The sequence below is a fragment of the Undibacterium hunanense genome, assembly GCF_014284335.1.
GTDB lineage: Bacteria > Pseudomonadota > Gammaproteobacteria > Burkholderiales > Burkholderiaceae_D > Undibacterium > Undibacterium hunanense.
Genome location: NZ_JACOGF010000015.1, coordinates 57,672 through 115,342 on the forward strand (window position 1 = coordinate 57,672; position 57,671 = coordinate 115,342).

Sequence of the window (57,671 nt, forward strand, 5' to 3'; positions counted from 1 at the left end):
CAGCCAAGAAAGCCGAAGCGGCATGGGACGCTAGCAGTAAATCAATCGGTGATTTCTTGTATGGTGCCATCGACAATGGCGGCGGTAGCGCAGTCAAGAAATTGGTTGCTGATTTGAAGAAGCAGTTTGCTCAGATGTTGCTCAGACCCATCATTGCGCCAATTGCTGCATTTGGTGCTTCGTTATTGAACCCATCTGCTGCAAGTGCACAGACGTTCATGGATGGAAGTTCAGGTGGCAATGTGTTGAACCTGGCGTCATCAGCGCAATCCGCATTTTCCATGTTGTCCAATGGTTTTGCTGGTATGGCGCAGACGGCAGGTACGGCCATTGAAGGATTGGGAACGACTTTAGGTTCGTCAGTCATTGAAAATTTCGGCATTGGTATGCAAATTGGTCAGGGAGGTCTTTCTTCTTCGGCAGTTGCGGCTGGCTTGCCAGGAGCTGGACTGGGGTCAGCGGTTGCAACTGCGATACCTTATGTTGCTGCAGCTGTTGCTGCTTATTACATCGCAACCAAAGGCTTTGGTCATGGTGACCGTGAAATTACCGGGCAAGACGTTACTGCACAAGTTGGTTCGTTTGGCGTCACTGGCACAAAGAATGTGGAGCATGTCAAAGAAGGCGGATGGTTCACGGGCGATATTCGCGGCGCCTGGAATTATGATCTGAATACGGGTAATACTGTAGCTGACGGGGTTACCTATAACGATACAACCGGTAGCACACAGGCGGCTGGTAAGGCTATCAAGGCAGGCTATGAGGCCATCATGTCCAGCACGACATTGTTTGCCAAACAGCTTGGTATAGATTCTGAATTCATCAAGCAGAAGAGTTACAGTCTGCAATTCGATTTTGGTAAGACAGATGCTGAATTTGCAACCAACCTGACGAAGGCATTGGCGGGCGTATCGGATAAAGTCGCTCTAGATTTACTTCCTAATCTGACTAGCTTGTCAAAAGAAGGTGAGACTGCAAGTGCAACGTTGCAGAGAGTAGCGCAAAATTTTGATGCTACCAATACGGTCATGTCGAATTTGGGATTGGCGAAATTTGCAGCCGATGACGCAGGCTTAAAAGCCACATCAACCATCACAGAGTTGATTGGCGGTGTGGATGCATTGAAGCAGGTCGCCGGAAGTTACTATGACAACTTCTTCTCCACCAGCGAGAAAGAAGCGAATGTCATGAAGGCACTGACAGCAGAATTTGAAAAAGCTGGCCTTGGTGTTTTGCCTAAAACCAGAGATGGTTTCCGCGATATGGTGACGGAGATCAGTAAAACGGGTACGCCAGAACAAATTGCTACTTTACTGAAACTGTCTGGTGCATTCGCTTCCATCGTACCGGCTGTGGTACCTGTTACTGACGCAGTAGCGGCAATAACTGATGGCGTCCAAAAATTGAACATTGCTACCGTGTTCGCAACGACCAGTAATTACATGTCGTTAGAAGACCGTCTGATTGAAATAAAAAAACGACGTGCTCAAGAGGAAGAACTTGCTGCTGCAGCAAGAGCCAGCGCACAAGCCATGACTGAGCTGGTAACTGCTGCGCAAGCCAGTATCCCGGCCTTGCTGCGTTCTGGCAATGTAGTAGCAGCGCTGGCTGCCAATATGGTGGGCGTGTTTAATGACAAGACCTTCTCCAACGACGCTGCGGCCAGGTTCAATGCCAAAGCCAGTGTGAAAATGGCTGGCCAGGTCAGTGCTGATGCACTCAATACGCAGGATGCGGGTAAGGTGATCGGCATACTGTTGTCGCAAACGCTCAGTGATGATTTCAATGAAAGCCTGGCAACGGAAGTGAAGAACGGCCTGGGTATCAGCATGGGTAATGCCTTGTCGGATGCCTTGCATGGCGTGTTCGTGACTGCCGGAAAAATGATCGCTCTGCGTGACTTTTCTCCACAGGGCGCAGGCATTGCGGGTGTTATTGCTGCACGCAATCAGTTTGCTTTTGACAGTGATGCGAAATCCTATCGGGTAGCAAATAATGCGGATGAATCCGTTACCTATTACGGCAAGGATATACAAGCCTATAAGGATGGTATCGAATCACTCAACTATGCCTTGAAAACCGGACGGATCACCCAGGATGAATATGCCAGCGGTATGGCGATCATCGATACGGTGATGAAAGATGCCAAGGAACTTGCAGGTGATCTGAGTGCGCAGTTGAGGCGCGTGGGTGAAGATGCGCAGCGACTGGTGTTTAGCGGCATGAGTTCTATTGGTTATTACTTTGGTGAAATCAGCAAGGCAGCAGACGCGCTGGCTGCATCTGCCGCGGCTGCCAATACCCCGCTGTACCAAACCGAAACGGCGATAGGTCGATTGACTTCACTGGCAACGGTGATGGGGCAATCTGTGTCTGCCGTGGTGGATGGTCTGGATGCGCAGATCGGTTCCATCAGCAAGCAATTGTTGTTGACGCAAGATGAAGGACAGCAACGTACGCTGGCCGGGCAATTGAAATCGTTGCAGTTTGATCAGGCACATATTGCTGACCCTGGTTCGATGGTGGGTAACGCCGCTGTTATTGCCCAGGCTGCCAGTGCTGCCGCTGCTGCCATGACAACGCAGGATGCCAAAAATGCGGCAGCAGCCTTGTCGGGTAATGCGGCATTCAGCGGTGTGGGTGGTAACCAACTGCGTGATATGTCTCTGCTGCTGGATGGGATCAAACAGCTTGATCCGGCTTCGTTTGAAGCCGCCTTTACACGTTTGAATGATGCACTGATCAAAGGACGTGTAAATACGGCACAGTATCAGGCCTTGTTTGAGCATGGTCTGGATGTGTTCAATAACGGTGCCAAGGAAATGGTATCCGCTGCACAAAAAATGGCGGACGTCATCAGTGGCCTGAAGCAAAAAGCCGACGAAGCCATGACAGCCCTTGCTGCCAGCGTCAATGCAGAAAAAAATGCAGCCAAGACGGTGTATGACGACAAGATCAAGCAGATCAACGCAGAGAAGACAGCGGCAGTTGCTATTTATGATGCCTCTACCAAGGCGATTAATGGTCAGATTGCTTCCGTCAACAAAACCGTTGAGACAACACGCACTATCGTCAATACCCTGACCAGCGCGCTGGAAGGCATGCGCATGGGCAGTAACCTGGCGGCAGATCGCAAGACTGCGCAAAACTTCTTGTCGAATGCAGTCAGTACCGCGCAAAACGGTGGTGGTCTGCCAGAAGATGACAAGCTGAAAAGCGCTCTCGGCGTGATATCGCAACCAAGTACGGATCTGTTCTCTTCCTTTGAAGATTACACCCGTGACTTTTACGTGACAGCAGGCGACATTGCTGCCCTGAATGCAGTGGCAACACCGCAACTGGATGCGGCACAGCAATCGTTAATCACGCTCAACGCACAATTGGATCAAGCCAAAGTCGCGCAAGAACAGTTGCTGGCTGAACTGGAGAAAAATGCAACCGATGCACAATTGGCCTACACCATACAGACCGATTATCTGGATGGTTTGCTGACCAATGCCAAAGCACAGCTCGATACCGCATTGGGTACCAATGTCGCGGTATTGACTTTGTCGGCTGCATTGTTGCAGGTGACGACTTCGATAGCGGCACTGGCATCAGCTCAGGCAGCCCAGGCTGCGGCGCAGATGGCAGCAACTCAGGCAGCGGCCGTTGCTGCGGCACAGGCAAAACCGGCAGTATTGACCGGAAATGTGGCAGCCTTTGCCACCGGCGGTGATACAGACGGCGGCTTGCATCTGGTTGGTGAGAACGGACCTGAATTGCAGTTGACTGGTCCTTCACGCATCTTTACAGCGGCACAAACTGCTTCCATGATCAGTGGTTCGTCAAACGATGAATTGCTTTCCGAAATTCGTAAACTGCGCAGTGCAGTAGAAAATCAGGATACCGCAATGAATAAAATTGTCAGCAATACCGGGGCAACTGCCAGCAGCAGCGCGAAAACCGCTGATGCATTTGGTGCGGGCCCCGTTCTGGTGGAGATCGCCTGATGAGCGCCTATTTAAGTGTACTGGCACCCATCAACATAGACGATGCCATACTGGTCAGCAGTACCGCTGCAGAAAATGATTACCCGCTCTACAGCAACGCAACCACGTATGCGGTAGGCACGCGGTGTATCAGCACGACCACGCATCGTATTTACGAAAGTGTCAGGGCCAGCAATCTCAACAATGATCCGACGAATATCACCAATCGTACCGGTACCACGCCCTGGTGGATAGACATAGGTCCGACCAATAAATGGGCCATGTTTGATGGCATCGTCAGCACCCAGACCAGCATCGCTTCGCCACTCACGGTGGTGTTGCGTCCCGGCGCATTCAACAGCTTTTTTTTGGGAGGAATTGAAGCCGAAACCATTGCCATCACAGTCAGAAGTACGCCGGGTGGCACTATCGTCTATAGCTATTCGGGCGTGCTGGAAGGCACGGCACCGGATGACTATTACGAGTATTTTTTTGATCGCTTCAAGCCGCAGACCGATTTTGTTGGCCGTGATATTGGTGAATACAACAGTGCCGAAATCAGCATCACCCTGACCAGAGTATCGGGCAGTGTCAAGCTGGGCCTGCTGGCTATTGGCGATTTGCGTCCGCTGGGGATGACCCAGTACGGCGCCAGAGCCAAACCAAAAACCTACAGCTATATCAAGGTGGATGAGTTTGGCAACAACGTCATCAAGCGACGTAAGGCCGCCACCGACATGAGTGCGACGGCAGTTCTGGAATTATCCGAAGCCAATACGGTACTCGACATTTTGCAGTCGGTACTGGATGTGCCTTGCGTGTGGATCTGTACTGATATCGTCGCTTACCAGGGTTTGCGGGTATTCGGTCTGGGTAGTGGTGAAATTTCTTACGACCATCCTACCAATTGTCAATTAACCCTTAACGTACAAGGACTCATTTAATGCCTACTACGCCACCAAGCTATACACCACCACCGGCGAATCTGCCACAGCGTGGTGACCGGACCACGTTTTCCAACCGGGTCGATGCGTTCATCTCCTGGTTGGGAACTGGCATGACCGACATGGGTGCATTGACCGCCAATGCGTATGCGAATGCGCTGGCCGCATTCAATTCGGCAACGGCGGCCAGCACGTCGGAAGGCAACGCCGCTAACTCGGCCACAACTGCCAATACATTCAAAACGGCAGCAGCTGACAGCGCAACAGCGGCTGCTGCTTCTGCCGCTATGGCCAACAGCGCAGTCAACAGCCCGACGTATACCGATCTCAGCACCAGCAACCTGACGATTGCCGTTGGCACACAGACCTTGACTGTCGCATCGGGAAAGAACTGGGCACCAGGCATGAGCCTGTTGCTGTTTAACAGTGCTGGCAAACAGATGATAGGGCGCGTTACCAGTTATACGGGTAATACGCTGGTCGTCAATGTCAGCAGTATTACGGGATCGGGCAGTTACGCATCCTGGTACATCAGTACTTATATCAAAACTTTAAGCCGGGGTCGCTCGGCATTTATCGGGAGTAATTCATAATGGCAAAAACAGGTATCCTGGGGTCACTCGACTCTGACACAACAGTACAGACGCTGTACACCGTCGCGGTTGGCAACACGGCAGAATTTCTGGTGAATTTCTGTAACCGCCTGCCCACTGCCACCACCATACGCCTGGCCATTTCTGCCGCAGCGACACCTGCCAGCAGTGAATGGTTGATCTATGACGAAATACTGGATGCCAATGCCAGCGCCAGTTTTACCGGCCTGTGCGCGAATGCCGGTCAGTTTGTCATCATCCAGTGTGGCGCTGCATCAGTCAGCGTGAATGCCAACGGTTACGAGGAATAATCATGCCATTTAATCCAAGACAAAAAAATGAAAAATACATTGTGGGCGACATCGTCGACATGGCGGGCCAACCCAACTATGTGGAAAACAGTACCGGCAAATGGATGATCGCCAATGGCAGCTTTGTAGCAGGCAGCCTGTTATCGACAACACTGAAAAATGCTCTGGCGGCAGATGTCAGTTCGCCTAAGGTCAGCATGAGCAGTTATGGCAACCTGATGGCGGCGACACAGGTGTTGACGACTTCTCAGTTTGCTTGCGGTCCTGTTGCTGGTGTGCAGGCGGTGCAGTGTCAGACCGCAGGCGGAATTGCTGAAGCATTGATATTTGATGCAAGCGGTGTGACCAAGGTGCAGCCTGTGGTTTCTGGAGCAAATAGTGCAGGCGGACAAAATATCCATAGTCTGACTAGTAACGGCAGTGCTTTTTTTGATTTTTACCATAATGCCAGCGGCATCTTAAAGTGCCGCACTTCAACTGACGGCAAGACCTGGAGTGACTTGTCGCTGACAGGTTTGCCTTCTACCTATACGTCACCTACCGATGGCTGGAATGTTGGCAATAGTGTAGTGAATGCGCCGTATAATTCTGGCGGCCTTTCCTATGGCGCTGCTGGTTCAAGTCTGGCATTTTGGTGTGGTGCCCGCTTTTTGTACGTTACGGGTAACGCCACCAATGCCAACGTTGTAGCGTCGACATCGACGGACGGTATTAGCTGGGGTGGGGATCAATCCGTTGCTGTGCTTGGTAGCGCATCTATTTCTATGAGCACAAATGCTCTCAGCTTTGTGTATAAAAATGGAAATACTGTGTTCCTCTTATATCAGAGTGGTGTGCAGCGCGTGACGACGGATGGTGGCGTCACCTGGAGTACGCCCACAGGCCTGAATGCAACGCAGGGTTCCACTTCACGTATGCAGATCAATGCAACGGTGCCTGCAAAATTGACAATCTATAATAGTGCAAATGGCTTGATATATTATTCTGCGAATGGGGGCGCAACCTGGGTAAGCAGGGCATTACCAGCTGGATTCGGTTACTCAAACACTTGCAGCTTTGCTTATGCGGGAAGCACTGTATTGTTAACGCAGTCCAGTACATCTGGCACCGGAAATATTTTGTATCGCAGTACGGATGACGGCGCAAGTTGGAGCAATGTGACGATGCCAGCAGGTGCAAGCGGCAATGCACAATTTGCCTGGCATGATGGCTACCGCTTCCTGGTACCCTTGTACGGTGTCTATCAGATGCTGACATCGACAGATGGCTTGAACTTCAATGTCAGAACATTGCCAAGACAGTATGTTTCTGAGACATTTGATGGATCCAATTTATCCCGTCCGTTTGCTGTCGATGCCAACAAAACCATCATTGGCACATGGGGTAATACTTCCAATAGCCTATACACCATAGACGGTGGCGTCACCTGGAAGTACGGGCAGGTCAGCACGATCACGGCCTATGCAACGGGTTATCCGGTCACGATCAATACAGCTGGTTTTACCGGCGTCGTGCTGGGTGGGGCGCATGCTTCAAATACCAGCACAACAACACAGTACATCGTGTCGGTGGCTGATCTGGCTGGTGGTGGTGCTTACTTCAAAACAGCGACGATCAACCCTTTGCGCACTGGTGCTATACCGTATGTGAAGGTCGCCTGATGGATTGCTGTTAGCACACGAAAAAACCCGCGCAATCATTTGGCGGGTTTTTTCATTTTCCATGAAGGTCAACCAAGGTCAACCAAGGTCAACTCAATGCAAGAACATCAAATTACGCATTTCATTGATGCCTTGTCCATAGGCACGGTGCTGGCGACGTTGGCGGGGTGGTTTCCTGCCATGGCGGCGCTGGCTTCGCTGGTGTGGACTTGCATCCGCATATTTGAAACACGGACGGTACAAAAATGGTTAAGTACGCGACAGCGTCACCGTCACCGATAAGTCCATCCTGAATATCAGCAGGCCTGGATGGATGCAGCACGGCGGTGAGCCACCTGCTGCAGCCCCCTTACCTGTTCACCATTTATCATCACTTATCGTCACTTATCTGGCCACAGCAACAACGCGCGGTATGCATTTGATTTCGCGTTGTTCAATATCAAGCAGGGTTTGCTGGAAGAATTTTTTCCAACCAGCGTCATACACCATGCTGCGGCACACCAGTTCGTCTGAGGCTGGCTTGACTGTCTGAGGCATGCGGTTGCGTGCCTGTTGGACGGCATTGCGCAGTCTTTCTGACGTTTTGCCGGCTTCTTCTATTTCACCCAGTGCGCGCTGGCTATGTACCAGCATCAGGTCTGCCTGGAAATTACTGACAGGTTGCCCGCGCTTGATGAACAGATCAATCAACCAGTTACCGGATGACATCTGGTAGCTGTTGTTGGCAGCCTGTGCTTCCTGTCTGGCAGTTTTATAATCTTTTTGCAGGGTTGCGATCATCCAGTTGATCTGGTGGCTTTCGTGTCTTGCAAAATCATTCATGCCTTTATCGTTGGTGGCTTCCTTTAAAAACGGAGCCACCAATTGTTTTGCTTCATCCAGCCGGTTGGTGCTGACCATCAGCCATGCACGGTCTGTTTTTAATAAATTACAGTGGTAATTGTCTGCTGCCCTGTCAGTTAGTTTGTCACTGAGTTTGTCGTTCACTTCAGGTGAACAGTCAAAGTCCGTTTCGGCGGCTTGTAATTGTGTTTCTGCATCTGCGCGGCGCCCTGCCGCATACAGGCTGTGTGCCAGCATCTGGCGTGCCTGTAACAACTGCACATCTTCCTTCTGTTTGTCACTGGAAAGCAAAGTGACCACTTCTTCCTGCAGCACGATCTTGCCCGGCGTATTGGCGGACAAATCGCGTGCCTGCAATACCTGAGCCAGTAAACGGCTATCCTTCTTATCTTCCTGCGCATGCAAGCGCGCCCGTAAAATGGCTTCGGCTTCCAGCAGGTACTGGGCTATTTCTGCGTCATTCTTTTTTGGATCTGCCGCATCATCCGGGCCTGACCAGTTCATCAATGCCGTCGCTACAGAAAACGCAGCATCAGCATGGGCGTGAGTAGGCTGTATCGAATTATTGTTTTCGGCGTAATACAGTCTGGCGATGCGCAATGCATCTTCTGGATCGATTCCCTGTGTTTCTTCCAGTGCTTCCTTGATCATGCCTACACGCGCTGCGCCTTGGGCTGCATCTATTTTCTCTGCACGTTGTTTTCTTTGTAGCTGTATGTCGGCTTCCCCATTGCGCATGGTTGCCTTGAGATCAGTTTTTGCTGTTTTCGCTGACCTGTCATTTTTGTCGGTATCGATGAAAGAGCTGGCACCCTGGCCTGCAACGCTCAGCATGGCACCCGGTGCGGCGAACATCAGGCCACCCATGGCAAGCAGGGGCAGGATGATGCAGCTCAGGTATAGTGCCAGACCGGCTGCACTTTCTTTCCAGTCTGGCAGGCGTCCCAGATAGCGCGGCAGTATGGTCAGGCCGACGTTGAGCTTGGTGGAATAATTCCATTTGCTGAAGCTGGCTTGTCCCATGAAATCATACAGGCGTCTTGCAGCCTTGCTGAAGCGTTCACCCGGCGCTGGTCTGGCCTGTTCCTGTTTCAATAACAGTGAAGACGCTTTGGCAACGCGGAAATGCAGGGGTGAGCCTATCAGCATCAATATGCCCAGACCGCGCAGGATATTGTCGCCGGTATTCATGCCTGCCAGGACCAAAAGACCACCGCTGGCGACCGAAAAAATAAAGCGCAGCCATGGCAGGCGGCCGACGATCAGCAACTCAATCACACGGCCACCGTCCAGCGGCAAGACCGGCAAGAGATTAAAACCATTGATGAAGAACGATGCCATGACAGCCGTCATCAGATATGGTGCCCATTCCATCGTCAGCAGTGAAGGGATGAAGGTAATGGTCGCCAGTGCCCCTACCGACAGCAGCAGACCTGGCATGGGGCCAGCCAGATACACCAGCAGATGGGTCAGTGGCCGGGCTTCATGTTTTTCGCCACTGGTGATGCCGCCCATGCCTGGTACAAAAAATACCTGTACATCGCGGAAACCGGCCAGCTTCATGGCCAGCCAGTGGCCGCCTTCATGCAGGGCGATGACTGCCGCCACGACCAGTGCACCATCCAAACCCCACCACCAGGCACCCACGCCCAGGAAGGCCAGCGCCGACAGGGTGAAGCTGACGTATTGATACCAGCGCGGTGCCCGCAGGGAACGCAGCGTGCACAGCGTACGTACAAAGGCAAAGCGGTCACGCGCCAGGCTGGCCGCATCCAGTGCCGGGTCGAGTGTGGTGACGGCGGTAGTTTTTTTCTTGATGCGCCAACTGTTCAGACGCATGCGCCAGGCCAGGGCCAGCGCCGATAAAAAACGAAAGCCATAGACCGGTTCGCCTTTGACCACACCGCGCTGATAGGTTTTGTTTTCTCTTTCCAGTCTTACCATCCAGCGTCCGGCCAAGTTTTGTGCAATCGCCGGTGCATCCATATCGTCTGTGCGTTGCTGCGGAACGGCTTCACGTGTGTGCAGGTGGGCGGCCAGTTGCCCGGCAAAATCGTCTGCATTGGCATCCTGCACCCAGACCCGGTTCGGATAAGGGATCATGCTGTGCAGCAGCTTGTTGACGGTCAAAAGTGCATTGCCGTCGATATAGGTATTCCACAAATAGACATTATAGAGCCTGCCACCGCTGCTTGACTCAGCAGGGTAGACTTCGGCATGCACGTCTTGCGCAAGGTGGTGGTAGACATCGGCATAGCTGTGGGGCATGTCGTCGGCGCAGATCAGGGAGCGTTCACGCCAGCTGTGCATATAGCGGAAGCCTGCCTGTTCCATTTCGGCGCGTGCAGCATCCAGCACCGGTGTCAGTTCACCGATGGCGCTGCGCACACATGGGGTCTTTAGCGGTGACCACAGTTGCAACTTCAATAAGCGATTGGTAGAGATCACCAGTGTGACTACTTGCACTAATAGCACAATGGCGATGAACGTCGCCCCCAAACCCAGAACCAAATCCATTTATTTCCTCACTGCATTTTGCCTATCACGCATTTTCTGCGAAATGCCGCGAAAAGGCGAGTAAATAGCGGGCGATCATTCACATAATCAGGCAAAAGCTTTTATCCGGCCTTGGCAGGTCGCTGGATTTCCAACAAAACCATGCCACGCAGGTATTTCAATGTCACTAAATTAGTAAATTGCCAATTTGCGAATGCCGGTATATATTTGCAAATCAAATTTATCTTTACAGGAACACATGATGAAATTGCTTTGCACCTTGTTTCTCTTATTTTTTGGCATGACAGCGCAGGCGGCCGATTTACCCTATGCTGGTACTTGGAAGGGCAGTATAGGCAACGACAAAGTGATGGTGTGTTTTGCTTCCTCTACGTCTGCGGAATTTTATTATTTGCGAAATCTGCGGGGGATATGGCTCGAGCCGTTGGGCCTGACACCTGATAAAGACACTACTGATTGGAAAGAAACCAATGGACTCTATGGCGATGATCAAAAGATCACAGGCTTCTGGGCTGTTTCAGGTATCAGTCCAGGCGGTGCCGTTACGACGCTGGACCTGACCTGGATCAGCCCGGACGGTAAGAAAAAAATACCAGTCAAGTTGTCGAAAGTGCCTGTAATGACTAGCCCCAGAATTCCCGAGTCCGATATTTGCGGAGCTAACTATTACCAGCCCCTGGAAGATGACCTGCCACATACCAGCAAAGATCTGAAATTTGAAGGCAGGGAATACCGCAGCATTTCCACCCCGGCCGCCACAGTATTTGAATTGCCAGCCAGTGTGCCCGGTAGCAAGAATTTCAACGACTATACCCGCAACTGGTTAAAGGACTCTGCAGATTGGTTTTATACTTGCCTGCGTAATGGCGCCAAAGAATCAGACTGGGGCCGGGGTTTTGAACCACTGGTCTGGACAGACAGCAAACTGGTGGTCAAAAACTGGATGTCTGACATTGCTTGTGACGGCTCGCATGGACTGGCTTATGAGATGTATGAAACCTTCGATCTTCGTACCGGCAAAATGATCGATACCTGGACATGGGTCAAACAAGGCGATAAGAATAAGGGCGGCAAAAATAAACAAAAAACGCCTCTGACAACGCTATTGAAAAAACTCAAGAACCAGAAACCGGAACAGTGCATGATGGGCGGCGATGCTTTCGATATAGATGACCCCTATGTAGGCAAGAGTGGCATGGTGTTTCGCTTGTCTCATTTAAATCCCATGGGCTTGTGTGAAGACACGATCACTATTTCCTATAAACAAATGATGCCCTTCCTGACACCTGCGGGCAAGGCAGCAGTTGCAGAGTTTTTGCAGCCTTAAGTTTTTCTTTATTTCTATACTCCCTCCGCTTTCTTGATGACCTGTCTGGTGACAGGTCATCACAGTAAAACACTGTTACAAAACAAGTGTGAATAAAACCCTACATTAAAAAAGTTGCTGTCACGGCAAGGTCATATAAGGCCACTACACTTCGGCGGTTTTCCAAATTACGTCAGCGTTTTAATCCAAATTTTTTAATGTGGTTCAGTTTTTTCTGGCGACATCAACGTTGCCTGGAAAGGGGCTCGTGCGCGCATTTTTTTGCGGCAGGCCTTGTGCTGTTACCGATTTTTTTCTGAGAATTTCATGACATCCGCCAAGCAAAAAACACACGCCCAGCCATCCTCATTCCGTATGCTCGCCATGTCGGCAGCCTGCCTGATGGCCTTCACCCAACTGGCCAGCGCACAGACTGCACCAGCCAAAGACGAGAATAAAACCGAGAAGGCTGATGCCGGTATCGCCACGGTAGAAATTTCATCGCAGACTACCCGTTCTGCGGTGTCCATGCGTGGTGCCGAGTTGCAAAAAATCCTGCCGGGTACCAATCCTGTCAAGGGTTTGCAAACATTGCCAGGTGTGACCTTTGCTACGGCTGACCCATGGGGTAATAATGAACAGAACCTGAGTCTGTTTGTGCATGGCTTTAATGGCCAGCAACTGGGTTATACGCTGGACGGTGTACCGCTGGGTGACCAGCAATACGGCAATTACAATGGCCTGTCGCCACAGCGCGCGGTGATCAGCGAAAACGTCAGAAATGTGATTTTGTCTTCAGGCGCAGGTAACCTGGCGACAGCATCCACCAGCAATCTGGGCGGCACCATAGAAGTGTTTTCCAGTGACCCGTTGGCGACACAAAGAACCAACATCGAACAGACCTTCGGCAGCTACCGCACCTCACGCACCTTTGCCCGTTTTGATACTGGCAATTTTGGTGACGGCAATGCGGCATACATCGCCGTCATGCGGCAAGATGCGCGTGCCTGGGATTTTGATGGCAAGCAGGGTGGCAAGCAACTCAATGCCAAATACACCAATACCCAGAACGCCGGCAAGCTGACCCTGTATTTCAATTACAACGACAAGATAGAACCAAACGAAGACAGTACCGTGCATGTCACTGGTGAAACCAGTGCGCCGTACACACGTCCGTTTTTATACCCTGACTTTGCTGCCGCAGTAAGCTACCTGTCGCCAACCGGCGCCACACCGGCAGCCGATGGTTCGAACTATCGCAATTATTACAGCGATGCACAGCGCAAAGACGTGCTGACTTACGCCAAATATGACTGGAACCTGAACAATGATACGGTCTGGTCCAACCAGGTGTATTTCCATCGTGATGATGGTGTCGGTGTGGTTGCCGGGCCTATCGGTGCGGCTGGTTTGCCAGCCTTGTTCAGCGTGTATTTCCCTAACCAGAACCTGAAGCAGGTATTTGGTAATTCTGGCTATGCGACCCGTACGACGGAATATGATATCCATCGTTCCGGCCTGATATCCAACCTGCGCACCACCTGGGGTGACCACCAGATCGAATTCGGCGGCTGGTGGGAACATAATGAATCATCCGCTTATCGCCGTTGGTATGCGCTGGATGTGAATCGTCCAAGTTCTCCGTATGACCGCCCATCGAATCCGCTGATTACCCAATACGGCAGTGAGATACGCAATAACGTCATTCAGTTGCATTTGCAGGATGAATGGCGTGTGCGTCCGGACATCGTGGTACAGGCCGGTTTCAAATCCAGTCTGCAATATGCAAAAGGCGATTTCCCGGTACAGCCTTTGCCGGGCGCGATATCCGGTGGCTCGCTGGCCTTGCCCGTGGGTGAGATCGATACCAAAAAATGGTTCTTGCCACAACTGGGTTTGCTGTGGGAAATCAGCTCGCGTGATCAGTTCTTTATCAACGCGCAAAAGAATCTGCGCCAGTTTGTGACGTACGGCGGTGGTGGTGCATCACCATGGAGTCTGGCCAGCCAGTCGGCATTTGACCTGTTCAAGAACACGGCCCAGCCAGAAACATCGGTCACCTATGAAATGGGCTGGCGCGGCAAGCGCAACCTTGATCTGGGTGTGCTGGACAAGGTTGATGGCCAGGTCAATATCTATCACGTCGATTTCAGCAACCGCCTGTTGCAGATCAGCCCGACGCCTGTGATTTCATCCATCGTTGGTGGTAACCCTGTGCTGGCCAACGTTGGTAGCGTCAGTACTGATGGTATTGACATTGCCGGTACTTTGTTCTTTGGGAAAAACTTCAGCTTCTACAATGCCTTGTCTTACAATCGTTCTGTGTATGCTGATGACTACAGCAACGGCAAGGCACTGGTGGCAACCGCAGGCAAGCGTGTACCAGGCAGCCCGGAATGGATGAACAAGTTTGTGGCCACTGCCACCTTTGGCGACATTGAAGCACAACTGAGCGGTGACTATGTCGGCAAGCGCTATGCAACTTATACCAATGACCTCTCAGTCGATAGTTACTTCATGCTGAACCTGGGCGTGACAGCAAAAATACCGCTGGAAGCCAATGGCTTTTTGAAAAACGCCAGGCTGCGTTTGAATGTCACCAACCTGAACCAGGTCACAGGCACATCGGTGGTGGTAGTCGGCGCCGCCAATGGCACTTACAATACCTTCCCGATTGCACCACGTCAGGTGTTTGTTACTTTTGGCGGAAGCTTTTAAAGGAAACATCAATATGCAACGCAGACATTTTATGAAAACAGCCGCTGCATCTGCAGCGCTGTTAGGTGGTGCGCAATTTGGCCTGACATCCACTGCGCTGGCAGCAGGCAAGGGCAAGGTAGAGTTGTTTGCCCACCGTGGCGCATCCGCCCTGCGGCCAGAACACACGCTGGCCGCGTATGCCAAAGCCATTGCCGATGGGGCTGACTATATTGAACCTGATCTGGTCATCACCAAAGACGGTGTGCTGGTGGCGCGCCATGAAGCATTTTTGAGCGAAACCACCGACGTCGCCAGCCGGCCAGAATTTGCCGGCAAGCGTGCCAGCAAAAGCATCGATGGCAGGCCGCAAGAAGGCTGGTTTGTCGAAGACTTTACCCTGGCAGAACTCAAGACCCTGCGCGCGGTAGAACGCCTGCCCAAGGTACGCCCGCAAAACACCGCGTATGACGGCATGTTCCAGATACTGACATGGGAAGAAATCATCGACTTCGCTGCTGCCCATGCCGCGACGACAGGGCAGGTTATAGGCTTGATACCCGAACTCAAGCATTCGACCTATTTCAAAAGCGTAGGCCTGCCGCTGGAAGATCGTTTCCTGAACATCATCGCCGCCCACGAATACACGCGCCGCTGCCCGCTGGAGATACAGTCATTTGAAGTCGCCAACCTCAAGTATGTACGTAGTGTACTGGGCAAGCGCCACAATGTACGCATCATGCAACTGGTAGAACGTGGTGATGTCCGCCCGGCGGATGTGGTTGCGGCTGGTGGTGATCTGACGTTTGGAAAAATGTGCAGCAAACAGGGTTTGCGTGACATTGCCAGTTATGCTGACGTGGTGGCACCACCGACCCGCGCCCTGATCCCACTGCTGGCGGATGGCAAGCTGGGTCAGCCGACCAGCCTGATCGCGGATGCACATGATGCGGGCCTGCTGGTCCACACCTGGACCTTCCGCCCTGAAAATCGTTTCCTGGCCGCAGATTTCCGCGACGACAAAGGGGAAGATGCCAGAAACGAAAAAGGCTCGGTGGCAGAAATGCAGCGTTATATTGCTGCCGGTATTGATGGTCTGTTCTCTGATGACAGTGCACTGGGACGACGTGCCATCAATAACAGTTAGCAAATTTTGCTAACCCTGGCTGATAAATAACAACGTCTTACAGCCATGATTTGTAAATACTTGTAAGTTGTATCATGCACACGAAAAGGCAGCAATCGCTGCCTTTTTTACATTCATCTATTTTGCCTGTCCGGGGTGATCGCCCCGGCCTGTCTCTGTTTTGTCTCTGTGTTGTCTCTGTTCTGTCTCTATTCCACAACCACTTTCTGCTCAGCTTAACAAGCAAGCGCTTGATTATTTCAGGTCTGCATGCCGTCTCGTCAGTTGCCAAAAAGCATTAATGCATACAGAATGGACTTTGGAATTGCTCCCTGCTCAAAGGAGGGTGATCCATTTATAAAAATAACGGAGACAAAATGCTTTTAAAAAAATGGCAGGCAGGCCTGTTGGCACTCGCTTGCGGGACGGGCCTTGCCCACGCTGAAGAAATCAAAATCGGATATGTCACCGGTCTGACCGGCCCCATCGCGATCACCGCCAATGAAGGTTTGACCATGGCGCGCGGTTACATCGAACAGGTGAATGCCCAGGGCGGTATCAACGGCAATAAAATTACCCTGGTCGCCAAAGATGATCATTATGACGCCACCAAAACGGCCGGGCTGATTGATGAAGCGATCACCAAAGATGGGGTGGTGGCGTTTGTGAATACGGCTGGCACAGCCAATACGCTGTCCATCATCAAGTCTGGCACATTAAATAAATACAAAGTACCTTTGCTGGGTGTGTTCAGCGGTTCGGAAGCGATACGTGGCACAGGTTCAGAACAGATTTTTCATACCCGTCCCAGCTATAACGATGAAGTATTCAAAATCGCCCGCATTGTGTCTACGCTGGGTTTGAAAAAAGTCGCCGTCTTTTATCAGGATGATGGCTTTGGTGCCAGCATCAATGACAGCATTGCCAGAGCATCGCAAGAGCACAAGTTTGACGTTATCCTGAAAACGTCTTACAAGTCTGGCGAAACCAATTTTACGAAACAAGCCAAAGAGATTATTGCGGCCCAGCCGCAGGCGATTTTCTTGATGGGTGTGCCAGAAGCGGTCATGCACTTCATGAAAGCCTATGATGCACCAACCGGCGCATCGCAGATTTATACCTTGTCGTTTGTGCCGCCCAAGCTCTTGATTGATTTTGCCGGCGAAAGCCGCGTGCGTGGCCTGGCCATTACCCAGGTCGTTCCTAATCCCATAGGTGGTTCATTGCAACTGACGAAAGATTATCAGGCACTGCTGGCCTCACCTTATGGCAAGGGCACAGTTGCCAGCCCTCTCAATTTTGAAAACTATATGAATATGCGCCTGATGATGGAGGCGCTGAAAACCGCAGGTGCCAAACCAACACCAGAAAAAATCACGCAGGCGCTGAAGGGAATGCGCAATTACCGTATAGGCGGGTTTGCGATTGATTTTGGTGATACCAACCGTCGTGGTTCTTCGTTTTTGGATATTGCGGTTATCAGTATGAATGGGCGGCTTGCGTATTGATTTGATTGATACCGTCTGCCTGAAAAGAAACGCTGTCCGGTGTAAGCGCACTGTTGTCCGGAATAATTATCTTGACTCGTACTCGCTCTGGATATCAGGTGTGAACAGTGTTCTGGCGATTTTTCTAAGTCGAAGACTTAATTCTACAAATTAACATTCTTTGCCAGCGGTCGTGTTTGAAGCTCCTTCCCCTTCAAGGGGAGATTTGTGGGAATTCGCAAAGCGCAGCTTTGTGCCACAAATTTCTAAGCAGCCTGCAAGCTGCGTGGTGGAATGGTTGGGATGGGGATGGGTTTCCGACGTAAATTCATCTATTGTCAATCGACCGAAACCCATCCCCACCCTAACCCTCCCCTTGAAAGGGAGGGAATTTACTCGTTATTGTTTGCCAAGAATATTATTCCGGACAGCAGTGCATTTAACCTGGGCAGCGTTTCTTTTTGAATGCTAGGTCAGATTATGCAGCCAGACGCAATTGCAAGCCAGTGTCAGTATAGGTAGGTGTGGCGGTGAAGCCGTCTACCGTGATAGTGGTGAACTTGCCTTTCAGGCTGCCTGCGGTGATGACGGTCAATGTATCACCGACTGCTGGCTTGTAGCCATTCTGGAACTTGATACGCAGGGTGCCACCAGCGATGGTGACGGCGCTGCCTACCACCAGTTGGCTTTGTGCGCTGCGCAGGTTCAGTTCCAGTGTACCGGTGGTCAACTGGGTGTATTTGCTGGTGATATTCACATTGGTGCTGCTATTGCAGACCAGGGTACCGGCGCTGTTATACACATCACCTGTGCCGAAGGCGGTTGCCGAATTGGCTTCCAGTGCGCCGGCATCGAGTTGTGTGCCGCCTGTCCAGCTATTGCTGCCAGCCAGTTTCAGGCTGCCAGTACCCAGCTTGGTCAGCTTGCCAGTGCCAGAAATATTATTGCGCCAGGTGTCCTGTGCATTAAAGCTGCCTTTGCTGGCATCCATGGTGACCACGACATTTCCAAAGAAATTGCCATAGCCGTCAGCTGCAGCGAACAGGTTCAGGCGACCCCAGCCTTCAGCATCATCAAGTACCGGATAGCCGGACGCGATGGCCGTGGTTTTCAGCACCACACGACGCTGTGCATCGCTCAGGTAGGGCAGGCGGGTTTCCAGCAAGACTTCAGCACCCTTAGGCACCACTGCCACTGCCGTCGTACTGGCGATAGGGGTAAAGTTGAACGTCAGGCGGCGCAGGTAGCCAGCCTTGTTGGTGGCATAGTCGGCAAAGCGGTCCGTCGTAGCCGTGCCAGAATGGGCATAGGCATTGAAATTGTCCGCTGTGGTATTGGTCAGGGCCATCAACGCGGTGTGCGCCTGAGTGACAGCAGCGGTTTTTTTGCTGGCATTGGCCGGATCCACCAGATTGGCGGCGACCACGGCTTGCCCCAGCACACGGCCACTGATCACATCGAGTGGTGAATGCATGCCGGCGACGATGCGGTTTTCGCCCAGTTCCAGGCCACGCGCCAGAATTTCCTGGTAGCGCTCTGGCACCGCATAGGCCATGGCCAGTGCGTCACGTACGGCTTCGGCTGAATGGCCGCTGGTAAAACCGCCGTCGGTGGCTGGTGTCGTGCTTTGCGCCGGTACCAGTGATGGGGCGACGATGACCTTGCTGCTCCAGCGGTAAGGGCGTGCGTATTTGTAAAAGCGTTTGGCCGGTTCGGTAGAACCGTTGTTGCCGACCAGATTAATCAGGTCAACCACATTGCCAAAGCTGGTATTGGTGGTGCCGCCGACGCCGGTATTGTTGCCAGTATCGTTGTACAAAACCGTGCCGGAATCAGCCGCAATGGCAGTAATGGTGGTGGTTTGCTGCGCTGCCTGACGCCAGGCGTTTGTCAACGGGCCCATGCCATCGGTCACGCTATAACCCTTGCCACGGCGATCATCCAGATAGGCTGCCAGTTCCTGGTCAGCCGTGCGTTTGCTGGTGGTGTCGATGACAAACTGGATATTGGCGTCATGGACAGCCTGGTTGGCGATAGTGCCACCGGGGGTACCGTCATTTGGCAAGCCTGTCCATTTGGATGCCACGACCGCCGGAAAGTTATCAACCGCAGGTGCGGTCTGGCCAGCATCGACGATCTCTGTCAAAGGCTTCCAGATATCCCTGAAGCCCCCCAGAACACGTACACCGGCATTGGTGTCCAGCGTCGCATAACGTGCGTCACCACGCTGGTTACTGGCGACATTGTCAACAAAGGCAGGCACATTGGCAGCGACCGGTGCCGTGTCGACCGTACCAGGATCAGCCGGTGGAGAAGGAATGACCAGTGGTGCATCCACCACAGCCGGGGTGCTGGAACCACCACAGGCTACCAGCAACAAGGCGGTGCTGACCATCATCGCCAGTGGCAGGCGGCGGAATACGGGTAAATTTTGCATGATAAAAGAATCCGTTGGAATAACGTTGAAGTGACGTTGAAGTGATGTTGAAATATGCGTAAGAAAGCGTGCTGGAATAAAGAACGACCGCCGCGAATGATAGGGGATGGGTGTTACAGTTGTATGACAACCCGGGTATTTTTTAAACAACATGTCGTACAAGTCAGGCTAGCTAAGCTGTTCAGCTTGCTCATCTTATTAAGCCTGCTCATCTTGTTCATCTTGCAGCGGCTACCGGATGGACTATCTTGGTGTAATGCCTGGCTGCAGGCATGCAGCCACTATGCCGGGCGATCCAAGCTCTATTGGCGATGCCAAAGCCATTCATAAGCGCATCTGGACGCACAGGCAAGCGTGAAATCTTGTGTCATGGCAGTGCTTTAGATTGCTTTGGCGAAATTGTGCTTTACCATATGTTAATCGCTTGCTGTTTGATTAATTGGTGCGGGATGCATGCAGGTGTATCCCAATGCTGCCCAGAGGACATTTCATGAAAAACTTTTCTATCTCCTCCCGCCTAGTCGGTACTTTCAGTCTGATCATTGCCATGCTGGCGTTTGTCGCTGGTGCCGCTTTTCTCAAGATGGTAGTGATGAAAGATGCCACCAGCGATATCACCAGCAACTGGTTACCCAGTGTGGAAGTGGTGAATCGTATCAATACCCTGACATCCGATCTGCGTGTGGCTGAATTTCAGCATGTACTGAACACGGACGACGCTGCCATGGCAGGTCTGGAAAAAAACATGAGCAAGATACTGGCAGCGCTGGAGAAAGATAACCAGACCTATGCCAAACTGATCAACAGCGAAGAAGAAAAAAAGCGCTATGCCAGTTTCATGACAGACTGGAACCAATACCTGAAAATTCACGAACAGGTGTTGGTCCATTCCAGAAAAAACGAAAATGACCAGGCCAAGGCCTTGCTGGAAGGCGAAGCCAAGAAAGTGTTTGACGTGTCCAGTGATCTACTGGACAAGCTGGTCGAGATGAATCATAACGGCGCGATCGCATCGGCGGACCTGGCCGATGCATCTTTTGCCAGCGCCAAACTGACCATGACCGTGGTCACGGCAGCGGCCATATTGCTGACGGTGATCAGTGCCTATCTGATTATCCGTGCCATTACCGTCCCCCTGCTGGTTGCCCGGCATGCGGCAGAACGTTTGGCCAGCGGTGACCTGAGCCAGAAAATTGAAGTGGATGCGGACAATGAAATCGGCCGGGTCTTGCAAGCCATGCAAAGCATGCAGGAAAGCCTTGCCAATATCGTCGGTCAGGTGCGTGCCGGGGCCGACACCATTGCTGGTGCCTCGTCGCAAATTGCCACCGGCAATCTTGATCTGTCATCGCGCACGGAAGAGCAGGCCAGTTCACTGGAAGAAACCGCATCGTCCATGGAAGAACTGACTTCCACCGTCAAGCACAATGGCGACAATGCCCGGCAGGCCAATCAACTGGCCGTTTCTGCCGCCGATGTCGCCACCAAAGGCGGCCGGGTGGTAGCACAAGTGGTGGATACCATGGGCATGATCAATGAATCATCGAAGAAAATAGTCGACATCATCAGCGTCATTGACGGTATCGCTTTTCAAACCAATATCCTGGCACTGAATGCTGCTGTTGAAGCCGCCCGCGCCGGCGAACAGGGCAGGGGGTTTGCCGTGGTTGCGTCCGAAGTCCGTAATCTTGCCCAGCGGTCCGCCAGCGCCGCCAAGGAAATCAAGGACCTCATCAGCGATTCAGTCGAAAAAGTCGAAACCGGCAGCCGCCTGGTGGATCAGGCCGGCATTACCATGAATGAGGTCGTATCCAGCATCAGCCACGTCACCGATATCATGGGCGAACTGACCGCTGCTGGCCGTGAGCAGGAAGCCGGCATAGAACAAATCAACCGCGCCGTGACCGAGATGGACACAGTCACGCAGCAAAATGCTGCCCTGGTGGAAGAAGCCGCAGCCGCAGCTGAATCCCTGAAAGACCAGGCCGGTAATCTGGTGCACCTGGTCAGCACATTCAAGCTCAATGAAAGCCATGTCATCGCTGTCGCCGCTGCACCCGTGCGTAAGAGTTCTGCGCTTGCCACATCAGCCGCAGCAAGTAAAAATCTTCGCGCTTTGCCGTCTGCAAAAAAACCGACTGCGGTGAAGAGGGCGACTTCTGCACCGGCTAAGGAAGATCCGGCAGTGTCGGGTAAGGATGACTGGGAAGAGTTTTGAGTGATGGCATTTTCTCCCCGATGGTGAAGTTTTGGATGGTGGCGGGCTTCTGCCGATAAGCGGCAATCATATTATCGTTGCTCCAGCGTAGGCTGGTGGGTTTGGGCCACACCGGGCTGGCACCACACTGGGCTGGCGCTCCACCGGGCTGGCGCTCCAGAGGAGTTCGCTGCATATCGCCTCAATTGAAATTCCCTCCCCTTTAAGGGGAGGGTTAGGGTGGGGATGGGTTTCTTTCAATCAGCGGCAATCATCATATCGTCGCTCCAGCGCAAGTTGGAGCTTGGTGGCGTTTCTTGCGTGCTGTGTCGTTGATTAAACTGATTGCCCTTCGTTGACGCAAGCCGGTTTTGGTCAATTAACGACAATCATAATATCGTCATTCCTGCGAAGGCAGGAATCTACCGGGCTGGCGCTCTAGTGGCGTTCGTTGTATACCTTCGTCGTTAATTAAGACGATTGCTCTCCGTGGAACCAGGCCGGGTCTCGGCCCGGCGGCCGAGATACTTTCTTTTGCTTCGCCAAAATAAAGTATCCAAAGAAAAGGCGACCGCAGACTCGCCCTTCGGGTGCTTACGCTACGCTTCAGCATAATTTGTGCATCCCAAAAAATGGGAAGATCCGCAACTCGCCTGCGGCTCAAACATCGGATCTTCTTTTTCCATTTTCTGTGACGCACAAATTACATCGTCCCAAGCGGATTAGCGTCAAAAGCAACCCCGAACGTCAAAGGCAACAGCAACAGCAACAGCAACAGCAACAGCAACAGCAACAGCAACAGCAATAGCAACAGCATCCCCCACACTAACGTTAATTGACGGCATTCAAATAAATATGAATGAGGATGTGTTGACGTTGGTTTTGACTTTGTTGTTGTTCTTGCTTTTGGGGTTGTTGTTGAAGTTGTTGCTGTTTTTGACGTCAATCCGCTTGGGACGATGTAATTTGTGCGTCACAGAAAATGGATCAGAAAGCTTCGTGTTTGAGCGCAGCGAGTTTCGAAGCTTTCCCATTTTTTGTGATGCACAAATTATGCTGAAGCGTAGCGCAAGCACCCGAAGGGCGAGTCTGCGGTCGCCTTTCTTTGATTCCGTTCTTTGGCGAAGCAAAGAAAGGAATTCGGCCGCCGGGCCGAGACCCGGCTTGTGTCCACGAAGGGCAATCGTTTTACACACAACACAAGTATGCAACACACGCCACTAGGCTCCAGCCTACGCTGGAGCGACGATATGATGATTGCCGCTGATTGGCTGAGACATGGCTTGCGTCCACGGAGGGCAACCGTTTTAATTAATAACATGCTATGTCACGACAGATACTAGGCTCAAGCCTGCGCTGGAGCGACGATATGATGAGTGCCGCTAGTTGAAAGAAACCCATCCCCACCCTAACCCTCCCCTTGAAGGGGAGGGGATTTCAATTGAGGCGATATGCAACGAACACATCTGGAGCGCCAGCCCGGTGTAGCGCCAGCCCGGTGTAGCGCCAGCCTGGTGTGATGTCAACCTGGTGAGGCGTCAACCTGGTGAGGCGTCAACCTGGTGAGGCTCCAACCCGATAGTCCCCAGTCTTCGCTGGAGCGACTGGAGTGACGATAATATGATCGCGATCGATCAATGTAATCGCCTGCTCTCACATCAAACATGCATGGTGCGCAATCGACACCATGAATGTTCAGAAAACGTTTATTTAAAACTGATCCCCTTGTTCAATTTCGCTATCACTTCATCCGGCACATTCTTGCTGCAAATGAGATATCGCTCTCCACCATCCGGCATATCACTCGCCTTGAACTGACTGAATTTGTCCTTGGCTACATTGGACTGTTCAATCAGATAATTGGCTTCTTCAGGTGCGGCGAACATCAGGTCGGCGGATTTGGCGGCGATCAGTTGCAGCATTTGCGTGTTGGTGCCGTTGGAGACGACAGTCTGGGGTTTGAGTTTGGCCAGCGCTGCGTCGATGTGATGGCCGTAAGAAAATTTTTCCTTGATCAGCACCTTGATGCCGGGCATGGTCAATACGTCTTCCAGTTTGGCATGGTCCTTGATCTTGAAGCCGCTGCTGATGATCATGACGGTAGGTTTGTCGCGGTACAGGGCTTTGCTGAACTTGGCAAAACCTTCGCGTTCTTCTGTTTTATACCAGCCTATGGCACAGGTTTTTTGTGTGTTTTCCTGCACCATGGCCAGTTGGCGGTTGGGAGCGGCCTTGGCCCAGGTGAAGGCAACGCCAGCGCTTTTGAAGGCGTTGGCTGCGGGGCTTGCTGTCAAACCGGATGCAGAACCGTCGGATTCTTCTACGATATACGGTGGACGTACATTGTAGTTAAGGACAATCTTGTCATCGGCCAGGGCCTGACCGCTGGCAGCGGCAGCCAGCATGGTCAGGGTGCAGAATTGAAACAGGGTTTTCTTATTCATAGTGATCTTTCAAAATAGGCTCACGATAAAAACTGCTTTGACTGCAGCTTCATAGTAGAAGATGAAGCTGAAAAATTCCATGTGCTGCCTTGCATTTTTATTGAAGCAAATCTACCAGACTGCGCGCCACCACCTTGGTCGCCTTGCGCAAATCTTCCAGGTTCAATCTTTCATCGGCGCGCTTGGCATGCGACTCCAGCACCGTGCGTGGCCCCGCACCATAGATCACGCCAGGAATACCCGCTTCTGAAAACAGACGCACGTCGGTATATAAAGGTGTGCCCAATGCCGGAATGATTTCACCAAATACGGTTTCACCATGCTTTTGTATGGCATCTACCAGCGGCGTATTGCCGGGCAGGGGGCGCATGGAATTGGCCAGCAGCAGGCGTTTGATATCGACGCCGATGCCGGGCAGGTCGTTGGCGGTGTCGGTGATTAATTGGCGCAGGGTGGCTTCAACTTCTGCCGGGTTTTCTTCCGGGATCATGCGGCGGTCCAGCTTGAAAGTGACGCGACCGGGGATGACATTGGTATTGGTACCGCCTTCTATCGTGCCCACATTCAGGTAAGGATGGGTAATGCCTTCCACTTTCGATGTCACCTGCTTGTACAGGGTATTTTGCGCATACAGGGCGTTCAAAATTTTGACGGCAGCCTGTAGTGCATCGACACCAGAATCCGGGATTGCTGCATGCGCCATCTTGCCGTGTACAGTGATTTCCATTTGCAGGCAACCATTATGTGCAGTGATTACCTGATAAGAAAAACCGGCGGCAATCATCAGGTCCGGCTTGATCAGCTTGTGTTTCAACATCCAGCCGGGGCCGACTTCACCACCGAATTCTTCATCATAGGTAAATAACAGTTCCAGCGTGCCAGCCTTGGGCTCAACAACGGCTTCCAGTGCACGCAGGGCAAAGGTGTAGGTAGAAAAGTCGGATTTGCTGACGGCAGTGGCACGGCCATAGATGTTGCCGTTTTCTATTTCGCCGCCATACGGCGCTTTGGTCCAGCCTTCGCCGGGTGGCACCACATCACCATGGGCATTCAGCAGGATGGTCTTGCCAGGGCCATACACACGGCGTACCAGCAGGTTGGTAATGCTTTGCAGACCGGCGGCTTTGACTTCACTGTCAGGCACCACGTGTTTTTCAGCAGCTATACCCATGTCCTGCAACAGATCAGCAGTGCGGTCTGCATGTGGGGCATTGTTGCCGGGCGGAGTGTCGGTGGGTACGCGTACCAGTTCTTGCAGGAATTTAACCTGTTCATCAAAATGGGCGTCGATCCAGGCGTCGAGTTCTTGGTAGTGATTCATGGTGGAGAGCTTTCTTTGTGAGTGTGATTGTGTGTGGCTGGGCGTGTTTGTTATGCTTCACGCCTCGATATAAAGTGTTCAACAAAATGGCTAAAGGCTTGCGCGGCCAATGCGGCGTCTTCGGCCGTCATGATTTCATCCGGATGATGGCTGATGCCGCCATTGCCACAGCGCACAAACAGCATGGCAACATCGCACAGTGCAGCCATCGCCATGGCATCATGTCCGGCACCTGAAGGCAGGTAGCGCAGGCGCTGATCGCAATGGGCAATGGATTGTGCAAGCTGTTGTTGCAGCCATGGCGCGCAAGGTACGCTGGGGGCTTCATGGGTTTTGCGCAGCTTGAACTGCACCTTGCGTCTTGCAGCTATGCGTTCTATCTGTGCCAGCACATCGGCCACCGCCTGCTCACGTATCGCATCCTGTTCCGCACGGATGTCGATAGAAAATACAGCCTTGCCCGGTACCACATTGGCGGCACCATTCGGTACATTAAACTGGCCTACCGTGCCGACCAGACCAGGTATATCCTGGCAGCGCTGTTCTATATATAGCCCGGTTTCCGCTGCTGCCATGGCGGCATCGCGGCGCATGCCCATGGGCGAGGTGCCAGCGTGGCCTGCCAGACCTTCCACTTCCACCATATAACGGGTGGCACCGGAAATGGCGGTGACCACACCCAGCGCCAGGTCTTCATTCAATAATACCGGGCCCTGTTCTATATGGACTTCGACAAAGGCCAGTACCTGCGTCGGGTCATACGCAGCCTTGGCCAGCCCGGCTGGGTGAAAGCCAGATGCCGTCATCACTTCACGCATGCTAAGGCCATTGTCATCCAGATTATCCAGCACGGCCATGTCGAAAGTGCCGGCGGCGGCGCGGCTGCCAAGCAGGGTGGCTTTGAAGCGTACGCCTTCTTCTTCCGCAAAACCAATGATCTCTATCGCAAACGGGAAACGCCTGCCTTCTGCATGCCATTGTGCAACGCAGGCCAGTGGCAGCAAGATGCCCAGGTTGCCGTCATGTTTGCCGGCATTGCGCACGGTATCAAAATGCGAGCCGGTCAGCAGGGCGGGGGCATTCGGTTCCAACCCTTCATAACGACCGATGACATTGCCAGCCACGTCACGTCGGACGCTCATGCCAGCGGCGCACATCCATTCGGCCAACTGGGCGGCAGCACTGTGGTGTGCCGGGCTTAGATACGTGCGCGTCAACATGCCTGGCGTTTCGGTATGTTGCGCCAATACGTCAGCCCTGCTCATGATTTGCGAGCCACAACTCGCGTAGGAATGCATCTTGCTGGACATGCGGGTCTCCTGCCTGATTTGGGCTTTAAGCTTGGCTTTGGTGGGCCGTCATAGCGGCTTCATAGCGGTTTTATTGTGGCTTCATGACGGCGTGTTGCTTCCCGGTAGCGCTGGTGTTGTCCGCCCGGTTTGGGAACTGCCGTTGTGGCCTGTTTTTTTGAATTCTACTATTGAATTCATTTATTGCATACAAAAATTGGATGCAGTATATTGGGTTTCAGATCACTTCCTGACAAGCTGGCCTGGTGGTGACATTTGTTCCGTTTTTCTGTTATTTATCAAGGAGTTGTAGTTAGCTCACAGTCGTGCAATTACAGTAATGCTTACCATAGTAGTGCTAACCCTTATCAGGAGGTAGTCGTGCAGCGCATATACAAATCACTATTCGGCCAGGTGCTTATTGCACTGGTACTGGGGATACTGGTCGGGGTCTTGTACCCCAGCTTTGGTGTCAGCCTGAAACCCGTCGGTGACGGCTTTATCAAGCTGATCAAGATGATTATCCCCATGATCGTTTTTTGCGTGGTCGTGCATGGCATTTATGGTGCAGGCGAGTTGAAGAAAGTAGGGCGGGTTGGTCTGAAAGCCCTGGTCTACTTTGAAGTGGTGACCACCATTGCACTGGTACTGGGCCTGGCGCTGGCGTTTATATTTCATCCGGGCGAGGGCATGAACATTGTCCCCGCTTCGCTCGATGCCAGCACCCTGAGTACCTATGTAGACAATGCCAACAAGGTCAAAAGCGCCGGCTTTGCCGAATTTGTGATGAAACTGATCCCGACCACGGTGGTCAGTGCATTCACATCGGGTGATGTGTTGCAGGTCTTGTTGTTTTCGCTGATTTTTGGCTGTGCACTGTCGCTGGTGGGTGAGAAAGCCCGTCCCATCGCCAACCTGATCAGCAGCCTGTCGGAAGTGTTTTTCAAGTGCATGTCCTTCATCATCAAGCTGGCACCTTTGGGCGTGTTTGGTGCAATTGCCTTTACCGTGGGCAAATATGGTGTGGGTTCATTAAAACAGCTGGGCTTTTTGGTGATCCTGTTTTATGGCGCTGTCATCATCTTTGTGTTTGGTATTCTGGGGGGCATATTAAAAGCTGCCGGCTTCAATATCTTCAAATTCATCAAATACCTGCGCGAAGAATTGTTGGTGGTGCTGGCAACGGCATCGTCAGATTCTGTCTTGCCACAGGTGATGAAAAAGCTGGAATACATGGGCATCAAGGACACCACGGTGGGCCTGGTGATACCTACCGGCTATTCCTTCAACCTGGATGCGTTTTCTATCTACCTGACACTGGCTGCGGTATTTATTGCCCAGGCCACCAATACCCCGCTGGCGTTTTCTGACCTGCTGGCGATACTGGCAATTGCCCTGGTGACATCCAAAGGTGCCCATGGCGTGCCAGGTTCGGCGATAGTGATCCTGGCTGCCACACTGTCTGCCATACCGGCGATACCTGTGGTGGGCCTGGTGCTGGTGCTGTCGGTGGACTGGTTTATCGGCATTGCCCGTGCACTGGGCAACCTGATCGGCAACTGCGTTGCGACCGTGGTCGTGGCGTCATGGGAAAAAGACATCGACAAAACCCGCGCCCATGCAGTCCTGAATGGTGATACCGCAGCGATTGCCAGTTATGATCTGGCGAACGCCAAAGCGGAACTGGCGGCGGTATGAGGTGTTTTTCATTGACTGACTGAGCCAGGTCAATATAAGTGTAATTAAAATAACGCCCATGGATGGAAATCTTTGGGCGTTTTGCTTATGGGGTTACAATTCCGGCCTGACTCATCATGCAGTAACAGGTAAATAATATGACAGCAACGACCCATTCAGACCAGGCAGACAGTTCTGAAGCCATTGCCAGCGATATCACCACCGCCATTGCCGAACAAAGGCTGCCGCCCGGCACCAAGCTGCGCGAAGAGGCGCTGGCACGCATGTATTCCGTCAGCCGCACCAAGATCCGCGCTGCCCTGGTCATGCTGGCCAAAGACAAGCTGATTGATCTGGTGCCAGAAAAAGGTGCCTTTGTCAGCAAGCCCAGTGAACAGGAAGCGCATGAGATATTTGCCGTGCGTCGCATACTGGAAGCCGCACTGGTGCGCGAGTTCATCACCAAGGCCACGGCAGAAGATTACACCCGGATAGAACAGCATCTGGTCCAGGAACGCCAGGCCATCATCGACAACAATGTGCAGGAACGTTCAACCCTGCTCAGCGACTTCCACATCCTGCTGGCAAAGACCGTGGGTAACCAGGTGCTGACTGACATCCTGATGAAACTGGCAGGCCGCAGTTCTCTCATCACCATGCTGTACCAGTCCAGCCGCGACGCCAGTTGCTCATCCGATGAACATGTGGAATTTATTCATGCCGCCAAAGCTGGTGATGTAGAAAAAGCCGTGGAACTGATGGTGCATCACCTGCACCACGTTGAATCGGCCCTCGAGTTCAAGGAGCCAGCGAAGAGCGACAAGAAGGATTTTATTTCGGCATTGCTGGCCTGAGTTTCAAGTACCAGTACAAAAACAGAGGTCAGTGATGGCCTCTGTTTTTTTACATGCGATCAGCCCTTGATCACGATGCTTTTGATGATGTTGTGCTGGTGGTCGGAGTTGTTGCCGCCACGGCCTGCGTCGCCATCGCTTTCTTGCATGGTTTCCAGATAGGCGGCAGCTTTTGCGCTTACGGCGTTTTTAAGAATTGAGATCATAGAAATAGAATCCGTCACCTACATATCTGACCAGACAATTGTTAGCGGGCACCTGAATGGTGTTGACAAAAGCTGGGGGTAACTGGCGATAGAATTTTTGAATGAGTTTTTATGAGAAGACACATCAGATTCAACGCATTCAAAGTTCCAGCGCGATAGCATATGAGCAGTCATGGATTGATAGCGATATCTTATTCTTTGGATTTTTGTTTTGCATCCTTCAACTTTTGTCCACGATACGATGCTACTTCGCTAAGCTTCATGCCCTCTGGAATCTGGCCATGCTTTGGATGCGCTACCCGTTGTGCGCGATAAATACCTGTATGCCCGGAAAACAGGTAGCTGATTACACAGGCAAGTGCGGCATAAGGCGCTATCTGTGGACCAAACAATTCCAATGCCATGATAGTTGATGCTATCGGTGTATTTGCAGCACCAGCAAATATGGCAACAAAACCCATTGCAGCAAGAGTGGCGAAGGGCAAGTGCAATACAGGAGCAAGAGCATTGCCCAGCGTTGCACCTATGTAAAACAGGGGCGTGACTTCGCCGCCTTTGTATCCTGTCCCAAGAGAGCTAATGGTGAATAACATTTTTCCGGCAAAATCCGTCCAGGCCAGTTGATGCTGAAATGATTCCATGATGACGGGTATTCCCAGTCCTGTGTATCTTTGATTGCCGACTGCCCAGGTAGTTACGGCAATTGCGACACCACCTAAGAAAGGTCGTAAGGGAGCATAGGCGATCTGTTTTTTCATTAAATCTGATACACCATGGGTTGCGTTGGCAAACAACATGCCGACCAGTCCAAACACGATACCGGCCAACAAGCTCGCAATCAAAGTCCAGGCAGTAATTGCGGGTATCAATCCGGCACTGTAATGGGTGTGATGTACTCCCCATAGCAGGCCAACCTGATCGGCGACGATGGCAGCGATAAAGCAGGGCAAGATGGCATCGTAGCGCATGCGCCCTATGGCCAACACTTCCAATCCAAAAACTGCACCGGCAATCGGCGTGCCAAACACCGACGCAAAGCCAGCACTGATGCCTGCCATGATCAACAGCCTGCGCTTTTGCGTGGACAGATGGAAAAGATGCGTCAATTGATCTGCCAGACTGGCCCCCATTTGTACCGCAGTACCTTCTCGCCCTACAGATGCGCCAAACAGATGAGATATCAAAGTGCTCGCCATGACCAATGGTGCCATGCGAAGAGGAATGGTTTTTCCAGGATCATGAATTTCATCAATGATGAGATTGTTCCCTGCTTCGACTTGTTTTCCAACATGCATATATACCCAGCCAACGGCAAAACCCGCCAGCGGCAATAGCCAGATAACCCAGGTATGAGATTCGCGCCAGGATGTGACGTAATCAAGCGCAAACAGAAAAGTGGCAGAGGCCGTGCCTGCAAGCATGGCAACTATTACTGCGAGCATCAGCCATTTCCCGATATAGGCAAGCAGATCAATTTGTTCAGGTATATTTGAATGTTTCATGGCGTCAGGTAAGTGTTCGTTACGAACCTGGTCATGTTTTTGCGGCGGGCATGTGCCTACAGCTTCCTGATGACCAGGAAGGTCTGTAGGCATCATCAGCTACCCGGCAGATGCGGGTGGCGGTTAAAGGAGGAATGCCATCTCCTTGCTATGACTCAGATAATACCAAGTTTTTTGAGCCGGAACAATTTGTTTGGGCAGGGTATTGTTCGTGTCGCAATGTGAAAACTGCACATCTTGATCAAAAAAACTATGCACCATGCGCAGCACTGATTTGTTCCATGCGCTTTTCAAAATCATGCGCCAGCGACCGCAATGTGATGCGGGCAAAATCAGCCATGAGCAAGTCGCGGGCGTTTTGTAGTGTCCTGGTCAGGCTGGTATTGACTGCCTGTTCTACCAGGCATTGCGGATGATCTTCTGCAAAACCAAGTGAAAACACCGGTGGTTCTCCTATGGCCTGGTACACGTCGAGCAGGCTGATGTCTTCCAGCGGCTTGATCAGGGTCCAGCCGCCCCGATGGCCTTTGACTGAATGGACGCAGCCATGTTCTTTCAAACCAGCCATGGTGCGCCTGACCACCACAGGGTTGGTATTGAGCATGAGCGCGATGTCATCCGAGGTCAGGGGTTTGTCTTGCTGATCCATGTGTATCAGTACGTGCAGCATGCGCGAGAGCCTGTTGTCACTTCTCATTGATGTCTCTCAGATCAGTATTGGGGGAATGTCCGTATTTTACGTAACATTTTAAGTTGCGTAAAACTTTTACTTTGGATATCATGTAACATGTGAAGTATCTTGATTGATGTTGTTAGGTAATGTGGTGCTGTGGTTGTAGGTGTGGGTAGCCCGGCCCGGTCTAACCCACCTCAGCCCTTGCCAGGCAATGAAAGGATTTGAATATGGACGACAGGGAAAAGATCATTGATTGCGCAGTGATCGGTGCGGGTGTTGCTGGCTTGAGTGCTGCGTTGTTTCTTGGCCGTGCCGGGCTTAACGTCGTGGTTTTTGACAGTGGGCCGCCACGCATCATGGCAGTGGCACAGGTGCGGGAATATCTGGGTTTTGACGGGGTGCCACCGGCAGGCATGCTGGCACAGGCAAGGGCAGAAGTCATCCGTTATGGCGTCACTATCGTCCATGCAAAGGTGGAACAGGTACTGCCTTTGGAAGATGGATTTTTTAGTGTCAGCGCCAACGGTCAAACCATTCATGCCAGAACCGTTGTGCTGGCAACCGGCCTGAAAGACATATTGCCCGCAGTGACAGGTGTCGGTGATTTATGGGGAGATGATCTGCGGGTCTGCCCCTGTTTTGATGGCTATGAAGTCCTCGACAGGCAGTTTGTCGTTTTCGGTTTACCTGAAAGACTGGCGCACATGGCTGCGTGGGTGTCGATGTGGTCTTCTCATGTTACGGTCGTTTCACGACATGAGTTTGATGCGGCAGAGCAGAATAAATTTCGCTTGCTGAATATCCATGTTGTGCAGGATGAAGTCCTCGGTTTGAATCACAGCGACGGCAGGTTGATATCCGTCACCACCACAAACGGTCAGAAAATAGAGTGTGATGCGACCTGGGTTGCCATGGCTTACCAGGCGGCGTCCGGCCTGGCGGCATCGCTATGTGATGTCGATGAATATGGCCTGGCAAAGACGGATGCTGGTGGGCGGAGCAGCAGGCCAGGTGTTTTTGCCATAGGCAATGCCAGCGTCAGCGGTGCCTGGGCGCATCTTGCCCATGCGGCATCTTCCGGAACGAATGTGGGGCCCTTGGTGACCAATTATTTGCTGGATTTGAAGCTCGCTGCGATGCAGGCAAAGGAAAGGGAATTGCTTGTCTGACGTGTGTTCAAAGCATATCGGCGCGTATTACTGGCAAACGCTGTATCAGGATCTTGCGGCAGAAGCGCAAAGTGGTAAGGCCGATAGCATATACACGCTGGCGCTGATGCTGGACAGCACGCGACCTGGCTGTCCGCGTGATCGCATACGTAGTGAAGCATATTTTTTACAGTCCGCAGCATTGGGCAACGGATATGCGATGTACGCATTGGCGCAACGTTATGTCCGTGACGGCACTGAAGATGAGAGCTGGCCGCTGGATCTGGAAAAGGCAAAATATTTTCTGCGCATGGGCAAGGACAAAGGCCACGTAGCCTGTGCCGACTTGCTGGCCAGGCTTGAAGACTAGGTGCTAGGCGCTAGGCGTACTGCGAGTGAGGGTTTCTCCGTTGCGGCTCTCTGCACAAGGTAATTTCTGGAATAGTCATGTTGTATTCATGAGCCTCACTCATAAGCGCATGCTGTTTGTGCTACCTAATCAAGGTCAGTGAAGCGTATTACACTGCTGACACCTGTTTCAAGCTGATCAGGCGATAGCCGCATCTGATGTCAAGCGCTGCCGGTGAATGGCAGCCATTCTGATCACCTGATGACCCCATCTGCATCGCCTCAGAAAAACCAGCGTTGACCTGAACCATCACCAGAGAAAGCCATCATGCAAACCATAGAAGTCGTCATCTTTCCTGCCAAAGCGGGTGTTTCAGCAGAAAAACTACAAACTGCAGCGTTGGAGATTACGCCCGTTTTTGCGGCCATGCCCGGATTTATTTCACGCGAATTTGGTATTTGTGATGATGGCCAGTTTATTGATATGATTCACTGGGAAAACCGTGCGGTGGCAGAAGCTGCTGCCGAAAAGGTGATGCACATCCCGGTCTGCTGCGCTTATTTTGATCTGATGGATCAAGGCAGGATGCAGTTCAGATATGTTAATAAAGTACTTTGAACGCTAATCCCTAACACTCAGGCACAAGGCATCGGCTGCACGTCTACCAAGCAGTCACCAGGAATTCACTGAACATTCACTAAGTATTCACTAAATATCCACCACCTTCAGATACCGCCCATGAGCAATGTCGCATCCTTCAAACTGATTCTGTTGTTGCTGATTGCCATCATCGGGCTGGAGTTGCTTGCTAAGCGGTTTCGCTTGCCACCGGCCGCAGCCTTGATTGTGGGTGGAGCGGCGCTGGCTTTTGTGCCGGGTTTGCCTGCCGTTGCGCTTGACCCTGAACTGGCGCTTGTCGTTTTTCTGCCGCCTTTGCTGATGAATGGTGCTTACTATATTGCGTGGGATGATTTCAAACACCACTTCAGGGGCATCATGCTGCTGGCGATAGGGGCGGTGACGTTCACGACGCTGTTGGTAGGTTATTGCACGCATTTGCTCCTTCCCGGCCTGCCGTGGGGCTGTTGCTTCGCTTTGGGGGCGATTGTTTCTCCACCGGATGCCATCGCTGCCAAAGCCGTGCTGGAACGTGTGAAGCTGCCCGGCAAGGTCATGGTCTTGCTGGAAGGCGAGAGCATGCTGAACGATGCATCAGGGCTGGTGCTGTACCGGTTTGCTGTCGCCGCTGCGCTTACGGGGGCATTCAGTGCGGTGGATGCAGTCGCCAATTTTTCCCTGCTGTGCATAGGCGGTGTCGTTGTGGGCCTGGTCATTGGTTATGCAGCCATCAAGCTGATCAAGGCATTGTCGGAACCTTTTCTGGTCATCATCACGTCGGTGTTGCCAGCATGGATCTGCTACATCGCTGCTGAAGAACTGGACGTGTCGGGCGTGATGGCAACCGTCACCTACGGCATGATGCTGGGCTGGCATCAGCACGACGTAGTATCGGCCACAGTGCGTACACAGGGCGTGGCGTTTTGGCGGGTGCTGACCTTTATGCTTGAATCGCTGGTGTTCGTCTTCATTGGCCTGTCATTGCGCGGTGTGCTGGACCGTATTGGCGGCATAGAGCGGGCGTTTTCTGAATTTGCACCGGCTGTGACCTTGGTCGTAGGTGTGGTGCTGATATCGCGTTTTATCTGGATATTTGCAACGGACAGTGTCAGCGCACTGATCGCAACATTCTTAAAAAAAGGCGGCTTTCAGCTTGACTGGCGTGCTGCAATCATCAAAAGCTGGGCCGGTATGCGCGGCGTTGTCACGCTGGCAGCTGCACTGGCACTGCCAACATCGCTACCAGGTCGGGACTTCATTCTGGTCACCTCGTTTGTCGTCATACTGGTCACGGTATTGATTCAAGGTACCAGCATAGGGTGGCTTATCGCGCTTTTGAATATGAAAAAAGACGCACAAGGCGAACATGTTTATCTGACTGAACCACAATGCTGGGCCCTGCTGGAAGCCGCCCAGTTTTCAGCGGTAGAGGCGCGCGCCTATGATAGCGACGGCAAACTGCTGCACCCGCGCCTGCTGGAACAATATGGGTACCGCGCCCGCATTTCGGACCTGCACAGAAACGCCCCCGAATTGCCGGTAGACGCCCGCACCGCACATTACGACATCATATTGGCTGCCATCGCCGCCGGCAGGGAAGCCTTGCTGAAACTGCATAGAAGCAGGCAACTCAATGACGAGATGCTGCATATGCTGGAACGTGATCTTGACTTGCAGGAAATTGCGGCGATACATAGCCGTGGGGATTGATAGCGCTAAGGATCAATCATTGATTTTTTATGTTGCAGCAGAAGTCGAAGCAGAAGATTTCCTTGTCGTCGCATGCAATTCCAGTCCCAGTGATTTCATGACCTTTAAAATCGTGGCAAAGGAAGGGTTGCCGTCAACTGATAAAGCCTTGTACAGGCTTTCACGAGAAAGCCCGGTATCGCTCGCGATTTGAGACATGCCGCGTGCGCGTGCGATATCACCCAATGCTTTTGCAATAAACGCGACATCGCCATCGGCCTCTTCTATACAGGCATCCAGATACAGTGCCTGATCTTCTTCTGTTTTGAGATAGTCGGTTACATCCCAAGTGCTTGTTTGTGGTTTCATGATTTTAATTCCATTGAAAGTTGCAAGGCGGTCTGAATGTCTTTGCTTTGCGATGACTTGTCACCCCCAGCCAGTAAAATCACAATTTCAGTTCCCTTTTGCACGTAATACACCCGGTAACCAGGCCCATGATCTATACGTAGTTCAGATACGCCCTGACCAACCGGCTTGACATCACCCGGATTGCCCATGGCCAGGCGGCTGATGCGTGCATTGATACGTGCTTTGGCCATGCCATCACGCAAAGCTACAAACCATGCTTCGTAGATACTTGTTTTTTGGATTTCCATTGAGTTTATTGTAGTCTATGGGATACGTTTGTCAAATGCATTCTAAGTTTTACCTAAATCCCTCAACATCCTGTCCCAATACACCGGATCTCCAAACACGCTGCGCAGGTGGGTGATGACGAGCCGGGCTTTGGCGGCATGTGAGCACCCAGGATGCCGGTAGATACAATCGATGGCAAGCCAAAATCAGCTGGCTGCCCAGCACAATTACTCGCTTTGTGCTGGCCCTTTCTTGCGCAGCCCATCGACGTAGATACCCAAACCAAGCAGACTGCCACCCACCAGCAACAAATGGATAAACCACAGTGAAGGACTTTTACTGACCAGGAACTGGAAGTAGAAGGTATATAAATTGATCATTAAAAAAGTGTAGGCGTAGCCACGCAGCAGTTGCAGATTGAAATGCATGCTTGCCCACACCGAGCCGCCTGCCACCGCTGCCCACAGGATCGAAAACGCCAGGCGCTCGCCCTCGGTATCGTTCCAGCGCACATCCTGATTCTCGTAATAACCAAACACACTGAGAAACCATAGCGACAGATTGATCAGCAACAAACCATAGTGAAAATATACCCGCGCAAACGGTGCCAGGCGGCCGCGTAAAAATTCCACATGCACCCAGGCCAGGCAAAGTACCCCAGCCCCAATGGCCAGAAAACGGGCTGGATAAGTCATACCCAGGTAATAGGCGCCCCAGCCAGAGATATAGCCTGTTTCTGCCCCGCAAAAGAAAAAGAACAGCGCCAGCGAATACGATAACAACAGGCGATTGGCCAGCGCGTATGCCAGTGCCAGCAGCAGGGCCGCATCGACACCCACCAGGGCAGGCCAGTTTTTGCTGCCGCTGGAGTGATGCAGGGCCAGCACGATACTCAGACCCTGCAAGGCCATACCGCTTGCCAGTTCCAGCGCTTCGGCCAGGATGGGCATGTTGCGATGGGTCTTCAACCAGTGCGCCAAAGCCAGGCCACCTAAAAAAGAGCCCGCCAGGGTGGCTTCACCCACCAGCCACCAGTTCATATGTTCGCGCAGCAAAATGAGTATGCCCGCCACGCAGGTCAGCACGCCCAATACCGTGAACGAGCGTACCAGCGCCAACATATTCCATGCCTCGGTCGGATAGCGTAGCTTGATTCGCCCTGCCTGGTGTACCTCAATGATCTTGAGTGCGACCAGATCATCCAGTTCATTGTGGACGCCACGGTTGATGCTGCGCTGGTTCATGCTGCACCTCCGTTGGTGTTTTGAACACTGCTGCCAGCCTGGTTCAGACTACGTGAAATGACTTCCATCAACGCACCAGTGACTAGCAGTAGCAGCCCGCCAGCGGCGAGATAACTACCCAAATCAAGCTGGTTCCAGAATTGTTCATGGAAACGGGTAAACAGATTGATGCCGAAAAAAGTGATGCCAAAACCACGTAACAAACCACTGTGCAGACGGGCACCTGCCACTATCTGCACAACGGTAGCGATGCTGAGCGCAAAGACCCAGAAGACAGTCTCTTCCTGATAGTGATGCCAGACAGATAAAATCAGCAGCGACATGTTCAGGTACACCAGCCCTACTGATTGCCAGGCCTGATAAAACCGTCCTGTGGCGGGGTAGGCCATGCGTTCATGCCCATAGCCTATGGCGACGGCGATGAGGGCGACTACACTCATCATCTTCGGGTCCTGGATTGACAGCGCATAACTGGAACGACCAAACATGGCCGACCACGAGCCTACCCAGTGAAACAGCGCGAGCAATGCCAGAACTAGCAAATAGGTATTGTGTCGCTGGTAAGCAAGGTAAAAAGCCAGCGGGATGGTCAGCAATCCGGTGAATATCAGCACCACGTTGCGGTCCAGGTGCAGCACTTCACTCAAAAATCCCCCCACTGCACTGGCCCACAAGGCTATGCCAAGGGTGACGATAAATTTCGACGAAGTTGCATAGCGTTGCTGCACATCGTCAGCCAGCCGTAAACCGCCCCAGGTTAACGCTATGCTGATAGCAGCACCAACCAGCGCCGCGAACGCTACCGATTGCGACAAGGCACTGATCATGCCCATCAATCCAAGAAAAGCACAAAAGCCGCCAAAAATGCCGCAATACTTCACTACGCCGATCAGGCCAAATTTGCTTACTTCATAGCGCTGGGACAAGAGTTCGTAGGCAGATTTTTCAATCAAACCATCGGCATGCCAGAGCGCGAGGTCTTGCTGTAATTGTTGTTTGACTTGTTTGCTGGTCATAAAAAGTTTTTGGCCTTTTAACTTCAAATATTGGCGAACAGATGCTGAAATCTAAGATGAGCATAATGAGCATAAAACGCGCTTGTCTTGGTTGCGACAATGCTGCTTTCACGATTAACGATTAACGATTAACGAAAAAGTTCTACCGGGAAAATTCGTTTTCGGTAGCGAATATACATCTGTTCGTATTCATTCCAGCCAATTTAAGCAGCTTTGCTTACATGTTTTACACTTCAATCCCCAATACCCTATCCCAATACACCGGATCCCCAAACACGCTGCGCAGGTGGGCGATGAAGAGCTGGGCTTTGGCGGCGTGAGAGCGACCAGGCATACGAACGGCGTGGATGCCGGGGCGGATTTTGGTGGGGATGCTGCTGGTACCGGGGAAGAGTGAAATCAGTTGCCCTGATTCGATATGCTCAAACACCATCCAGCTGGCGAGGTGGATGATGCCTGTGCCTGCCAGGGCGGCCTGTAGCAGGGTTTCGGTATCGCTGCAACGCAGGCTGCCACGGACCGGCAGTGCCATTTCCTTATTGACGCCGGGGTAGATCCACCAGCCTGCTGGTGGTGGCGACGCTGCCCCGGTCAGGCAGTTGTGCTGGAGCAGGTCTTGTGGTGCGGCAGGGTAGCCGTGGTGGGCCAGATAGGCGGGGCTGGCGCAGGTCAGCCTATGCAGTGGCGCCAGGGTAGTGGCGACCAGATCGCTATCCGGCAAGATGCCCATGCGTATGGCAATGTCTACCCTTTGGGTGGACAGGTCAACGATCTGGTCGCTGATATGCAGGTCGACTTCCATCAGCGGGTAGCGGTTTAAAAAGCTGGCGACAGCCGGTCCTACATGGCGGCGGCCAAAGGCTGCGGGGGCTGTGATGGTCAGCAGACCGCGTGGGTCGGCATTGAGTGCGGACATGGCTTGGCGGGCGTCGTCCAGTTCGGCAGCGATGGTTTTTGCCCTGGGCAAAAATTGTTCGCCAGAATCGGTCAGCAGCAAGCGCCTTGAACTGCGGTGGAATAATTTCATACCGAGTTCTGCCTCCAGCGCATCGATCTTTCTGGAGATGGATGACACTGCTACATCGCGCTTTTTGGCAACGCCAGACAGGCTTCCTGCCGCATGGACTTCCAAAAAAATCTGTATCGCATCGAACATGGGGCACCTGAACTTTTATTTGCGTAAAACGCAAAGATGGTTTGCATTGTTGATTATTGTACCGATTTTCGCAAAGAAATAGAATCTGCTTCATTATTAACCCATGGCGATTAACGCCTGAAGGAAGAATCATGATGAAGCACACATTACTGAACTTTGCCCGCGCCGCCTTATTTCTGTCTGTTGCCGGTGCCATAGGCTTTGGCAGCACCACACCGGCATTGGCTGCCGCACCGATGGTGAAGACATCGGCACCCGCATATCACCGTTTGATGCTGGGTACGTTTGAAGTAACGGCCCTCAGCGATGGCACGATCAAGCTGCCTGTCGATCAAATCTTGATGGAACCGGCAGCAACAACCAGGGCAGTGCTGTCGAAATCATTTTTGCAGGCACCGCTGGAAACCTCGGTCAATGCCTACCTCATCAACACGGGCAGCAAACTGATCCTGATTGATGCCGGTACTGGCAGCCTGTTCGGTCCCAGCCTGGGCAAGCTGATTGCCAATCTGAAGGCATCTGGCTATGAGCCTGCACAAATCGATGATATCTACCTGACCCATTTGCACCCTGATCATGTGGGTGGCCTGGTGCTCAACAATGAAATGATATTTGCCAATGCCAACATCCATGTGGACCAGGCCGAGGCCGATTACTGGCTGAGTCAAAAGAATCTGGAACAGGCCCCTGCTGACGCCAAGGGATTTTTCCAGGGGGCGATGGCATCGGTGAACCCCTACAAGGCAGTCAACAAGTTGCAGACTTTTGCTAAAGATGGTGAATTGCTGCCGGGCCTGACAGCGTATTCCACCCGTGGGCATACTGAAGGTCACACGTCTTACCTGGTCGAAAGCCAGGGCCAGAAGTTGTTGCTGGCTGGCGATTTGATCCACGTCGCAGCCGTGCAACTGGGCAAGCCGGAAGTGACAGTGACCTTTGACAGCCACGCCAAAGAAGCGGCTGCCACGCGCCAGAAAATATTCGCACAGGCAGCAAAAGACGGCACGCTGATTGGCGCATCGCACATACAGTTTCCCGGGCTGGGGCATTTGAACAAAACGGGTACGTCGTATCAGTGGATACCTGTCAATTATACGCAGATGCCTTGATGTCTTGATGTTTGGCTCTTGATGTCTGAAATGGATGATGGGCGCATGTAAACGGCTCATCATCCCCTGATGCAAATTTTTGAAGAGGTTTATTTATGATCAAATTTTATTATCACCCATCGCCCAATCCGGCCAAGATTGCGCTGTTTCTGGAAGAGTCTGGCCTGCCATATGAACTGGTGCCTGTTGATACCCAAAAAGGCGAACAGCATGGCGCGGATTTTCTGGCGATTAACCCTAACGGAAAAACGCCGGCCATCTTTGATGACGAAGTGGGTGCAGTGGTGTTTGACAGTAATGCCATCCTGCTTTATCTGGCTGAAAAATCCGGCCAGTTTTTACCTGGGGCCGACCAGACCAGCCGTGCCGACACGCTGTCATGGTTGATGTTTATTGCTACTGGCATAGGGCCGTTTTCCGGGCAGGCGGTGCACTTCAGGCATTTTGCGCCTGAACCCAAAACCTATCCCTTGAATCGTTATGACTTTGAAGCCTGGCGGCACTGGCGCATTCTGGATGCACGTCTGGCACAGCGTCAGTATCTGGTTGGTGATACCTACAGCATCGTCGATATGGCGTTCTGGGGATGGGCGCGTGCCATACCCTTCATCCTTGGTGATGATGCCTGGAACCAGTTGCCCAACGTGAAACGTTTGTTCGACGATATCAATGCGCGGCCTGCTGCACAGCGTGCAGACAATTTAAAGACTGCACATGCCTTCAAGACTGCTATTGATGCAGAAACCCTGGCGGCGATGTATCCGCAAAATGCCCGTCTGGTTGCCGCTTGATACGATGTGGTGACGGTGTACCTGCCTGAGATGCATCGCTGAATGCTGCGCTCAGGTCCGGGCTTTAAATACTATAAGAAGAAACTGCCCACCCGCAATGATTCAATGTGGGTGGGCAGTTTCAGTTTTTAGCCTTTAGTTTTTGATCAAAGTAAAATCATCTACCCTTACCCAGTTGTTGGCATTGGCCACCGAATACACACCCACTTGTGCCGTGCCGTTGCTGACGACGATATTGGGAATCGAAATCTGCGTCCAGTTGGCAATGCTGGTGTTGATGGAATAGTCTATTTCAGCACTGCCAAAATTCTTGACATATATCCTCGCAATACTCTGGCCGCCGCTGCTTCTTACCCAGGCTTTCAGGGTATAGGTGCCATTCGGCAGCGTGACATTCTGGTACATGCTGGCGCTATAGGCGGCTGTATAACTTTGCGTCATTGCCCAGCGGCCACTGTGGCCACCAGCCACGTTGCTGTTGGGGTCTACGCCAGACAGATTGCTCCAGTTTGACCAGCCAGCCAGGACGTTTTGCCCTACACGGTCTGCTTCAAAACTGGGGTTGAGGATGTAGTTGTTGCCACTGCCAACAGACCAGCTACCTGTTGCTGCATCCAGATTAAACTGGCTCAGTGAGTTGAATTTGGGCGTGCTGCCGCTAAACGAAAGCGGCGTCCATTGGTTATAGCCTATGCCATTGCCAGCAAAATCACTCCAGCGGTCACCGGCAAACAAAATCGTCGTACCGGCACTGCCATGCACGGGAATAAAAAAGCCTGTCTGCGTCACATGTGAAAAATCGGCGTCCGTACCTGCCACGACAAATTCGGCAGAATAGGGGCCGGTAATATTATTGGCCGTGATGCAGTAGGTGTGCGAGGCATTCCATCCATGCAGATCAGATGAACAGAAATAATAGGTGCCATTGTATTTAAACATGGCATTACCTTCGCGACCGCCAGACCCGCTGTTGTAGATATTGGTGGCCGCTTCGATATTCAATGAATCGGACGTGCGGATAGGGGCGACATATAAATGCGAGCGGCCATTCGAATTGCTGAAGACCAGATACGCCTTTCCATCATCGTCGATAAACACCGTCTGGTCACCGGTTGACGGCGTCACCACATTGGTAATCTGCGCCTGCATGTGGTCATACACAAAAGGGCCAGTGGGCGAGCTGCTGGTCGCGAACAACACGCCAGCCCCCATGGCAGTGCTGGAATATTGCGTGATCAGCACATACTTGTGCGTCGTGCTGTTGTACACCACACCCAGGCGGCCCAGCCAGGTGGCTGATTCAAACACTTGCCCCGCCGGTGCCACTGAAATGGCATTGGCTTCAAATTTCCAGTGCGCCAGATCAGTGGATGAATAGACGGTCACCGCATTGAAGCTGGTGTCTGAATTTTTGGATGCCGGGTTGGCCGCATAAGTCTCCGCACCATTATATTTGACGCCATACCAGTAATACGTACTGCCCACCTTCAATATACCCCCGCCCTGGGAATAGATATTGTTGCCTGCAGTGTCTTTCCAAAATACGTCATTTTGTATCACCTGGCTGGCTGCGTAAGAGGGCATGGCAGCCAAGGCACAGGCAAACATCAATAGCAATCTGGCCCACCTGCAAAACAGTCCCCATGTCGATTTTGTGTTCATTTTTGTCTCCGCTATTCTGATTTTTAGTTTGCGTTTTAAAACGCCTATGTGGATGCACAAGAGAGACTTGTTCATCCGACAATCAGCATCCTTGCTAATTTTTGAATTGACCAATGCCTTTTTTCGCTTTTGCTAGATGGATTTGGCATATGAATCAAGGTGTTGTTCATGAATTCATGGTGACCCGCTTTCTACCTGCAAATTCTTGTTTGCATTCCCCAGCTTGTGTAATAATCTTTGCGGTATGATGTTTATTTAATATTTCCAGGAGGTAACTCGGGTTTGCTGTGTTACCCGTATTGATCAAAGGTGGATGGGCAGGATTTAAAAGCACAACTTGACATACATAAACGCGTAACGACCATGAAGACGCAAGCCCCGGTACCGTCCGAGCAAACACAGCAAACGCAGGCGCTGAAGACTGCGCCAGTCGGTCAATTGGCTGCGGATGTGGCTACAGCCTTTGTTGACCACAGGCCAGAAGCGGTGCTACAGGGGCGTTTTCAGGAAATGGCAGACCAGAGCCCGCAGTCGCAGCGGCTCAGCAGCTTGCAGGCAGCCATGGACAACAGCCCGCAAGCCCGGCAAATGCAGGCCACGGCACAACGCATGCAACACCACGCACTGCAGCGGCAGCAAGTACAGCCGCCAGTACAGCGGCAAGCTGGCCATGCCGCAGACGGGCATGCATCCGCATCAAATAACACCGGTATGCCGGACAATCTAAAAGCCGGTGTAGAAAACCTGTCCGGCATGGCGATGGATGATGTCAAGGTGCATTACAACTCGGCACAGCCGGCAGCCATGCAGGCGCATGCATTTGCGCAAGGTACGGACATCCATATCGCACCCGGGCAAGAGCAGCATTTGCCGCACGAAGCCTGGCATGTCGTCCAGCAAAAGCAGGGCCGGGTCAGGCCAACTTTCCAGATGAAATCAGGCTCCAGCATCAATGATGACGTGGGGCTGGAATCAGAGGCCGATGTCATGGGGGCGAGGGCGCTGGGTGCGGGCACGGCGGTTGTGAAGAGTGAGGTCGGACAGGACGGTGGGGTGGCACAGGCGATGATGACATCTGCGCGGCCGGTGTTTCAGTTGGCGAGACGTACAGGCATATTGGGAAAAAACAAGACAGCTATTGTTTTCAACAGTGCTTCCGGCGCGGCTGATAGACCAATCAGTGAGGCGGCATGGGAAGGTGCGGCGAAGGCTGATTGTAATGATGGCGATAATATCGACTATGAGTGGGAGGAAAAGGGGGGTATTTCTAAAATTTATGGCAAATTTGTAGAGGTAATAGACGAGAAAAAAGCATCTTCAGCAATCAAAGCCACATCCTTAACCCTGGACAGTGACGCAAAAAAGCACATTTGGGATCGCCATGTACCACGAGGTATTTTTGCTGCAAAAGAAATTAAGACTGCATATGTTGGTCATAATGTCGCAATATTTGAAGATATGGGTATTTTGGCATTCAATAAATTTATGGTTGCCGAATGCGCTGCAGCCGCAGACTACACATGGGTCAATGAGGGCAAGAGCAAGATGCGGGGGACCCATGGCAATATCGAAATGATATGTACTGACATGGATGGGAAAAAATTTGCAATTAATACCTGCTATCCAAATAACAAAAAAGTGTCTAAAACAGTTCTGCAAGCGGCACTTGCAAAGCCTAGATTTGCCGACTTTCTGACTGCATTGGGTAAATATTAGAAATGACGAAAGATTAGACACACTTGCTTCTGACATCAACTTAAAAGCAGACTCAGGCTAAAAGATACAAGCGATCAAAACAATTTTTGATTTTTCAATGCAAAAATCAAGTGCTGTCAGTTTTACGTTTGTGGTCAGGGTAGCGTCAATTCCTTCACCTGCTAGTAATAGATGTTCTGAACAAAAACAACGTGCCTTACCATGTCACTAGCAGTAATACAATAATCCCACCACAATTACCACAACACCACCCAAGCACCCACGCATCAACCCCGCAACGCATCCTTAAGGCGTTGCAGCATCGCCGTATCCTGCCAGGCCAGCAGCATGGTGTGGACAGCCAGCGCGTGTGGGTTGGCTTCCACCTGGCGGCCACAGGCACACAAGGCCAGGGCCAGGTGCGTGCGGATTTCTGTAACGTTGACCTGCATCAGCGGCATGCTGGCATAGGCTGCGGTGATTTCATAGGCTTCGCTTAACTGAGTGATGGCCAGTTCTGGCCGTCCGGTGTTGAGACTGATGACGCCCTGGCAACTGAAGAAAAACAGACGTTCCAGCTGCGACAGATTAGCATTGTCGATGTCTGCCAGCAGCAATTCTGCCGCTTTGAAATTATTCAGGCGACGAGCCAGGGTTGTGGCCAGGTCGATGGTGGGGGCGACACCGGGGTTCAGCTTGCGTGAGGTATGCTGGACCAGGGCAACCTGCTGGAAATCGCGCGCAGCAAAATACAAGGACGACAATTTGGATTCATAAAACCCTGGTTTTAGCGAGGCGTCGTGCTTTAACACTGCAGCCCGTTTTAAACCGTCGGCCAGGCGGCCCTGACCGGCTTCGGCAGTAGCCAGGCGGAAAATGATTTCATGTTCGGGTATCGCTATCTTGAACCAGGATTTCCAGCGTGCTAGCGCACGCATGATACGTTCAGCCTCTGTCCAGCGGTGCCAGGCGGAAGCCTCCAGCGTACGGTTGTACAAAATCATGGGTACTTTGGACCAGATAAAGCCCAATATATGCAATGCCAGCAAAGCGGCAGGGATGAGGGCCGCCGTGCTGGTAAATCCATACATGGCTGCGCCAATCGCCCACCATACCAGCAACGGCCCCCACCAACTGACATTACGGGCAAACAGCATGGCCAACTGCATTAGCAAGCGCGGCTGGCGCTGTAATTGCTGTACTTCTGCTGCGGTCAGTTCCAGCCGGTTTCTTGAATTGTCGTCATTCAGGTTGATGGCGGTGGCCGCATTGCTGATCATGTTGATGTCGGTGTAACCGGCTTTTTGCAATGTCGCCAGGGCTTCTTCATAGGTGGCAGCAACCACCCGGTCGGTGACTTGCGTCTGGCTGTCGTTTTTGGCGGTAAAGTTGAAGGCAAACACGGTCTGTCTCGGTTGGTCAGTCAATCGGCCTGGTTGGGGTCACGTTGCTGCTGTACTTGAATTATTTATGTAGATTACTTTAATAGGGTTAACGCAAAATTGTTCCAGAATGTAGGTACGATTAGCGCAGCGTAATCGTACGCATGTTGTATCCGATAATAACGAAAGTGCTTCAAATTGATTTGTCTTTTGCCCGATCGGAAGAATTTCACAATCTTGTGTTTTCTTCAGATTGTAAGCAGGTTGACGCTCATAAACTTTGACGGACATGCGTACCATTACGCTGCGCTAATCGTACCTACGTTGGTTTGATGAGCAGCGCAGCTGGTTTGCGTAAGTTTTATTTAAGTAGATTACCTTAAACAGATTATGGGATCAGCGCCGGGCATTTGTCTACCAGTCAGCGTCTGATTTGTTGAAACTGGCACACTTTCCTGAAGGCATTTCAAATTGCCAAGATGCAGATTGTCACCTATAGTCAGGGCATTGCGCGGCAGCCACACGCTGCCAGCGCTGAATATGAACCCGCAACTTGTAGCGTATTTTGGAGAATTGAGTATGAAATCCCGTCTGTTTTTTTGCATCGCCGCTGCTTTCCCTTTGCTGGCAATGGCTGATGTCACCATCCCCATGAACCAGGTCAGCGAAGCTGGCGTGGGCAGCAAGCTGGGGCAGGTTGTTGTTTCAGAAAGTAAATATGGTCTGGTATTTACCCCGGCCCTGACTGGACTGACACCTGGCCTGCATGGCTTCCATGTACATCAGAATGCAGACTGTAGCACCAAGGAAAAAGATGGCAAGATGGTGCCTGCCATCGCTGCCGGTGGCCACTATGATCCGGAAAACACCAACCGCCACGGTACACCATGGGGCGATGGTCATATGGGCGATTTGCCGCCGCTGTATGTCGATGCCAGTGGCAATGCCAACCAGCCTGTGCTGGCCCCGCGCCTGAAAATGGCTGATCTGAAAGGCCGGGCATTGATGATACATGTAGGCGGTGACAACCATTCCGACCATCCGGCAGTGCTGGGCGGTGGTGGGGCACGCGTGGTCTGCGGCGTTTCCTAAAACCTGCTTACGATCTTACTGCGCGAGCGCAATCGGAGTCTGCGCGGGGCTCATGTGCTGCTCAAAATGCTCATGTCAGAACTCATTTCATCAATAGGGGTGAATGAGTTCTAGAGTACATTCCGCTTTTTGCGCTGCGCTTAGTTACCCTTACCCCGCTGACGCTCGCTCGCTACAGATCGTAAACAGGTTTCTAAAATAAAAAATCGGGTAGCAGTTGGCCTTGGCCCTATGCTGCCTCTGCCCCGTCTTTGCCGCCTTTGGCCTTCTTGAAGGGATTGCGCTCCGGCGCATCTTCATGTTCTATACCCAGCAGCAGGCGCTTCATCAGCTTGTTCAAAACCGGCTTGCGGTGGCGCACGAAGATGCCGAAGGTTTGTGGTTTGGCACCCAGAGCTGCCTTGGGTTCCAGCGCGGTACGGCCATAGGATATCTGCCTGCATCCCAGCGCCAGTGCATCGGCAATACCTGCATGCAGCAGGCGCAGATAAATCGGCAGGTCGGCTGCCGCAGCGCGGTCAAAACCTATGTGGTAGGCAATGGCCGTATCACCATCCGCCACTGAAATCAAAAAGCCCAGCAAATTGCCATCGCGTTTGACGATGCTGCAACGGAAGCGATCACCCGCAACATTTTGCAGCGCCAGAAAATAGTCAGGCACCAGTTCAAACGGACGGAAACCGGCATTCACCTGCACCGCCTTGTACAGCGCAAAAATGTCGTCGATATGCGGAGCCAGGTCGGGCAGGTGTTCTATCGTGCAGCCTGCTTCATCCATAGGCTTAAAAATCGCATTGCGGATATTGGCGCGGTATTTGGATGCCAGGCTGGCCAGATAGTCGTCATAATTCTTCCATTCCGGTGCCAGCGTCAACATCATATTGGGTTCAGTTTCGATATACCGATAACTGAGGTTTTCCAGATGTGCAGCCTGCTTGATGTAAGGATCATGCAAATCCTTGATCATCACAAAATGCGTCTTGCCTGCCAGTTTTTCGGCCTGACGCACGCGGTACAGCACTTCTACCACGCCATGCCAGGCCAGCTTGCTATCCACATCCGGTGCAAAGGCAATGCCATGCTGCCCATAGATCAGCAAGTTACCGCAAGTCAGTACGCGCTGCCTGGCTGCCTGCGCCAACTGGTCTAGCGGCAAGGCCCATTTTTTATCTGTTTCTGCAGCTTTCTCAGGCTTTTCTGGCCGCGCCTGCGCCAGGCTGATATCGGCAATCTGCATATACACTGCCGCTACCAATTGACGGTCAGCACCCAGCCCACTAAAAATGAGGGCATAGCATGCCGACAGATTAGCTGGCAACACCTGTTCCAGCGTGCTGAGATACTCCAGCGACATGAAGAAGCCAGCCTGCGCCGTCACTTCTCGCCATGCTGCCGCATCCAGCAGGCTGATCGAATCCGCCAATGCATAATGCAGATCCGCCGGGCCACGCAGGCGTTTTCTTTCCTTGTTGCGTGCGATGAGTGAGCTGGTCAGGGATTGCAGTGCGGCAGGGATTTTCATAGGCATGGTGTGATTGGTGATTCTGAATGCCGCCTATTGTATATCCATTAGTACGTACGCAAAACCGCCCCAGCCGCGTTGCAGCTCCTCTCCTAGGAGCCGCGTACTAAAGTACTGTCTTCGTAGCTGACGGTGTAGTCGGGGTTTCAGACAATACATTGTCTGCCGATGTAACGAACCTCCCCTGCAAGGGAGGTTTCCTAAAAGCGATAGCCTTGCTGGGACAATTTTGCGTAAGTCCTATCGATAATAAATGCGGACATGATTTCTGCTTCGACGCTTTGTGCTAATGTGACGGATCACGCAGGCAGATTGTGCAGATTGTGTTATTTGAGCTGCACAAGCAGGAATCAAGCTGTCAGGCAATCAGGTTTTAAAGCATAAAAGGATTTTGTGGATATTTTATTTTTAGGCACCTCTGCCGGCGCGCCGACGCGGCAGCGGAATGTGACCGGGCTGGCTGTTCTGGCAGAGCAGGGCAGTGACTGGTATCTGGTGGATTGTGGCGAAGCCACGCAGCATCAGTTGCAGCGCACCCCTTTGTCGGTGCATGGCTTGCAGGCGATTTTTATTACCCATATCCATGGTGACCATTGCTATGGCTTGCCGGGTTTGCTGGCGGGTGCAGGTATGTCAGGCCGCAAGGCACCATTGCCGATTATTGCTCCGGCAGGTATTGCTGGCTGGCTCAAGGCGACGCAAGAACTGACAGAATTATTTTTACCGTTTGAACTGGAATTTATCGCCGTAGAAAATATGCAAGGCTGGACCGATGGCAAGCTGCATGTGCAGGCCACGAAGCTGTCTCACCGTGTACCTTCATTCGCCTATAGCTTTACCGAAGCACGGACTGAATCAGTGCTGGACATTGCGAAATTACGGGCCGAAGCGATACCGCAAGGCCCCTTGTGGGGGAGATTAAAAAACGGTGAAGATGTCGCACACGAAGGGCAAACCCTGCGCAGCAGCGATTACCTGACTTACCCGCATACAGCCCGCCGCATTGTGGTTGGTGGCGATAACGACACGCCTAGTCTGTTACACGAGGTATGTGCAACGGCCCAGGTGCTGGTGCATGAGGCGACCTACACGACCGACATCGCAGAAAAAGTTGGTGCACGGGTACAGCACAGTTCTGCCGCTGACGTGGCTACATTTGCGGCTGACATAGGTTTGCCCAACCTGGTGCTGACCCACTTCAGCCCGCGTTACCAGTATGACTCGGCACAATCACCGTCGATTGCCGACATCCGTACCGAGGCGCAAGCCCATTACCATGGACAGTTATTTCTGGCAGAAGATTTTGCCCGTTTCAGGCTGCATAAGAATGGAGAGTTGAGTCGGGTAGAGGTGCTTTGAGTCTGTGTGGCTGACAACGGGCCTTGTTACCGATAGGCCCGTTGTGGTATTTCGTCTTCTCTTGCCTGCGTCAGGCAAATTTTAATTCCGGTAAATTCTTAAATCTGGTCTTGAGGAGATGACGCCGGGATTATGTCTTTTTTGAATACCGGCAGTTTTCCCAATAGCCAGTATGCTCCAATGAACAAAGCGAAAACTGAAAAACCATGGGCTAATGCAATTTTCAAATTGAAATTTTCAGTAAACATCAAACCACTGCGGTCAATTCTGAGTTCACGGAAAACAAAATCGGTAATCAGCAATCCAATTAACATCGGAAAGAAAAATCGCAGAAAATCTTTGGCTGATTTTGACATCACTATTTCTTTCATAAAAAAGATGAGCACGACAGGCAATTATTCATTTACCAGACGTAAGCTTTTTAAACTTGATATACCAAAGCAGATAAATCAACGATGCGAACCACGGTGATGCAATAACAATTATATCCCCAATCAACAACATACCAAGCAGGCTGGGCGAAGTGGTCATTTTGGTGCTTACAGCAGGCAAGTGCCACATGTTCAAATAGATACTGTAACCGTCAGCCCATCCCAGACTCAAGTTGGACACTGTATGTATCCATATTAGTGGATACAGTTTTCGTTTTTCAAAATAGATGAACGATAAAAATATGCTTAATACGGTGGCATTGATCGCAGCCCCCATATCCCTGTTCAGGTGCACCAATCCAAAAAGTAATGCGCTCACAACAACCGCAACTGGGAAATTAAATTTTTTCCAAAGAAAATTAAGCAGAAAATATCTGAAAATAACTTCTTCCAGTGACGCCAGCAAGAGCGCAGAAAAAACAATAGTCCATCTGGTACTGACTGGCACCGGCAATGCAAAGGCAACATCTTCTCCAAAAAACAGTATCAGGATGCCAAGCAGAGTCGCTGTCACGACCAGTATCCCGGGGAAAACATGAAGCAGTCTGGGATATGAAATAGGCTTATCTTCTGCGTTCAAAATAGTTATCTCAAAAACCTGACAATTACCGTTTCGTAGCAGGTTGCTGTACACGAAAGTCAATTTCTTATCTCATTCGGAGCAGACCAATTTTTACGCAAGTTTCAACCCATTCACATCCTCCAACACTGCCTTGGTCACCGCTGCTCGCACTTCTATAACGGTACCATCTTGTATGGACACCACACGTTCCGCTGCATTAATCGTTTCTGGCCTGTGCGCCACCATGATACGGGTGAGTTTCAGTTGACTTAAAGCCTGATTGACCTTGTGTTCATTATTTACATCGAGGTGGCTGGTCGCTTCGTCCAGCGCCAGTACCTTGGGTTGTTTGTACAAGGCGCGGGCCAGCAAGACGCGCTGCTTTTGTCCGCCAGACAGGCTACTGCCCATATCCCCCACCAGCGTCTGAAAGCCCATGGGCATGGCGCTGATTTCCTGATGGATAGCGGCCTGCATGGCACTTTCTTCGACACGTTCCTGATTGATGTGGCTATCAAAGAAGCTGATGTTGTCCATGATGGAACCCGCTAGTAAAACATCATCCTGCATCACTGTTCCCACCAGTTGCCGGTAAGTTTTGACACCCAGTTGCGTGATGGGAATATTGTCAATGAGGACTTCGCCTTCAGTTGGTTTTAACAGACCAAGGATGATCTTGCACAAGGTTGTCTTGCCACAACCACTGGGGCCAACCAGCGCAATGCTTTGCTCTGCCGGGATAGTCAGGTTAATATCCTTCAATACCCAGGGTTCACCTTCCGCATAACGGAATTTGATGTTTTTGAGAGTAATCTCAGGATGAATGCGCGAGACATCCGTTTCCATTGCTGTTTCTGGTTCTGCCTCTTCCAGCACGATATCGGCCAGCCTTTCACTATGCAGACTCAACATGCGGTAACTGATAAAGACATCAATCAGGCTGGAAATACGGCCAGTAAACGTGCCTGCATAACTGGAAAAAGCCATAAGCATACCAACCGTCAGCGTGTTTTGCATGACCTGGCCAGCACCAATATAAAACAGAGCCAGACCCTGTATGCCAAAGATCAGCGTATTGCTGACCTTGAAGATGATAGACAGCTTTTGCGTCTTGATATCGCGGTTCTGCACATCCATCTTCAAATTCTGCCAGCGCGACAGGCGTTCAGTCTCACGGCCAAACAATTTTAATGGCGTGACGGCCCGCATGGTTTCCAGGAAATGACTGCTTTCTTTGGAGGACAGAACCAGTCTTTCTTTCGATGCTTCACGAAACGGCTGGTAGAAAGCCCAGCGCAAGCCAGCATACAAGACCACCGCACCTATGACCAGCGCGCTCAACTTCATGCTGTATACCAGCATCATGACAAAGGCCAGCAAGGCCATCAAGCCATCCAGTGCGCTTTCAACAAACATGCTGGTTAACGTACCCTGTATTGCCCCGATAGATCCAAAGCGCGATACTACGTCACCGAGATGGCGCTTTTCAAAATACACAACAGGTAGCCGCACCAGGTGCGCAAATACCCGTGCTGACCATTGCAGACTGATATCCATGCTCCAGCGCATCAAAAACCAGCTACGTGCCAGTCCTATGGCATTCTGGGTGACCATCAACAGTGCAAAACCAAACACCAGCACCACCAGTAATTCTTTATCGCCACTGACAATCACTTCATCGATGACAAACTGATTGAACAAAGGTGAGCAAATCGCGAAGATTTCCAACGCCAGTGCCAGGGCCAGCACTTTGACGATGGCCGGACGCAGACCGACGATGTGACCTGTTAAATCACGCAGGGCAACTTGCTTCTTCTCGTCTTTAGGTTTAAAAGCAGGGCTGGGTGCCAGTTCAAGGGCGACGCCGGTAAAATGTTTGGATGCTTCTTCGACTGAGACGCGACGTTCACCCACAGCAGGGTCAAGAAAAATCAGTGTCTGCTTGCCGTGCCAGTCCTTGCGTACCGCTTTCAGCACCACGAAGTGATTCAGGTTCCAGTGCAGGATGCAGGGTAAGGCCAGTTGATCCAGTTCATCCAGTTCCAGGCGCAAGGGGCGGCTGCTCAACTGCATGGCAGACGCATGACGCATAAGTTGCGCCAGAGTAGCTCCCTTCAGGCTGATGGAGAATTGACGACGTAAATCAGCGAGGTCAGTGTTATAGCCGAAGTGACTGGCAATCATGGCGAGGCAGGCCAGGCCGCATTCGCTGGATTCTGTTTGAAGGAAGAGTTTCATTAAGAAAATTTTTCAGTTGATAAATAATTCGACAATTTAAGGATTTATTTATTCTGCTGAAAAATATCTATCTGATAGCCTTTTTTGCGTAAGCCGTCTAATACTCCGTCATTTCCGACAAAATGTGAGCAACCAAGCACCACAAGATAAGTTTCAGTTTTCTGAAAATATTCCTCAATTTTTTGAGTCATGAAATTATTTCTTGCTGTAAAAATGGTTTTGCAATACGTAAGTGGATAATTCAGAATATTGCTACAAGCGTTAAATTCTAAGTCTGATAATTTTTTCAAATCACCTTCACGATATGCTTGTAACATTTGCTTGGCGTTCGTTCCTAGGCGAACACGTAATTCCTGAGATTGATTCAGTTTAACTACACCAGTTAACATCGATTTCACTTCATTTTCTGAAAGCATTTTCAGATAAGACATGGAGTTGTGTTTTACGCCTTCCAATTCCTCAATTCGCATTCCCTTTTTAGCTGCCAGATCTAACATATAGCGATCTATGCCGATCGCAGGGATAAACTCTAGTGGTGACGGGGTACTATTTTCTATCAGTATGGTTAGTAAATATGGATGCGATTTTTTAACTACGTCCAGTAGAGAATCTTTATATTTAAAAAACTGAGGATTAACCAACGACAATGCATATTCGAATTCTTGTTTTCCTACATAATCGGCAGCACCCTTGCCAAGAGGAAGTTTTAAAAGTTCCTCGACAATTGGAAAATTTTCTTGGCTTAGAAAGCTGCCTTTCGCTTCAACTACCAGTACATCTGATGACTTTAGAGCTTCTGGTAATTTTTTACTTAACGGGTAGTCGTCTTGGCTTAACATATGCGCGGAAGCTAAGAGGTACATTGTTTTTTCAGATTTTTTTACGCGATAAAGTGGCGTATTGTCGTTCGCTTGTGCATGGGCAAGAACAAAACAAAAGATTGTCAACGCTGCAAAAAACCTCGCCGTTATGTTCAGTAGCTTCATAATTTCTTTCAATTTTTTCAAGCGACATAATTATCAATCATGTCGCTTGAATCTACTTATTGCCTGATGATTTGATGGGTATTAAGGCGTACTTGCCTTAGTCATGGCGTCAGACACAGCTTTTTGATATGCTGAGTCTGATAAGCAACTACCATTAAAGTCATTTATTGGAATGTCTGGAACAGTTGTTGTGGTTGGTGTACTTGGAGCGCATACAACGTCTTTCAGAAGATCGCCGCCAACACTCACTACTGCTGCACACGCAAATTTCGTTAGCCCAGGAGCCGAACCGCATGCTGTAAGGACAACGTCTTTCGTACCGCTCATTGCCCTTTCGCAAGAAAGTCCAAATGCATCAAGGTCATTGCTGGCTAGCTTTTCAGTGTCAGCTAGATAAATATCACCCCATTCACCACCAGCAACATCATTCAACTGTGCTTCGTTTGTAATTACATACATTTTTTGTATCCTTCATATAGTTAAGGGAAGCCATACCTCACGGCATGGTTTTACTGCTCCGTTCTCGGTCTCGAATACCTTAAACGGTTTTTTCGAACTGAGTCCGTTGAGTTTTCCCGACAGACTCAGCACTCGAATCTGAAATTCTCTGCTTATTTTGCATTCAGGCATGTTGCGTTATCGCCGGCACTATTTCCAGCATATATTCCCAAGCGTTTCTACTGCCCCGTAACACATCTGCTTTCAGCGTCATGCCTGGCCGATGCATGACACATGAGTTGCGCCAGCGTCGCACCTTTGAGACTGATGGAGAATTGACGGCGCAGGTCAGCGGGGTCAGTGTGATAGCCAAAGTGACTGACAACCATACAAGGCCGCATTCGCTGAATTTGGTTTGGAGGAAGGGGGACATTGGTTTTTGTAAGCGGACGTAAAGAGATGGATGCTAATGATCACTTTCTATCGACGAATTATTCTATCAATGGAATCAATTTGTCCTGCTCATCGAGATCAAAACTGAGCAGTCCTTTTCGAAATACGATTGGAGTAAACTTGGAATTTTTCATGTAATCGAACTTGCCGTAATTGTCGTCCGCGAACACATTAGTGATTCCGTATTTTTTCATTACTGCTGTCGAAGCCGTCCACCTCCCCATGGAATAAAGTATGGGTTCTTGCCCCAAGCGCGTAATTTCTTCATCAACCTTCATGTCAGAAAAAAACTTCTGTTGGAGCTCCCGTATTTCTTTCAAGCGGACATATTTTTTTGCCATATCGATCAAAAATCTTCTCTCGACTTCTGAAAGTTCAACTTCTTTCTTTTCTGATTTTTCTTTTATATTTTCATACTCCGTTTGGAAATTTCGAAAATTCTTTTGCTCTACGCTTCCATGCCAAGAAATTAATGCCTCACTTTCAATGTATTTGTTTTTTCCTGCGATAAATAGATAATTTGCACAGGATGAAATACAAAATGTTCTGACTTGAACATCAAGATCCCTTTGCTTGATCCATCGTGCCAACGCTATTGCAGCGCCCACATCTCCACCAGGAGAAATGAGACCAATGCGATCTATTTTTTTGCCTTCCATCTTGGTGATGAATTTTGCAACTGACTCTGGGTTGATCACACCGACAAACCATTCCACGTTTGAAGTCTTTCCTATTTCCACTGATGCAGCAAAAACATTTGACTGTGTGAAAAAAGAAGCATAAAAAAAATGGAAGAATGCAATTTTTAAACTATGTTTCATTTCGTTTTCTTTATTGCCATGTTGGTCACAATTCGTCAAACCAGACAAGTATAAATTTAAAATCTTAATAGATACTTGTCTGGCTGCAACCGCTTTAAATATTCCTTAAAATGATCTCCATTTTAAGGTTCAGTTCAAGGATCAATTTCATCGTTCCAGTTACCTGTATGAATAGTGCCATCGTTGTAAATGATAATTTCCTGACCGTCAGGGAAAGTTGACCATGTGTTAAAATTATTCCCGCCCCGATCGCTATCTTGGAATACATGGTATGAACCATCTTGACAAGTCCAGGTTGCAACATCCCCTACCTGCGAATCAATGCAGCCATTGACATAGACTTGTGTCTGGGCTTGCTCATTAACCAAGTCTTTCAGACTATCGTCACTTGCGAGATCACCACCACCCACTTGATTCAGCAATGCTTCATTTGTAATTACGTACATTTTGTGTATCCTTACACTTGGTTAAAGGGAACCATACCTCATGGCATGGTTTTACTGCTCCGTTCTCGGTCTCGAATACCTTGAACGGTTTTTTCGAACTGAGTCTGTTGGGGTTTCCCGACAGACTCAGCACTCGAATTTGAAATCCTTGTCATCCTGAATTCAGGCATGTTGTGTCATCGCCAGCACTGGCTCCAACACCCACTCCCAAATCTTTCTACTGTCCTGTAACACATCTGCTTCCAGCGTCATGCCTGGCTTGATGGCTTGTGGCTGCCCGTAGGCTTGTATGCTTTGCTCATCCAGCTTGACCCTGACGCGATACAAAGCTTCGTTACTGTTAAACCCATTGATTGCCTGCTGGGCATTGCTCAAGATGGTGCTTGCCAGATGGGGTGGTAACTCCGACGGTGCAAATGGAGTACGGCTGACGTCGGTTACTGTTGCTGTGTGCAAGCCAAACTTCTGGTAGGGGAAGGCTGCGTAACGAATCAATACTTGTTGCCCAGGCTGGATGAAGCCGGCAGTGCGGCTGGGTACATATAGATGCACTTCTAGTAGACCAGCGGTTTGAGCGCTTGTTTGATCATCCTTCGATTTATCCACGTTCCCTTTGGTGTCTGACGGTATCAAACTCGCCAATACCTGACCCGCATTGATGGCTTGTCCATTTTGATTGGTAAGCGCCGTTACTGTACCTGCTTGTGGTGCAGTAATCTGGCTGGACTGACGATTTGCGTTTTCTGCCACTTCCTGCTTCAGGCTG

Annotated in this window: 46 protein-coding genes and 1 riboswitch (2 of these 47 cut by a window edge); of the genes, 22 read left to right on the forward strand and 24 right to left on the reverse strand. The window is 51.2% G+C overall.

What is annotated here, in order from left to right; all coding sequences use genetic code 11:
* The 6 genes from H8L32_RS23045 to H8L32_RS23070 form a co-directional block, all read left to right on the forward strand.
* A protein-coding gene (locus H8L32_RS23045; protein ID WP_230412381.1) for a hypothetical protein crosses the window boundary here: on the forward strand, positions 1 to 3,992 show its 3' portion. 523 nt of this gene lie to the left of the window's left edge; 3,992 of the gene's 4,515 nt are visible here — the last part of the coding sequence; its start codon lies beyond the left edge, outside the window; its stop codon occupies positions 3,990 to 3,992.
* Positions 3,992 to 4,915, forward strand: coding sequence for a hypothetical protein (locus H8L32_RS23050; RefSeq protein ID WP_186949830.1), 924 nt, complete (start codon positions 3,992 to 3,994; stop codon positions 4,913 to 4,915). Before H8L32_RS23045 ends, H8L32_RS23050 begins: the two co-directional genes overlap by 1 nt.
* Entirely contained in the window at positions 4,915 to 5,508 is a 594-nt protein-coding gene (locus H8L32_RS23055; RefSeq protein ID WP_186949832.1) for a hypothetical protein, read from the forward strand. Before H8L32_RS23050 ends, H8L32_RS23055 begins: the two co-directional genes overlap by 1 nt.
* Positions 5,508 to 5,819: a hypothetical protein gene (locus H8L32_RS23060; RefSeq protein ID WP_186949834.1), complete on the forward strand. Its 312-nt coding sequence runs from the start codon at positions 5,508 to 5,510 to the stop codon at positions 5,817 to 5,819. The genes H8L32_RS23055 and H8L32_RS23060 overlap by 1 nt, the downstream gene beginning before the upstream one ends.
* 2 nt (positions 5,820 to 5,821) lie before the next feature.
* Positions 5,822 to 7,480 carry a sialidase family protein gene (locus tag H8L32_RS23065; RefSeq protein ID WP_186949836.1) on the forward strand — a complete coding sequence of 553 codons (1,659 nt, stop codon included), beginning with the start codon at positions 5,822 to 5,824 and terminating at the stop codon, positions 7,478 to 7,480.
* Between the two features lie 96 nt (positions 7,481 to 7,576).
* Entirely contained in the window at positions 7,577 to 7,762 is a 186-nt protein-coding gene (locus H8L32_RS23070; RefSeq protein WP_186949838.1) for a hypothetical protein, read from the forward strand.
* Positions 7,763 to 7,864: 102 nt separating this feature from the next.
* On the opposite strand, the gene H8L32_RS23075 is transcribed toward H8L32_RS23070, so the two are convergent.
* Positions 7,865 to 10,840 (reverse strand): site-2 protease family protein, encoded by a 2,976-nt coding sequence (locus H8L32_RS23075; RefSeq protein ID WP_186949840.1) that lies wholly within the window; start codon positions 10,838 to 10,840, stop codon positions 7,865 to 7,867.
* Between the two features lie 241 nt (positions 10,841 to 11,081).
* Between H8L32_RS23075 and H8L32_RS23080 the strand changes: the two genes are divergently transcribed.
* The 4 genes from H8L32_RS23080 to H8L32_RS23095 all read left to right on the forward strand — a co-directional run bounded on the left by H8L32_RS23080 (position 11,082) and on the right by H8L32_RS23095 (position 17,477).
* The gene (locus tag H8L32_RS23080; RefSeq protein ID WP_186949841.1) at positions 11,082 to 12,167 is read left to right on the forward strand and encodes a hypothetical protein; all 1,086 of its coding nucleotides are present in this window, start codon (positions 11,082 to 11,084) and stop codon (positions 12,165 to 12,167) included.
* Positions 12,168 to 12,473: 306 nt separating this feature from the next.
* Complete coding sequence (locus H8L32_RS23085) at positions 12,474 to 14,864, forward strand: TonB-dependent receptor (RefSeq protein WP_230412382.1); 2,391 nt, start codon at positions 12,474 to 12,476, stop codon at positions 14,862 to 14,864.
* Between the two features lie 31 nt (positions 14,865 to 14,895).
* On the forward strand, positions 14,896 to 15,990 hold the full coding sequence (locus H8L32_RS23090) for a glycerophosphodiester phosphodiesterase (protein ID WP_230412383.1): 1,095 nt from the start codon (positions 14,896 to 14,898) through the stop codon (positions 15,988 to 15,990).
* 356 nt (positions 15,991 to 16,346) lie between these two features.
* The gene (locus H8L32_RS23095; RefSeq protein WP_186949843.1) at positions 16,347 to 17,477 is read left to right on the forward strand and encodes an ABC transporter substrate-binding protein; all 1,131 of its coding nucleotides are present in this window, start codon (positions 16,347 to 16,349) and stop codon (positions 17,475 to 17,477) included.
* A 457-nt stretch (positions 17,478 to 17,934) separates the two neighbouring features.
* Here H8L32_RS23095 and H8L32_RS23100 read toward each other — a convergent pair whose 3' ends face one another.
* Positions 17,935 to 19,893: an acid phosphatase gene (locus H8L32_RS23100; RefSeq protein ID WP_186949844.1), complete on the reverse strand. Its 1,959-nt coding sequence runs from the start codon at positions 19,891 to 19,893 to the stop codon at positions 17,935 to 17,937.
* Between the two features lie 490 nt (positions 19,894 to 20,383).
* Here H8L32_RS23100 and H8L32_RS28225 point away from each other — a divergent pair, with 490 nt between their 5' ends.
* On the forward strand, positions 20,384 to 22,111 hold the full coding sequence (locus tag H8L32_RS28225) for a methyl-accepting chemotaxis protein (RefSeq protein WP_186949846.1): 1,728 nt from the start codon (positions 20,384 to 20,386) through the stop codon (positions 22,109 to 22,111).
* Positions 22,112 to 23,796: 1,685 nt separating this feature from the next.
* Here H8L32_RS28225 and H8L32_RS23110 read toward each other — a convergent pair.
* From H8L32_RS23110 to H8L32_RS23120, 3 genes are all read right to left on the reverse strand, one after another.
* The gene (locus H8L32_RS23110; RefSeq protein ID WP_186949848.1) at positions 23,797 to 24,534 is read right to left on the reverse strand and encodes a substrate-binding periplasmic protein; all 738 of its coding nucleotides are present in this window, start codon (positions 24,532 to 24,534) and stop codon (positions 23,797 to 23,799) included.
* Positions 24,535 to 24,631: 97 nt separating this feature from the next.
* On the reverse strand, positions 24,632 to 25,855 hold the full coding sequence (locus H8L32_RS23115; RefSeq protein WP_186949850.1) for a M20 family metallopeptidase: 1,224 nt from the start codon (positions 25,853 to 25,855) through the stop codon (positions 24,632 to 24,634).
* A 50-nt stretch (positions 25,856 to 25,905) separates the two neighbouring features.
* Positions 25,906 to 27,165 (reverse strand): allantoate amidohydrolase, encoded by a 1,260-nt coding sequence (locus H8L32_RS23120; protein WP_186949852.1) that lies wholly within the window; start codon positions 27,163 to 27,165, stop codon positions 25,906 to 25,908.
* A gap of 360 nt (positions 27,166 to 27,525) precedes the next feature.
* Between H8L32_RS23120 and H8L32_RS23125 the strand changes: the two genes are divergently transcribed.
* Together H8L32_RS23125 and H8L32_RS23130 are read left to right on the forward strand one after the other, a co-directional pair.
* On the forward strand, positions 27,526 to 28,842 hold the full coding sequence (locus H8L32_RS23125; protein WP_186949854.1) for a C4-dicarboxylate transporter DctA: 1,317 nt from the start codon (positions 27,526 to 27,528) through the stop codon (positions 28,840 to 28,842).
* A 137-nt stretch (positions 28,843 to 28,979) separates the two neighbouring features.
* Positions 28,980 to 29,675, forward strand: coding sequence for a GntR family transcriptional regulator (locus H8L32_RS23130; protein WP_186949856.1), 696 nt, complete (start codon positions 28,980 to 28,982; stop codon positions 29,673 to 29,675).
* A 59-nt stretch (positions 29,676 to 29,734) separates the two neighbouring features.
* On the opposite strand, the gene H8L32_RS23135 is transcribed toward H8L32_RS23130, so the two are convergent.
* The 3 genes from H8L32_RS23135 to H8L32_RS23145 all read right to left on the reverse strand — a co-directional run bounded on the left by H8L32_RS23135 (position 29,735) and on the right by H8L32_RS23145 (position 32,080).
* Positions 29,735 to 29,881 carry a hypothetical protein gene (locus H8L32_RS23135; RefSeq protein ID WP_186949858.1) on the reverse strand — a complete coding sequence of 49 codons (147 nt, stop codon included), beginning with the start codon at positions 29,879 to 29,881 and terminating at the stop codon, positions 29,735 to 29,737.
* Positions 29,882 to 30,072: 191 nt separating this feature from the next.
* Positions 30,073 to 31,383, reverse strand: a complete 1,311-nt coding sequence (locus tag H8L32_RS23140; protein ID WP_186949860.1) for a voltage-gated chloride channel family protein — start codon at positions 31,381 to 31,383, stop codon at positions 30,073 to 30,075.
* Positions 31,384 to 31,462: 79 nt separating this feature from the next.
* Positions 31,463 to 31,537, reverse strand: a riboswitch (Fluoride riboswitch).
* Positions 31,538 to 31,633: 96 nt separating this feature from the next.
* Positions 31,634 to 32,080 carry an Rrf2 family transcriptional regulator gene (locus H8L32_RS23145; RefSeq protein WP_186949862.1) on the reverse strand — a complete coding sequence of 149 codons (447 nt, stop codon included), beginning with the start codon at positions 32,078 to 32,080 and terminating at the stop codon, positions 31,634 to 31,636.
* A 206-nt stretch (positions 32,081 to 32,286) separates the two neighbouring features.
* Here H8L32_RS23145 and H8L32_RS23150 point away from each other — a divergent pair, with 206 nt between their 5' ends.
* The 4 genes from H8L32_RS23150 to H8L32_RS23165 all read left to right on the forward strand — a co-directional run bounded on the left by H8L32_RS23150 (position 32,287) and on the right by H8L32_RS23165 (position 35,884).
* Positions 32,287 to 33,228 carry an NAD(P)/FAD-dependent oxidoreductase gene (locus H8L32_RS23150; protein ID WP_186949864.1) on the forward strand — a complete coding sequence of 314 codons (942 nt, stop codon included), beginning with the start codon at positions 32,287 to 32,289 and terminating at the stop codon, positions 33,226 to 33,228.
* Positions 33,221 to 33,577 (forward strand): SEL1-like repeat protein, encoded by a 357-nt coding sequence (locus tag H8L32_RS23155; protein ID WP_186949865.1) that lies wholly within the window; start codon positions 33,221 to 33,223, stop codon positions 33,575 to 33,577. The genes H8L32_RS23150 and H8L32_RS23155 overlap by 8 nt, the downstream gene beginning before the upstream one ends.
* A 306-nt stretch (positions 33,578 to 33,883) precedes the next feature.
* A complete protein-coding gene (locus tag H8L32_RS23160; protein WP_186949867.1) occupies positions 33,884 to 34,174 on the forward strand; it encodes an antibiotic biosynthesis monooxygenase family protein in 291 nt (96 codons plus the stop codon).
* 120 nt (positions 34,175 to 34,294) lie between these two features.
* Positions 34,295 to 35,884, forward strand: a complete 1,590-nt coding sequence (locus H8L32_RS23165; protein ID WP_186949869.1) for a Na+/H+ antiporter — start codon at positions 34,295 to 34,297, stop codon at positions 35,882 to 35,884.
* Between the two features lie 27 nt (positions 35,885 to 35,911).
* Here H8L32_RS23165 and H8L32_RS23170 read toward each other — a convergent pair whose 3' ends face one another.
* The 5 genes from H8L32_RS23170 to H8L32_RS23190 form a co-directional block, all read right to left on the reverse strand.
* The gene (locus H8L32_RS23170) at positions 35,912 to 36,232 is read right to left on the reverse strand and encodes an addiction module antidote protein (RefSeq protein WP_186949871.1); all 321 of its coding nucleotides are present in this window, start codon (positions 36,230 to 36,232) and stop codon (positions 35,912 to 35,914) included.
* Positions 36,229 to 36,522, reverse strand: coding sequence for a type II toxin-antitoxin system RelE/ParE family toxin (locus H8L32_RS23175; protein ID WP_186949873.1), 294 nt, complete (start codon positions 36,520 to 36,522; stop codon positions 36,229 to 36,231). The genes H8L32_RS23170 and H8L32_RS23175 overlap by 4 nt, the downstream gene beginning before the upstream one ends.
* A gap of 207 nt (positions 36,523 to 36,729) precedes the next feature.
* Positions 36,730 to 37,746: a hypothetical protein gene (locus H8L32_RS23180; RefSeq protein WP_186949875.1), complete on the reverse strand. Its 1,017-nt coding sequence runs from the start codon at positions 37,744 to 37,746 to the stop codon at positions 36,730 to 36,732.
* The gene (locus H8L32_RS23185; protein WP_186949877.1) at positions 37,743 to 38,762 is read right to left on the reverse strand and encodes a hypothetical protein; all 1,020 of its coding nucleotides are present in this window, start codon (positions 38,760 to 38,762) and stop codon (positions 37,743 to 37,745) included. The genes H8L32_RS23180 and H8L32_RS23185 overlap by 4 nt, the downstream gene beginning before the upstream one ends.
* Positions 38,763 to 38,988: 226 nt before the next feature.
* On the reverse strand, positions 38,989 to 39,918 hold the full coding sequence (locus H8L32_RS23190) for a LysR family transcriptional regulator (RefSeq protein WP_186949879.1): 930 nt from the start codon (positions 39,916 to 39,918) through the stop codon (positions 38,989 to 38,991).
* 134 nt (positions 39,919 to 40,052) lie between these two features.
* Here H8L32_RS23190 and H8L32_RS23195 point away from each other — a divergent pair, with 134 nt between their 5' ends.
* Positions 40,053 to 41,027 (forward strand): MBL fold metallo-hydrolase, encoded by a 975-nt coding sequence (locus H8L32_RS23195; protein ID WP_186949881.1) that lies wholly within the window; start codon positions 40,053 to 40,055, stop codon positions 41,025 to 41,027.
* 95 nt (positions 41,028 to 41,122) lie between these two features.
* Entirely contained in the window at positions 41,123 to 41,818 is a 696-nt protein-coding gene (locus tag H8L32_RS23200) for a glutathione S-transferase family protein (RefSeq protein WP_186949883.1), read from the forward strand.
* Positions 41,819 to 41,953: 135 nt separating this feature from the next.
* Here the strand turns inward: H8L32_RS23200 and H8L32_RS23205 are convergent, their stop codons facing one another.
* Entirely contained in the window at positions 41,954 to 43,480 is a 1,527-nt protein-coding gene (locus tag H8L32_RS23205) for a family 43 glycosylhydrolase (protein ID WP_186949885.1), read from the reverse strand.
* A gap of 609 nt (positions 43,481 to 44,089) precedes the next feature.
* Between H8L32_RS23205 and H8L32_RS23210 the strand changes: the two genes are divergently transcribed.
* Positions 44,090 to 45,196 carry an eCIS core domain-containing protein gene (locus H8L32_RS23210; protein WP_230412384.1) on the forward strand — a complete coding sequence of 369 codons (1,107 nt, stop codon included), beginning with the start codon at positions 44,090 to 44,092 and terminating at the stop codon, positions 45,194 to 45,196.
* 266 nt (positions 45,197 to 45,462) lie between these two features.
* Here the strand turns inward: H8L32_RS23210 and H8L32_RS23215 are convergent, their stop codons facing one another.
* On the reverse strand, positions 45,463 to 46,578 hold the full coding sequence (locus H8L32_RS23215) for a hypothetical protein (protein WP_186949887.1): 1,116 nt from the start codon (positions 46,576 to 46,578) through the stop codon (positions 45,463 to 45,465).
* Positions 46,579 to 47,136: 558 nt separating this feature from the next.
* Here H8L32_RS23215 and sodC point away from each other — a divergent pair.
* Positions 47,137 to 47,649, forward strand: coding sequence for a superoxide dismutase family protein (gene sodC, locus H8L32_RS23220; RefSeq protein WP_186949888.1), 513 nt, complete (start codon positions 47,137 to 47,139; stop codon positions 47,647 to 47,649).
* A gap of 229 nt (positions 47,650 to 47,878) precedes the next feature.
* Here sodC and H8L32_RS23225 read toward each other — a convergent pair whose 3' ends face one another.
* On the reverse strand, positions 47,879 to 49,177 hold the full coding sequence (locus H8L32_RS23225) for a GNAT family N-acetyltransferase (RefSeq protein ID WP_186949890.1): 1,299 nt from the start codon (positions 49,175 to 49,177) through the stop codon (positions 47,879 to 47,881).
* A 387-nt stretch (positions 49,178 to 49,564) separates the two neighbouring features.
* Between H8L32_RS23225 and H8L32_RS23230 the strand changes: the two genes are divergently transcribed.
* Complete coding sequence (locus H8L32_RS23230) at positions 49,565 to 50,530, forward strand: ribonuclease Z (RefSeq protein WP_186949892.1); 966 nt, start codon at positions 49,565 to 49,567, stop codon at positions 50,528 to 50,530.
* A gap of 98 nt (positions 50,531 to 50,628) precedes the next feature.
* Here the strand turns inward: H8L32_RS23230 and H8L32_RS23235 are convergent, their stop codons facing one another.
* From H8L32_RS23235 to H8L32_RS23270, 8 genes are all read right to left on the reverse strand, one after another.
* The gene (locus H8L32_RS23235; protein ID WP_186949894.1) at positions 50,629 to 50,886 is read right to left on the reverse strand and encodes a hypothetical protein; all 258 of its coding nucleotides are present in this window, start codon (positions 50,884 to 50,886) and stop codon (positions 50,629 to 50,631) included.
* A 43-nt stretch (positions 50,887 to 50,929) separates the two neighbouring features.
* Positions 50,930 to 51,475: a CPBP family intramembrane glutamic endopeptidase gene (locus H8L32_RS23240; protein WP_186949896.1), complete on the reverse strand. Its 546-nt coding sequence runs from the start codon at positions 51,473 to 51,475 to the stop codon at positions 50,930 to 50,932.
* A 159-nt stretch (positions 51,476 to 51,634) separates the two neighbouring features.
* Entirely contained in the window at positions 51,635 to 53,761 is a 2,127-nt protein-coding gene (locus H8L32_RS23245; protein ID WP_186949898.1) for a peptidase domain-containing ABC transporter, read from the reverse strand.
* Positions 53,762 to 53,805: 44 nt separating this feature from the next.
* Positions 53,806 to 54,768: a TraB/GumN family protein gene (locus H8L32_RS23250; RefSeq protein WP_186949900.1), complete on the reverse strand. Its 963-nt coding sequence runs from the start codon at positions 54,766 to 54,768 to the stop codon at positions 53,806 to 53,808.
* 60 nt (positions 54,769 to 54,828) lie between these two features.
* A complete protein-coding gene (locus H8L32_RS23255; RefSeq protein WP_186949902.1) occupies positions 54,829 to 55,206 on the reverse strand; it encodes a hypothetical protein in 378 nt (125 codons plus the stop codon).
* 470 nt (positions 55,207 to 55,676) lie between these two features.
* Positions 55,677 to 56,459 carry a hypothetical protein gene (locus tag H8L32_RS23260; protein ID WP_186949903.1) on the reverse strand — a complete coding sequence of 261 codons (783 nt, stop codon included), beginning with the start codon at positions 56,457 to 56,459 and terminating at the stop codon, positions 55,677 to 55,679.
* 134 nt (positions 56,460 to 56,593) lie between these two features.
* Positions 56,594 to 56,905, reverse strand: coding sequence for a hypothetical protein (locus H8L32_RS23265; RefSeq protein ID WP_186949906.1), 312 nt, complete (start codon positions 56,903 to 56,905; stop codon positions 56,594 to 56,596).
* A 162-nt stretch (positions 56,906 to 57,067) separates the two neighbouring features.
* Positions 57,068 to 57,671, reverse strand: partial view of an HlyD family secretion protein gene (locus H8L32_RS23270; RefSeq protein ID WP_186949908.1) — the 3' portion only. Its footprint extends 746 nt past the window's final position; the window shows 604 of its 1,350 coding nt (coding positions 747–1,350); its start codon lies beyond the right edge, outside the window; it ends in the stop codon at positions 57,068 to 57,070.

What these genes read in the sequence shown, in the direction of transcription:
- H8L32_RS23050 (WP_186949830.1), top strand. Translation starts at nt 3,992, where the DNA reads ATGAGCGCCTATTTAAGTGTACTGGCACCCATCAACATAGACGATGCC.
- H8L32_RS23055 (WP_186949832.1), top strand. Translation starts at nt 4,915, where the DNA reads ATGCCTACTACGCCACCAAGCTATACACCACCACCGGCGAATCTGCCA.
- H8L32_RS23060 (WP_186949834.1), top strand. Translation starts at nt 5,508, where the DNA reads ATGGCAAAAACAGGTATCCTGGGGTCACTCGACTCTGACACAACAGTA.
- H8L32_RS23065 (WP_186949836.1), top strand. Translation starts at nt 5,822, where the DNA reads ATGCCATTTAATCCAAGACAAAAAAATGAAAAATACATTGTGGGCGAC.
- H8L32_RS23070 (WP_186949838.1), top strand. Translation starts at nt 7,577, where the DNA reads ATGCAAGAACATCAAATTACGCATTTCATTGATGCCTTGTCCATAGGC.
- H8L32_RS23075 (WP_186949840.1), bottom strand. Translation starts at nt 10,840, where the DNA reads ATGGATTTGGTTCTGGGTTTGGGGGCGACGTTCATCGCCATTGTGCTA.
- H8L32_RS23080 (WP_186949841.1), top strand. Translation starts at nt 11,082, where the DNA reads ATGAAATTGCTTTGCACCTTGTTTCTCTTATTTTTTGGCATGACAGCG.
- H8L32_RS23085 (WP_230412382.1), top strand. Translation starts at nt 12,474, where the DNA reads ATGACATCCGCCAAGCAAAAAACACACGCCCAGCCATCCTCATTCCGT.
- H8L32_RS23090 (WP_230412383.1), top strand. Translation starts at nt 14,896, where the DNA reads ATGAAAACAGCCGCTGCATCTGCAGCGCTGTTAGGTGGTGCGCAATTT.
- H8L32_RS23095 (WP_186949843.1), top strand. Translation starts at nt 16,347, where the DNA reads ATGCTTTTAAAAAAATGGCAGGCAGGCCTGTTGGCACTCGCTTGCGGG.
- H8L32_RS23100 (WP_186949844.1), bottom strand. Translation starts at nt 19,893, where the DNA reads ATGCAAAATTTACCCGTATTCCGCCGCCTGCCACTGGCGATGATGGTC.
- H8L32_RS28225 (WP_186949846.1), top strand. Translation starts at nt 20,384, where the DNA reads ATGAAAAACTTTTCTATCTCCTCCCGCCTAGTCGGTACTTTCAGTCTG.
- H8L32_RS23110 (WP_186949848.1), bottom strand. Translation starts at nt 24,534, where the DNA reads ATGAATAAGAAAACCCTGTTTCAATTCTGCACCCTGACCATGCTGGCT.
- H8L32_RS23115 (WP_186949850.1), bottom strand. Translation starts at nt 25,855, where the DNA reads ATGAATCACTACCAAGAACTCGACGCCTGGATCGACGCCCATTTTGAT.
- H8L32_RS23120 (WP_186949852.1), bottom strand. Translation starts at nt 27,165, where the DNA reads ATGTCCAGCAAGATGCATTCCTACGCGAGTTGTGGCTCGCAAATCATG.
- H8L32_RS23130 (WP_186949856.1), top strand. Translation starts at nt 28,980, where the DNA reads ATGACAGCAACGACCCATTCAGACCAGGCAGACAGTTCTGAAGCCATT.
- H8L32_RS23135 (WP_186949858.1), bottom strand. Translation starts at nt 29,881, where the DNA reads ATGATCTCAATTCTTAAAAACGCCGTAAGCGCAAAAGCTGCCGCCTAT.
- H8L32_RS23140 (WP_186949860.1), bottom strand. Translation starts at nt 31,383, where the DNA reads ATGAAACATTCAAATATACCTGAACAAATTGATCTGCTTGCCTATATC.
- H8L32_RS23145 (WP_186949862.1), bottom strand. Translation starts at nt 32,080, where the DNA reads ATGAGAAGTGACAACAGGCTCTCGCGCATGCTGCACGTACTGATACAC.
- H8L32_RS23150 (WP_186949864.1), top strand. Translation starts at nt 32,287, where the DNA reads ATGGACGACAGGGAAAAGATCATTGATTGCGCAGTGATCGGTGCGGGT.
- H8L32_RS23160 (WP_186949867.1), top strand. Translation starts at nt 33,884, where the DNA reads ATGCAAACCATAGAAGTCGTCATCTTTCCTGCCAAAGCGGGTGTTTCA.
- H8L32_RS23165 (WP_186949869.1), top strand. Translation starts at nt 34,295, where the DNA reads ATGAGCAATGTCGCATCCTTCAAACTGATTCTGTTGTTGCTGATTGCC.
- H8L32_RS23170 (WP_186949871.1), bottom strand. Translation starts at nt 36,232, where the DNA reads ATGAAACCACAAACAAGCACTTGGGATGTAACCGACTATCTCAAAACA.
- H8L32_RS23175 (WP_186949873.1), bottom strand. Translation starts at nt 36,522, where the DNA reads ATGGAAATCCAAAAAACAAGTATCTACGAAGCATGGTTTGTAGCTTTG.
- H8L32_RS23180 (WP_186949875.1), bottom strand. Translation starts at nt 37,746, where the DNA reads ATGAACCAGCGCAGCATCAACCGTGGCGTCCACAATGAACTGGATGAT.
- H8L32_RS23185 (WP_186949877.1), bottom strand. Translation starts at nt 38,762, where the DNA reads ATGACCAGCAAACAAGTCAAACAACAATTACAGCAAGACCTCGCGCTC.
- H8L32_RS23190 (WP_186949879.1), bottom strand. Translation starts at nt 39,918, where the DNA reads ATGTTCGATGCGATACAGATTTTTTTGGAAGTCCATGCGGCAGGAAGC.
- H8L32_RS23195 (WP_186949881.1), top strand. Translation starts at nt 40,053, where the DNA reads ATGAAGCACACATTACTGAACTTTGCCCGCGCCGCCTTATTTCTGTCT.
- H8L32_RS23200 (WP_186949883.1), top strand. Translation starts at nt 41,123, where the DNA reads ATGATCAAATTTTATTATCACCCATCGCCCAATCCGGCCAAGATTGCG.
- H8L32_RS23205 (WP_186949885.1), bottom strand. Translation starts at nt 43,480, where the DNA reads ATGAACACAAAATCGACATGGGGACTGTTTTGCAGGTGGGCCAGATTG.
- H8L32_RS23210 (WP_230412384.1), top strand. Translation starts at nt 44,090, where the DNA reads ATGCAACACCACGCACTGCAGCGGCAGCAAGTACAGCCGCCAGTACAG.
- sodC (WP_186949888.1), top strand. Translation starts at nt 47,137, where the DNA reads ATGAAATCCCGTCTGTTTTTTTGCATCGCCGCTGCTTTCCCTTTGCTG.
- H8L32_RS23225 (WP_186949890.1), bottom strand. Translation starts at nt 49,177, where the DNA reads ATGCCTATGAAAATCCCTGCCGCACTGCAATCCCTGACCAGCTCACTC.
- H8L32_RS23235 (WP_186949894.1), bottom strand. Translation starts at nt 50,886, where the DNA reads ATGTCAAAATCAGCCAAAGATTTTCTGCGATTTTTCTTTCCGATGTTA.
- H8L32_RS23245 (WP_186949898.1), bottom strand. Translation starts at nt 53,761, where the DNA reads ATGAAACTCTTCCTTCAAACAGAATCCAGCGAATGCGGCCTGGCCTGC.
- H8L32_RS23255 (WP_186949902.1), bottom strand. Translation starts at nt 55,206, where the DNA reads ATGTATGTAATTACAAACGAAGCACAGTTGAATGATGTTGCTGGTGGT.
- H8L32_RS23260 (WP_186949903.1), bottom strand. Translation starts at nt 56,459, where the DNA reads ATGAAACATAGTTTAAAAATTGCATTCTTCCATTTTTTTTATGCTTCT.
- H8L32_RS23265 (WP_186949906.1), bottom strand. Translation starts at nt 56,905, where the DNA reads ATGTACGTAATTACAAATGAAGCATTGCTGAATCAAGTGGGTGGTGGT.